The organism is Pseudomonas sp. GX19020, from assembly GCF_023371075.1.
In the GTDB taxonomy this organism is placed as follows: domain Bacteria; phylum Pseudomonadota; class Alphaproteobacteria; order Rhodobacterales; family Rhodobacteraceae; genus Pseudogemmobacter.
Window position 1 is genome coordinate 1 of sequence record NZ_JAMCCR010000020.1, and the last position, 56,991, is coordinate 56,991.

Annotated in this window: 53 protein-coding genes (1 of these 53 only partly in view); 14 read left to right on the plus strand and 39 right to left on the minus strand. The window is 63.8% G+C overall.

All coding sequences use genetic code 11. The features are described from left to right. Positions 1–64 precede the first annotated feature (64 nt). Positions 65–1,375, minus strand: coding sequence for an MFS transporter (locus M3484_RS21030; RefSeq protein WP_249499105.1), 1,311 nt, complete (start codon positions 1,373–1,375; stop codon positions 65–67). 135 nt (positions 1,376–1,510) lie between these two features. Further along, on the minus strand, positions 1,511–2,407 hold the full coding sequence (locus tag M3484_RS23850) for an NUDIX hydrolase (RefSeq protein WP_249499106.1): 897 nt from the start codon (positions 2,405–2,407) through the stop codon (positions 1,511–1,513). 218 nt (positions 2,408–2,625) lie between these two features. On the opposite strand from M3484_RS23850, the gene ilvD reads away from it, so the two are divergent. Then, a complete protein-coding gene (ilvD, locus tag M3484_RS21040) occupies positions 2,626–4,464 on the plus strand; it encodes a dihydroxy-acid dehydratase (RefSeq protein ID WP_249499107.1) in 1,839 nt (612 codons plus the stop codon). A gap of 64 nt (positions 4,465–4,528) precedes the next feature. Here the strand turns inward: ilvD and M3484_RS21045 are convergent, their stop codons facing one another. After that, positions 4,529–5,734: an MFS transporter gene (locus M3484_RS21045; RefSeq protein WP_249499108.1), complete on the minus strand. Its 1,206-nt coding sequence runs from the start codon at positions 5,732–5,734 to the stop codon at positions 4,529–4,531. Positions 5,735–5,934: 200 nt separating this feature from the next. Then, complete coding sequence (locus tag M3484_RS21050) at positions 5,935–7,545, minus strand: alpha-amylase family glycosyl hydrolase (protein ID WP_249499109.1); 1,611 nt, start codon at positions 7,543–7,545, stop codon at positions 5,935–5,937. Positions 7,546–7,922: 377 nt separating this feature from the next. Between M3484_RS21050 and M3484_RS21055 the strand changes: the two genes are divergently transcribed. Both M3484_RS21055 and M3484_RS21060 read left to right on the plus strand, forming a co-directional pair. Beyond that, on the plus strand, positions 7,923–9,176 hold the full coding sequence (locus M3484_RS21055; protein ID WP_249499110.1) for an MFS transporter: 1,254 nt from the start codon (positions 7,923–7,925) through the stop codon (positions 9,174–9,176). Positions 9,177–9,471: 295 nt separating this feature from the next. Further along, a complete protein-coding gene (locus M3484_RS21060) occupies positions 9,472–10,494 on the plus strand; it encodes an aspartate-semialdehyde dehydrogenase (RefSeq protein WP_249499111.1) in 1,023 nt (340 codons plus the stop codon). A 358-nt stretch (positions 10,495–10,852) separates the two neighbouring features. Here M3484_RS21060 and M3484_RS21065 read toward each other — a convergent pair whose 3' ends face one another. Beyond that, on the minus strand, positions 10,853–11,527 hold the full coding sequence (locus M3484_RS21065) for a PspA/IM30 family protein (protein WP_171909521.1): 675 nt from the start codon (positions 11,525–11,527) through the stop codon (positions 10,853–10,855). A gap of 105 nt (positions 11,528–11,632) precedes the next feature. Here M3484_RS21065 and M3484_RS21070 point away from each other — a divergent pair, with 105 nt between their 5' ends. Then, positions 11,633–12,229, plus strand: coding sequence for a TetR/AcrR family transcriptional regulator (locus tag M3484_RS21070; protein WP_092898752.1), 597 nt, complete (start codon positions 11,633–11,635; stop codon positions 12,227–12,229). Positions 12,230–12,386: 157 nt separating this feature from the next. Further along, complete coding sequence (locus tag M3484_RS21075) at positions 12,387–14,018, plus strand: DUF4139 domain-containing protein (protein ID WP_249499112.1); 1,632 nt, start codon at positions 12,387–12,389, stop codon at positions 14,016–14,018. Here M3484_RS21075 and mnmC2 read toward each other — a convergent pair whose 3' ends face one another. Continuing rightward, positions 14,019–14,747 carry a tRNA (5-methylaminomethyl-2-thiouridine)(34)-methyltransferase MnmC2 gene (gene mnmC2 / locus M3484_RS21080; protein ID WP_249499113.1) on the minus strand — a complete coding sequence of 243 codons (729 nt, stop codon included), beginning with the start codon at positions 14,745–14,747 and terminating at the stop codon, positions 14,019–14,021. A gap of 44 nt (positions 14,748–14,791) precedes the next feature. Here mnmC2 and M3484_RS21085 point away from each other — a divergent pair, with 44 nt between their 5' ends. After that, positions 14,792–15,877, plus strand: a complete 1,086-nt coding sequence (locus M3484_RS21085; protein ID WP_249499114.1) for an NAD(P)/FAD-dependent oxidoreductase — start codon at positions 14,792–14,794, stop codon at positions 15,875–15,877. Between the two features lie 91 nt (positions 15,878–15,968). Here M3484_RS21085 and M3484_RS21090 read toward each other — a convergent pair whose 3' ends face one another. Beyond that, positions 15,969–17,414, minus strand: coding sequence for an aldehyde dehydrogenase family protein (locus tag M3484_RS21090; RefSeq protein WP_249499115.1), 1,446 nt, complete (start codon positions 17,412–17,414; stop codon positions 15,969–15,971). A 295-nt stretch (positions 17,415–17,709) separates the two neighbouring features. On the opposite strand from M3484_RS21090, the gene M3484_RS21095 reads away from it, so the two are divergent. Next, positions 17,710–18,366: a peroxiredoxin gene (locus M3484_RS21095; RefSeq protein ID WP_092898762.1), complete on the plus strand. Its 657-nt coding sequence runs from the start codon at positions 17,710–17,712 to the stop codon at positions 18,364–18,366. A 116-nt stretch (positions 18,367–18,482) separates the two neighbouring features. Here the strand turns inward: M3484_RS21095 and M3484_RS21100 are convergent, their stop codons facing one another. The 10 genes from M3484_RS21100 to M3484_RS21145 all read right to left on the minus strand — a co-directional run bounded on the left by M3484_RS21100 (position 18,483) and on the right by M3484_RS21145 (position 28,885). Next, entirely contained in the window at positions 18,483–19,037 is a 555-nt protein-coding gene (locus tag M3484_RS21100) for a CHAP domain-containing protein (RefSeq protein WP_249499116.1), read from the minus strand. A gap of 379 nt (positions 19,038–19,416) precedes the next feature. Further along, positions 19,417–20,562 (minus strand): alpha-hydroxy acid oxidase, encoded by a 1,146-nt coding sequence (locus M3484_RS21105; RefSeq protein WP_092898764.1) that lies wholly within the window; start codon positions 20,560–20,562, stop codon positions 19,417–19,419. A gap of 15 nt (positions 20,563–20,577) precedes the next feature. Beyond that, a complete protein-coding gene (locus tag M3484_RS21110; RefSeq protein WP_249499117.1) occupies positions 20,578–21,555 on the minus strand; it encodes an ABC transporter permease in 978 nt (325 codons plus the stop codon). Continuing rightward, positions 21,552–22,484, minus strand: coding sequence for an ABC transporter permease (locus M3484_RS21115; protein WP_249499118.1), 933 nt, complete (start codon positions 22,482–22,484; stop codon positions 21,552–21,554). The genes M3484_RS21110 and M3484_RS21115 overlap by 4 nt, the downstream gene beginning before the upstream one ends. Beyond that, a complete protein-coding gene (locus M3484_RS21120; RefSeq protein ID WP_249499119.1) occupies positions 22,484–23,203 on the minus strand; it encodes an ATP-binding cassette domain-containing protein in 720 nt (239 codons plus the stop codon). Before M3484_RS21120 ends, M3484_RS21115 begins: the two co-directional genes overlap by 1 nt. After that, a complete protein-coding gene (locus M3484_RS21125; RefSeq protein WP_249499120.1) occupies positions 23,196–23,924 on the minus strand; it encodes an ATP-binding cassette domain-containing protein in 729 nt (242 codons plus the stop codon). Before M3484_RS21125 ends, M3484_RS21120 begins: the two co-directional genes overlap by 8 nt. 58 nt (positions 23,925–23,982) lie before the next feature. Then, on the minus strand, positions 23,983–25,170 hold the full coding sequence (locus tag M3484_RS21130) for a substrate-binding domain-containing protein (RefSeq protein ID WP_092898772.1): 1,188 nt from the start codon (positions 25,168–25,170) through the stop codon (positions 23,983–23,985). A gap of 67 nt (positions 25,171–25,237) precedes the next feature. Then, on the minus strand, positions 25,238–26,362 hold the full coding sequence (locus M3484_RS21135; protein ID WP_249499121.1) for an ABC transporter substrate-binding protein: 1,125 nt from the start codon (positions 26,360–26,362) through the stop codon (positions 25,238–25,240). Beyond that, the gene (locus M3484_RS21140) at positions 26,359–27,522 is read right to left on the minus strand and encodes a CaiB/BaiF CoA transferase family protein (RefSeq protein ID WP_249499122.1); all 1,164 of its coding nucleotides are present in this window, start codon (positions 27,520–27,522) and stop codon (positions 26,359–26,361) included. The genes M3484_RS21135 and M3484_RS21140 overlap by 4 nt, the downstream gene beginning before the upstream one ends. 592 nt (positions 27,523–28,114) lie before the next feature. Continuing rightward, positions 28,115–28,885, minus strand: a complete 771-nt coding sequence (locus tag M3484_RS21145; RefSeq protein ID WP_249499123.1) for an IclR family transcriptional regulator — start codon at positions 28,883–28,885, stop codon at positions 28,115–28,117. A 144-nt stretch (positions 28,886–29,029) separates the two neighbouring features. Here M3484_RS21145 and M3484_RS21150 point away from each other — a divergent pair, with 144 nt between their 5' ends. Next, positions 29,030–30,130, plus strand: a complete 1,101-nt coding sequence (locus M3484_RS21150) for a lactonase family protein (RefSeq protein ID WP_249499124.1) — start codon at positions 29,030–29,032, stop codon at positions 30,128–30,130. A 57-nt stretch (positions 30,131–30,187) separates the two neighbouring features. On the opposite strand, the gene M3484_RS21155 is transcribed toward M3484_RS21150, so the two are convergent. From M3484_RS21155 to M3484_RS21210, 12 genes are all read right to left on the minus strand, one after another. Beyond that, entirely contained in the window at positions 30,188–31,027 is an 840-nt protein-coding gene (locus tag M3484_RS21155) for a fumarylacetoacetate hydrolase family protein (protein ID WP_249499125.1), read from the minus strand. Between the two features lie 14 nt (positions 31,028–31,041). Beyond that, positions 31,042–31,779 (minus strand): SDR family oxidoreductase, encoded by a 738-nt coding sequence (locus M3484_RS21160; RefSeq protein ID WP_249499126.1) that lies wholly within the window; start codon positions 31,777–31,779, stop codon positions 31,042–31,044. An 11-nt stretch (positions 31,780–31,790) separates the two neighbouring features. Beyond that, positions 31,791–33,005 carry a UxaA family hydrolase gene (locus tag M3484_RS21165; RefSeq protein ID WP_249499127.1) on the minus strand — a complete coding sequence of 405 codons (1,215 nt, stop codon included), beginning with the start codon at positions 33,003–33,005 and terminating at the stop codon, positions 31,791–31,793. Beyond that, positions 33,002–33,331, minus strand: a complete 330-nt coding sequence (locus tag M3484_RS21170; RefSeq protein WP_171909523.1) for a UxaA family hydrolase — start codon at positions 33,329–33,331, stop codon at positions 33,002–33,004. The genes M3484_RS21165 and M3484_RS21170 overlap by 4 nt, the downstream gene beginning before the upstream one ends. Then, the gene (locus M3484_RS21175) at positions 33,328–33,774 is read right to left on the minus strand and encodes a MaoC family dehydratase (RefSeq protein ID WP_249499128.1); all 447 of its coding nucleotides are present in this window, start codon (positions 33,772–33,774) and stop codon (positions 33,328–33,330) included. Before M3484_RS21175 ends, M3484_RS21170 begins: the two co-directional genes overlap by 4 nt. Next, positions 33,767–34,822 (minus strand): Gfo/Idh/MocA family protein, encoded by a 1,056-nt coding sequence (locus M3484_RS21180; protein ID WP_249499129.1) that lies wholly within the window; start codon positions 34,820–34,822, stop codon positions 33,767–33,769. The genes M3484_RS21175 and M3484_RS21180 overlap by 8 nt, the downstream gene beginning before the upstream one ends. Then, entirely contained in the window at positions 34,815–35,144 is a 330-nt protein-coding gene (locus tag M3484_RS21185; RefSeq protein ID WP_249499130.1) for an L-rhamnose mutarotase, read from the minus strand. The genes M3484_RS21180 and M3484_RS21185 overlap by 8 nt, the downstream gene beginning before the upstream one ends. Beyond that, positions 35,141–36,259, minus strand: a complete 1,119-nt coding sequence (locus tag M3484_RS21190; protein WP_249499131.1) for a mandelate racemase/muconate lactonizing enzyme family protein — start codon at positions 36,257–36,259, stop codon at positions 35,141–35,143. The genes M3484_RS21185 and M3484_RS21190 overlap by 4 nt, the downstream gene beginning before the upstream one ends. A gap of 3 nt (positions 36,260–36,262) precedes the next feature. Continuing rightward, positions 36,263–37,348: an ABC transporter ATP-binding protein gene (locus M3484_RS21195; protein ID WP_249499132.1), complete on the minus strand. Its 1,086-nt coding sequence runs from the start codon at positions 37,346–37,348 to the stop codon at positions 36,263–36,265. Positions 37,349–37,351: 3 nt separating this feature from the next. After that, positions 37,352–38,218, minus strand: a complete 867-nt coding sequence (locus M3484_RS21200) for a carbohydrate ABC transporter permease (RefSeq protein ID WP_092898798.1) — start codon at positions 38,216–38,218, stop codon at positions 37,352–37,354. A gap of 1 nt (position 38,219) precedes the next feature. Continuing rightward, positions 38,220–39,116: a carbohydrate ABC transporter permease gene (locus tag M3484_RS21205; RefSeq protein ID WP_092898800.1), complete on the minus strand. Its 897-nt coding sequence runs from the start codon at positions 39,114–39,116 to the stop codon at positions 38,220–38,222. Positions 39,117–39,204: 88 nt separating this feature from the next. Next, entirely contained in the window at positions 39,205–40,515 is a 1,311-nt protein-coding gene (locus M3484_RS21210; RefSeq protein WP_249499133.1) for an ABC transporter substrate-binding protein, read from the minus strand. A gap of 186 nt (positions 40,516–40,701) precedes the next feature. Between M3484_RS21210 and M3484_RS21215 the strand changes: the two genes are divergently transcribed. Together M3484_RS21215 and M3484_RS21220 are read left to right on the plus strand one after the other, a co-directional pair. Further along, the gene (locus tag M3484_RS21215; protein WP_249499134.1) at positions 40,702–41,544 is read left to right on the plus strand and encodes an amidohydrolase family protein; all 843 of its coding nucleotides are present in this window, start codon (positions 40,702–40,704) and stop codon (positions 41,542–41,544) included. 184 nt (positions 41,545–41,728) lie between these two features. Beyond that, positions 41,729–42,274, plus strand: coding sequence for a GNAT family N-acetyltransferase (locus M3484_RS21220; protein WP_249499135.1), 546 nt, complete (start codon positions 41,729–41,731; stop codon positions 42,272–42,274). 119 nt (positions 42,275–42,393) lie between these two features. Here M3484_RS21220 and M3484_RS21225 read toward each other — a convergent pair whose 3' ends face one another. The 5 genes from M3484_RS21225 to M3484_RS21245 form a co-directional block, all read right to left on the minus strand. Continuing rightward, the gene (locus M3484_RS21225) at positions 42,394–43,155 is read right to left on the minus strand and encodes a 2,3-dihydro-2,3-dihydroxybenzoate dehydrogenase (RefSeq protein ID WP_249499136.1); all 762 of its coding nucleotides are present in this window, start codon (positions 43,153–43,155) and stop codon (positions 42,394–42,396) included. A gap of 1 nt (position 43,156) precedes the next feature. Continuing rightward, positions 43,157–43,810, minus strand: a complete 654-nt coding sequence (locus M3484_RS21230; RefSeq protein WP_249499137.1) for an isochorismatase family protein — start codon at positions 43,808–43,810, stop codon at positions 43,157–43,159. Positions 43,811–43,813: 3 nt separating this feature from the next. Continuing rightward, complete coding sequence (locus M3484_RS21235; RefSeq protein ID WP_249499138.1) at positions 43,814–44,998, minus strand: isochorismate synthase; 1,185 nt, start codon at positions 44,996–44,998, stop codon at positions 43,814–43,816. Between the two features lie 193 nt (positions 44,999–45,191). Then, a complete protein-coding gene (locus M3484_RS21240; protein ID WP_092898812.1) occupies positions 45,192–46,757 on the minus strand; it encodes a DHA2 family efflux MFS transporter permease subunit in 1,566 nt (521 codons plus the stop codon). Further along, the gene (locus tag M3484_RS21245; RefSeq protein WP_249499139.1) at positions 46,757–47,908 is read right to left on the minus strand and encodes an HlyD family secretion protein; all 1,152 of its coding nucleotides are present in this window, start codon (positions 47,906–47,908) and stop codon (positions 46,757–46,759) included. Before M3484_RS21245 ends, M3484_RS21240 begins: the two co-directional genes overlap by 1 nt. 116 nt (positions 47,909–48,024) lie before the next feature. Between M3484_RS21245 and M3484_RS21250 the strand changes: the two genes are divergently transcribed. From M3484_RS21250 to M3484_RS21260, 3 genes are all read left to right on the plus strand, one after another. Further along, the gene (locus tag M3484_RS21250) at positions 48,025–48,726 is read left to right on the plus strand and encodes a TetR/AcrR family transcriptional regulator (protein ID WP_249499140.1); all 702 of its coding nucleotides are present in this window, start codon (positions 48,025–48,027) and stop codon (positions 48,724–48,726) included. A gap of 211 nt (positions 48,727–48,937) precedes the next feature. Next, complete coding sequence (locus tag M3484_RS21255; protein ID WP_249499141.1) at positions 48,938–50,455, plus strand: aldehyde dehydrogenase (NADP(+)); 1,518 nt, start codon at positions 48,938–48,940, stop codon at positions 50,453–50,455. Positions 50,456–50,662: 207 nt separating this feature from the next. Further along, positions 50,663–51,352 (plus strand): class I SAM-dependent methyltransferase, encoded by a 690-nt coding sequence (locus tag M3484_RS21260; protein ID WP_349306286.1) that lies wholly within the window; start codon positions 50,663–50,665, stop codon positions 51,350–51,352. 7 nt (positions 51,353–51,359) lie between these two features. Here the strand turns inward: M3484_RS21260 and M3484_RS21265 are convergent, their stop codons facing one another. Continuing rightward, positions 51,360–52,481 carry an NADH:flavin oxidoreductase gene (locus M3484_RS21265; RefSeq protein ID WP_249499142.1) on the minus strand — a complete coding sequence of 374 codons (1,122 nt, stop codon included), beginning with the start codon at positions 52,479–52,481 and terminating at the stop codon, positions 51,360–51,362. A gap of 188 nt (positions 52,482–52,669) precedes the next feature. Between M3484_RS21265 and M3484_RS21270 the strand changes: the two genes are divergently transcribed. Continuing rightward, positions 52,670–53,212, plus strand: coding sequence for a TetR/AcrR family transcriptional regulator (locus tag M3484_RS21270; RefSeq protein WP_283258539.1), 543 nt, complete (start codon positions 52,670–52,672; stop codon positions 53,210–53,212). 6 nt (positions 53,213–53,218) lie between these two features. Here the strand turns inward: M3484_RS21270 and argE are convergent, their stop codons facing one another. From argE to M3484_RS21290, 4 genes are all read right to left on the minus strand, one after another. After that, entirely contained in the window at positions 53,219–54,394 is a 1,176-nt protein-coding gene (argE, locus tag M3484_RS21275) for an acetylornithine deacetylase (protein ID WP_249499144.1), read from the minus strand. Between the two features lie 115 nt (positions 54,395–54,509). Continuing rightward, entirely contained in the window at positions 54,510–55,184 is a 675-nt protein-coding gene (locus M3484_RS21280) for a DUF1028 domain-containing protein (protein ID WP_092898824.1), read from the minus strand. Between the two features lie 4 nt (positions 55,185–55,188). Further along, on the minus strand, positions 55,189–55,611 hold the full coding sequence (locus tag M3484_RS21285) for a RidA family protein (RefSeq protein WP_092898826.1): 423 nt from the start codon (positions 55,609–55,611) through the stop codon (positions 55,189–55,191). Between the two features lie 145 nt (positions 55,612–55,756). Next, positions 55,757–56,991: the 3' portion of a GMC family oxidoreductase gene (locus tag M3484_RS21290; RefSeq protein WP_249499145.1), read on the minus strand. Its footprint extends 364 nt past the window's final position; the window shows 1,235 of its 1,599 coding nt (coding positions 365–1,599); the start codon falls outside the window, past its right edge; the stop codon is at positions 55,757–55,759.

Below are 56,991 nucleotides of genomic sequence, written 5' to 3' on the forward strand. Positions count from 1 at the left end.
TCGGATAAGTGAAAGAAACGCCGCCCGGAATGATCTCCGGGCGGCGTTTTCTGTTGCAAATCGGTCAGTTCAGCGCGGCCTGCTTTGTTTCGGCATCAATCGTCCAGGCCAGCAGCGCCGCCAGCGCCAGCAGGCCCGAAAACAGCCCGATCGCCATCGCCGTGTCCTGGATGAAGAGATGCACCAGAACCGAAGGCGTCAGCAACCCGCCCAGCCGTGCCATCGCCCCGGCCGCCCCCATGCCGGTTGCACGGCTCGCGGTCGGATAAAGCTCTGGCGTGAAGGCATAAAGCGCGCCCCAGGTGCCCAAAAGCGCAAAACTCATCACCATCAGCGCGGTCGCGATCAGCACCGGCCCGGTCGAGAGCGTGAACAAAAGGCAAGCCGCCGCGCTCAGGATCAGGAATCCTATCAGTGTTTTCCGCCGCCCCCAGGCCTCAACCCCCCAGGCCGCCAGCGCATAGCCAGGGATCTGCGCCAGGGCCAGTACGACGAGGAAACCATAGCCGCGTACAAAGCCGAAGCCCTCATTCGCAAGCCGCGCCGGCATCCAGGTGAAGACACCGTAATAGCTCATCGAGACGAGGAACCAGACCGCCAGCATCGGGATGGTGCGCCGGATCAGCACCGGCGAGAAGATCCCGGTTGCGCCTGTGGCCCGGGGCAGTTCAACCCGTGCGGCGCCGGTCGTTTCCTTTCCGTTCATGACAAGCATCTGGTCGAGAACGGCTTTTGCCTCGGCCTCGCGGCCTTCGCGCAGAAGGTGCAGCGGGCTTTCCGGGATCCAGAAGCGCAGGAAGATGCCGATCACCGCCGGCACGCCGGTCACGAAAAAGATCACGCGCCAGGTCTCGATCCCGCCCCAGCTGCTCGCCGCCCAGGCGGTCAGCGCGACGATCACCGTCCCCACCGCCCAGAAACCTTCCAGCATCACCAGCCAGCGGCCGCGGCGCGACGGCGGCAGGAATTCGGCCATCATCGCGTAATCCACCGGCAGCGTGCCACCGACCGCAAGGCCGGTCAGGAAACGCAGGACCAGCAGCGTGGTGAAATCCGGGGCAAAGGCCGAGGCGATGCCGAAAACCGCATCCATCGCGACTGTGATCAGGAGGATCTTGCGGCGCCCGAAACGATCCGCGAGCCGCCCGAAAACCGAGGCGCCTATCAGCATGCCAAGGAAAAACAGCGTGCCGGTCTGCAGGGCCTGCGGCACCTCCATTCCGAAGCTGGCCGCGATGGAGGCGACGGTAAAACCTACCGCCAGCACCTGCATCGCATCCGCCGTCCAGACGAGGCCAAAGACCCCCAGAAGCCGACGCTGGAACCTGCCGGTCCCCGCCCTCTCCAGCACCGTATCGACTGCAATAGCGGTCATCGTCATCCCTTCCCTGCCCCCCATTTTCCGGGGTGTCTGATAAAATATACTCACTATGAGCATATGTAGGCGGGAGCGAAATATACTCGCTGTGAGTTTATGTCAATTCCGTCTGTGGCGGATTTCGCGAAAGGCTCAGCCCCGGCTGACCGGCAGCCTGGTGCCGGCGAGCGCGCGTGCCTCAAGCACTGCCGGGCGATAGCGGAACAACATGGCAGGCCGGCCACGGGATTCGGTCGTGGTCTCGCCGGTTTCCTCAATCAGTTCCTGCTGGTCGATCTGCCGGCGAAAATTCGATTTATGCAGCCTGAGGCCGATCAGTGCCTCAACCAGGCGCTGCAATTGCAGAAACGTGAAACTCTCTGGCATAAGTTCAAAGGCCACGGGGCGGTATTTGATCTTTGCCCTGAGCCGCGCGATCCCTGTCGCCAGAATGCGGCGATGATCTCCCTGCATGGCCCGCCCCGCGCCTGCCAGCCCAGTTCCGATCTGGTCACTGGCTTCGCCAACCAGCCCGGCCTCATAGAGCAGCTCATAGCGTGACAGAACCAGATCCTCGTTCCAGGCCTGACCATCAAGGCCGAAAGCATGGGAGATCCGCTGCACGCGCCCGGGATCGCTGGCCGCCCAGAGGTTCAGGGCCGCAATCATGCGCTGCCAGCCCTCGGGCAAACCGCTGCGGTGATCCTCCCAGGGGAGATACTCATACCAGCCATGCCATTCTGGCCGCCCGGCCCCGGGTGCCGCCTGTTCGCGCACAAGACCGAGATAGGAGATCGATATCCGCCGCAGATCCGCGTCTTCCCCCCGGTCACGGTCAGCGAAGGTGTAAAGCTGTTCCAGAAAGCCCACCGGATGCCCCGTCTGGCTTTCGATCCAGTCCCTGAGCCCCGCCTGCAGGCTGCGATGCGACGAAGTGAACGGGCCAGAGGGCAGCGCCTCGCCGGCGGCAACCGTCATCACCCGGGGCGCGTCCCCGGTCACTGCGGCAAGCACCGCAATCAGGTCTGCCTGAGCCAGCCCCGTGGTCACCCTTGCCTCCGCTTTGACCTCTGCCTGACCCCGGACTAGCACGCGGGCGCAGCCTGGCCAACCATTGCCCCGGTCGTGAAGCCGCAAACCTGTAACAGCCCTTTAATCCGCGCCCCGCTTACGTTAATTCAGTGGGGAAACCCCAAACCCGGCTTCCTGCCAGACCGTCGCCCGGAGGAGGTGCGGCGGGAAACTCCCAGGCGAAAGACGACAGCCAGATGCCAGCCTATCGTTCCAGAACCACCACGCATGGCCGCAATATGGCCGGGGCCCGCGGGCTCTGGCGCGCCACGGGGATGAAGGACAGCGATTTCGGCAAGCCGATTATCGCGATTGTAAATTCCTTTACCCAATTCGTGCCCGGTCACGTCCATCTCAAAGACCTCGGCCAGATGGTCGCGCGTGAGGTCGAGGCGGCGGGCGGTGTCGCGAAAGAGTTCAACACCATCGCCGTCGATGACGGGATCGCGATGGGCCATGACGGGATGCTTTACTCGCTCCCCTCGCGCGAGATCATCGCGGATTCGGTTGAATATATGGTGAACGCGCATTGCGCCGATGCCATGGTCTGCATCTCGAACTGCGACAAGATCACCCCCGGCATGCTGATGGCTGCGATGCGGCTGAACATCCCGGCGATCTTCGTCTCGGGTGGGCCGATGGAGGCCGGCAAGGTCACGCTCGGCGACGGGCGCGAGGTCAAGCTTGATCTCGTTGACGCGATGGTGGCCGCGGCGGATGACAAAATGTCAGACGCAGATGTGGATGCGATCGAGAAAGCGGCCTGCCCGACCTGTGGCTCGTGTTCGGGGATGTTCACCGCCAATTCGATGAACTGCCTGGCCGAGGCACTTGGTCTTGCGCTGCCGGGGAATGGCTCGACGCTGGCGACACATGCCTTCCGCAAGGGGCTCTTCCTGAAATCGGGGCGGATGATCGTCGAACTGGCAAAGCGCTGGTACGAGCAGGATGACGCGAATGTGCTGCCCCGCACCATCGCCAGCCGCGCAGCCTTTGACAATGCGATGGCGCTCGATATCGCGATGGGCGGCTCGACCAATACCGTGCTGCACCTTCTGGCCATTGCCCGGGAAGGCGGCGTCGATTTCGGGATGGATGAGATCGACGCGCTGTCGCGCAAAGTCCCCTGCCTGAGCAAGGTCGCGCCGAACGTGGCGGGCGTGCATATGGAAGATGTCCACCGCGCCGGCGGCATCATGTCGCTTCTGGGCGAACTCGACCGCGCCGGGCTGATCAATCGCGACTGCCCGACCGTCCATTCCGAAACCATGGGCGAGGCGCTTGCCGCCTGGGATATCGCGGTGACGAACAACCCCGAGGCGCGGGAATTGTATCTCGCAGCCCCCGGCGGGGTGCCGACGCAGGTTGCGTTCTCGCAAAGCTCGCTCTGGCCCAGCCTGGATACCGACCGCGAAAAGGGCGTGATCCGCTCGGTCGAACATGCTTTCTCGAAAGAGGGCGGCCTTGCGGTCCTGAAGGGCAATATCGCGCTGGACGGCTGTATCGTGAAGACCGCAGGCGTCGACGAGTCGATCCTGAAGTTCTCGGGCCCCGCCGTGGTATTCGAAAGCCAGGATGCGGCGGTCAAAGGCATCCTGAACAAGGGCGTTAAGGCCGGGGATGTCGTGGTGATCCGCTATGAGGGGCCGAAAGGCGGGCCGGGGATGCAGGAAATGCTCTACCCGACCTCTTACCTGAAATCGCGGGGCCTCGGCAAAGTCTGTGCGCTGATCACCGACGGGCGGTTCTCGGGCGGCACTTCGGGCCTTTCCATCGGCCATGCCAGCCCCGAAGCGGCCGCCGGTGGCACCATCGGCCTGGTGAAGGACGGCGATCTGATCGAGATCGACATCCCGAACCGCACGATCACGCTCGCGGTCCCCGAGGCCGAACTGGCGGCACGGCGCGTGGAACAGGACCGTCTGGGCTGGAAACCGGCACAGCCGAGAAAGCGCAACGTGACCACCGCGCTCAAGGCCTATGCCGCCTTTGCATCTTCGGCCGATAAGGGCGCGGTGCGGATCCTGCCGGAGTAATCTGCGGCCAGACATCAACAAAAAAGGCGGGTGATCCTCTCACCCGCCTTTTTCATTTTGCGTTCTATTTCGCCTGTGGCGCCTCATGGGTCTTTGCGTAATGGGCAAGGATGCCCAGCATCGCGATCCCGGCCACCGAAAAACCGATCGCCACAACCCCCGAGGACCGATAGCCCCAATGCAGCGCGAAGCCGGCGGCCAGCGGCCCAAGCGCGTTCGCCGCGTTAAAAGCCGCGTGGTTCATTGCCGCCGCCATGCTCTGCGCCTTGCCCGCAACATCCATCAGCCTGGTCTGCAGCGGCACAAAAACGCCCGAGCTCAGCCCGATCAGGAAGGCGGACAGGGTCATCTGCACCCAGTCTCCCACCGCGTAAGACGCATAGCCCTGCGCCAGGATCATGAAGATCAGCAGGAACAGCGCCGCTTTCATAGTGCCAAGCCGGATTGTCAGCCGGGCCGCCAGGATCGAGCCCAGCGTGATCCCCACACCAAACGTGGCCAGCATCAGCGTCACGCCCCAGTCCGGCGGGTTCGCGGTCGCCAGCATCGCCGCCGAGAGGAAGGAATAGACCGCGAAAAGCCCGCCGCAGCCGATCAGCCCCACCGCAAGTGTCAGAAGGACCGAGGGGTTGAACAAAGCCCGCAGCTCATCCATCGGGCGCGCATTGGGGTCAACGCCGACCCGTGGTGCGAGTTTCAGGATCAGCACCGCTGAAATCAGCGCGAGCACGCCTGGCAGTGCAAAGCCGAACCGCCAGCCAAGACCCTGGCCCAAAAGCGCCGCGAAAGGCACGCCAACGATATTTGCGACCGTCAGACCCAGCATGACCTGGGTGACACCCTTTGCCCGCTGCTCGCGCGGCAGCGCATCGGCGGCAAAAAGCATCGCCACGCCAAGGAAACCACCATGCGGCATCCCGGCAAGGAAGCGCGTCACCAGCAGCGTCGAAAAGCCAGGCAGCACCGCCGCCAGCAGGTTCAGGACACCGTAAGCCGCAATCAGCCCGGCCAGGTAGCGCCGCCGGGGCAGTCTTGCGCCCAGAAACGAGGTCAGAGGAGCGCCTATGACCACGCCGAACGCATAGGCCGCGACGACTTTGCTGGCCTCGGCCTCCGGTACACCAAGGTCTTTCGCATACCAGGGCAAAAGCCCCATCGAGGCGAATTCAGACGTGCCTATGGCGAAAGCGCCAAGGGCGAGCGCAAGGATCGCCCAGCTATAATCGGAAGAGCGGCCGGGCGCGGAAGAGCCACTGAGCGGCGGGGACATGGGGCACCTGATATGAAATGAGAAACCGGAATCTGCCGGTCGGCCTTTTAGCGTTGTTTGCGATAACGGCGGGCGGCTGTCCATGGGCCAGTCTATGCGCGAATGCAGGGCAGGTTTGCAAAGGGCACAACGATGGACAAAACGCCCGTTCTCCAGGCAGGATTGTGCCACTCAGCCGCCCCCTCCGGTCAGCCTGCGCCTCAGCTCAGCCCCGGAGGCCCGCCGGTGATGCGCAGAAAGCCAAAGCCATTGCCGTCCAGCCGCAGGATACCGGGCGTCAGACCAAGACCCTGCGACGGGCCGGTCTGATGCCCCTCTCCGTCAAGACGCAGCCGGACCGCCTCCCTGCCAAGATTAAAGAGGCACAGAAGATCGCCGCGCAGGAAGGCCAGCACCGGATCGGGCGCAGTCAGGAAAGTGGTCTTGCCCGCGCGCAGCCCGGCTTCGGCGCGACGGAAGGCCAGCATCGCGCGGTAGCTTTCCAGGACGGAGCCCTGGGCGCCCTCCTGTGCGGCGACATTCCTCGCCAGCTGCGGCGCTTTCACCGGCAGCCATGGCGTGCCGGTGGTAAACCCGCCATTGGCGCTCGCATCCCAGACCATCGGTGTGCGGGTATTGTCGCGCCCGACCGGCGCCGGCCAGAAGGCAATGCCCTGCGGATCGGTCAGCTCCTCGAAACTGAGTTCGGTATCGGTCTGGCCAAGCTCCTCGCCTTCCCACAGGCAGATCGAACCCTCGAATGACAGCAACAACGCGCCCGCCAGTTTCGCAAGGCTGTCCTGGTCGACCGCATAAGGCAGCCAGCGCGTCACCTGGCGCGGCACATCATGATTGGCAAAGGCCCACATCGGCCAGCCCTGGGGCGCGCCATTGAAGAAAGCCTCGATCCGGTCGCGGAAATAGCCGGGGGTGAAGTTCCGCCCGAACATCTCGAAACTATAGCACCGATGCAGACGCCCCGGCGCGGTATAGTCACCCATCATCTGTATCGCGCGATGGGTGTCGCCGACCTCGCCCACACTCGCCGCGCCATATTCATCCAGCAGCGCCCGGATCCGGCCAAGCCAGGCCAGGTTCTCGGGCCGGTTCTTGTCGAACAGGTGATCCTGCATGTCATAGGGATTGTCGGGCGGATCAGCGAGGTCACGCCAGTCGGCCGGATTGTCGCGCAGCTTCCGGTCGTGGAAATAGTAGTTCACGGTATCAAAGCGGAAGCCATCCACGCCGCGCTCCAGCCAGAAGCGCAGAACCGAGAGCGCCCAGTCCTGCACCTCCGGGTTGTGGTAGTTGAAATCGGGCTGCGATGTCAGGAAGTTATGCATATAGAACTGGCGGCGGCGGCCATCCCAGGTCCAGCCCGGACCGCCAAAGACCGAAAGCCAGTTCGTCGGCGGCGTGCCGTCATGGTCGGGGTCCACCCAGACATACCAGTCGGCGCGCGGATTATCGCGCGAGGCGCGGCTTTCTGTGAAAAACGGGTGCTGATCTGACGAATGGCTGATCACCTGGTCAATGATGACCTTCAGCCCGAGGTCATGCGCCGTGGCGATCAGCGTGTCGAAATCGGCGAGCGTCCCGAAAACCGGGTCGATATCGATATAGTCTGACACGTCATAGCCCATATCCTTCATCGGGCTTCGAAACACCGGCGAGAGCCAGACCACATCCACCCCGAGCCCCGCCAGATATGGCAGCCGCGCGGTGATGCCTGGCAGGTCTCCGACCCCGTCGCCATTCGAATCCTGAAAGCTGCGCGGATAGACCTGATAGGTCACCGCGCCCTTCCACCAGTCCCCCGCCGCATTGCTCACGCCCGCCTCCTCACTGAACCCACTATATCCTGAAACGTCTCAAACCCTGCCGCGACTAACCCCCTGCCATGGCGCGGGCCGCCGCACGGACATGCCGGCTGCAAAAGCACCTATGGCGGCAGCTTCGTTCCCAAAGCGGGCCCCCACCCGCTGCATGATAGGAACAGCCGGCATCCGCGCACATTCCGGCATGCCCGCGCCTCCGTCGCAGCCCCCCGTTTGCGCTCACATTCGCGCCGCCCGGTCGCGGGGGCAAGAGGGCAGGTCCGGTAAGGCTGACACGCGCCGGAACACGGGCGCTTGTATGCATCACAATTCAGCATTTGACGCCACCCGGGGCCCGGCGCAGGGTGCCGCGACGCGAGAAGGAATACCCGATGTCACAGATGACCGCCGCCACCAAAGCCCCGCTGATGACCCCCGTTCTGATCGCGGGTTCGGTCATCCTGATGATCGGCTTCGCGATCCGCGCCTCGTTCGGCGTCTTCCAGATCCCGGTCGCGACCGAATTCCACTGGGCGCGCAGCGAGTTCAGCCTGGCCATCGCGATCCAGAACCTCGCCTGGGGGATCGGTCAGCCGATCTTCGGCGCGCTGGCCGAGAAATTCGGGGATCGCAGGGCGATCATCGGCGGTGCCCTGCTTTATGCGCTTGGTCTTGTGCTGACGGCGATGGCCACCCAGCCCTGGCAACATCAGATGCTGGCAGTGATCATCGGCTTCGGGATCGCAGGCACCGGCTTTGGCGTGATCCTCGCAATCGTCGGCCGCGCCGCCGCCCCCGAAAACCGCTCGATGGCGCTCGGGATCGGCACGGCGGCGGGGTCGGCGGGCCAGGTCTTCGGAGCGCCAATGGCCGAGTTCCTCATGCAGTATTATTCCTGGCAATGGGTTTTCGTGATCTTTGCCGGCGTGGTGCTGCTGTCACTGTTCGCGCTGCCGTTCATCCGGTCTGAACATGTCGCCTCAAAGGCCGAGCTGGAAGAAAGCCTCGGCGAGGTCCTGCGCCGCGCCTTCAAAGACCCATCCTACACGCTGATTTTCCTTGGCTTCTTTTCCTGCGGCTATCAGCTGGCCTTTATCACCGCGCATTTTCCGGCCTTTGTCACCGATTTCTGCGGCGCGATTGATCCCGGCGGATTTCTTGCGATGATCGGGATCACGACAACCTCTGCGCTCGGAGCGGTCTCGATTGCGGTGATCGGGTTCTTCAATATCGCCGGCACCATTTTTGCGGGCTGGCTGGGCAAGCGCTATACGAAGAAATACCTTCTGTGCGGCATCTATGTGCTGCGCACCATTGCTGCCGCGGTGTTTTTCCTGCTGCCGATCACCCCGGCCTCGGTCCTGATCTTCTCGGCGGTGATGGGCTCGCTCTGGCTGGCCACGGTGCCGCTGACCTCGGGACTGGTCGCGCATCTGTGGGGGCTGCGCTATATGGGAACGCTTTATGGTTTTGTGTTCCTGTCGCATCAGATCGGCGGCTTCCTCGGCGTCTGGCTCGGGGGCAAGATGTATGACCTTCATGGCGACTATACCCTGGTCTGGTGGATCGGTGTGGGCGTGGGTGCGTTTTCCGCCCTGGTGCATCTGCCAATCCGTGAACGCCAACCGCTGGCGCAACCGGCCTGAGCGGTACCCGTTGAACCCGGGCAGAGGGGGCTCTGCCCCCTCGCGGCTGCGCCGCCCTCCCCCGGGATATTTAGAGACAGATGAAATCAGCAAAGGCTTTTCATCTGTCCTTAAATATCCCCGCCGGAGGCTTCCCCGGCCGGAACACAGGCGCTGACAATGCCATGAGATATGTCCCCGTCGCCAAACGCGCTTTACCACCTGGCTGCGATCAGATAAGGGGCCTCGTTCCCGGATGATCCGGGACGGGCTTACCCTGCGCGACTTGCAGGGTCAGGGTAACAGGAGAACCCCGATGGGCTATAAGGTCGTCGTCGTGGGAGCCACGGGCAACGTGGGCCGCGAAATGCTGAACATCCTCGCTGAACGCGAGTTCCCGGTGGACGAGATTGCCGTTCTGGCATCGAGAAAGTCGCTGGGCACTGAAGTCAGCTTTGGCGACAAGACCCTGAAGACCAAGGATCTCGACACTTTCGATTTCACCGGCTGGGACATGGCGCTGTTTGCCGTTGGCTCGGATGCGACGAAAATCTACGCACCGAAAGCGGCTGCCGCCGGCTGCGTGGTGATCGATAACTCATCGCTCTACCGCTATGACCCTGACGTGCCGCTGATCGTGCCGGAAGTGAATGCCGATGCGATCATGGGCTATGCGAAGAAGAACATCATCGCGAACCCGAACTGCTCGACCGCGCAGATGGTTGTGGCCCTGAAACCGCTGCATGACCGCGCGAAGATCAAACGGGTGATCGTCTCGACCTATCAGTCCGTGTCGGGCGCAGGCAAAGAAGGCATGGATGAGCTCTGGGAGCAGACCAAAGCGGTCTATAACCCGGTCCATGAAGTGCCGCCGAAGAAATTCACCAAGCAGATCGCCTTCAACGTGATCCCGCATATCGACGTCTTCCTCGACGATGGTTCCACCAAAGAAGAGTGGAAGATGGTCGCCGAAACCAAGAAGATCCTCGATCCGAAGATCAAACTCAACGCAACCTGCGTGCGGGTGCCGGTGTTTGTCGGCCATTCGGAAGCGATCAATATCGAGTTTGAAGAGCCGCTCGACTGGCAGGAAGCCCAGGACATCCTGCGCGAGGCGCCGGGCATCATGCTGATCGATAAGCGTGAGCCCGGTGGCTATATCACGCCGATCGAATCGGTGGGCGAATATGCCACCTATATCAGCCGCGTCCGTCAGGACCCGACCGTCGATAACGGCCTTACGCTGTGGTGTGTCTCGGACAACCTGCGCAAAGGTGCGGCACTGAACGCGGTGCAGATCGCCGAGACCCTGGGCAACCGGGTGCTGAAAAAGGGCTGATCCCTTTTCAGCTAAATGCGTGAAACGGCGCGGCAGAGAACTCTGCCGCGCCGTTTTCATTGCGCCCCAATCCGGATCGCAGACCTGGGGGCCATGTCATGCGCCTCTCACATGCGGATACCGCGCGAAACTTCCGCGAGCGGGCTGCCCCGACGGGGCATCCTCCGGCATGTTACAGACGCGCTCGGCGTCTTCCCTTTCGTTCAGGGCTCTGGTCACCCCGAGGGTGGAGCCGAGCAGCGTCGTCGTGGCGGCCACCATAAAGCTGGCCTGGCCGAACATGGTGAGGGACTGCGAACGGCGGATCGGCTGTTCCGTCATCGGGAGTGCTCACTGTTGGATCTCCCGGGAAATGCGATCAGTTCTGGCGGGATCTGAGACGGGCGAGCACGGCCGCCGCGTCGGTTTCCAGCGCCGGGCCGCAGCCGGCGGCGGCCATGCGGGCACATATGGCCTCGGCGCTCTGGCAGCTGGTCAGCGCGGCAAGAGAGGTTTCGCTGACCTCGATGATCTGCTGGCGCTCCTGCAGCCGGGCCAGCCTCGCCTCGGCCTCGGTGATGGCTGCGGTCACGTCGGTCGCCATCTCCCCCCGCGGGCCCTGGTCTTCAGCCCCTGTCGCGATTTTCCTGCCGCAGTCCAGCTCACGCAGCCGCTGTTCGACCTCGGCGAGGTGGCGACGCAGGCCGGCAATCTCGCTCTGATCTGAGTCTAGCCCCGCCCGTGTCGCCTTGCGGTCACTCTCCAGCCTGGCAATGGCGGCTGCGCCCTCGCCCGCGAGGTCATCGCGGTCGATCGCCAGCGCACCGAGGCAGCGGGTCTCCAGATCGTCGATCCGTGCGTCGATCCGCATCAGCATCTGCTTATCACGAGCCGATCGGGCCGTCACCAGTGCCAGCGCGCGCTGCGCCGATTGCACCGCCACCGCGCAGTCGCTGATTTGCTGGCGCAGGTCCGCAAGCGCCCTCGCATCGCTGATATCCCGGGTCAGATCAAAGCTGCGGCAGCGGCTCAGGCGTCTCAGGGTCTTGAACATCTCCGCCTCCGTGATATGAACATCGTTCACGGCTCGCATGAGCCACAAACATGAACGACGTTCAAGAATAAAATGAACGATGTTCACAACAATTCGGAGCGCGACATGGCAAGCAATCGCGAGGCACGCAAAGAAGACCTGCGCGAGCGGCTGATCACAGTGACCTCCGCCCAGATCGCGACGCGCGGCCTTGCACATCTGAAGGCGCGCGAGATCACTGCCGAGGCCGGCTGCGCGCTCGGGGCGCTGTACACGGCTTTTGGCGATCTTGATGAGCTGGTGATGCGGGCCAATACCCGGACGCTGGCGGATTTGCGTGCCGCGCTGGAACCTGTCGGGGCCGATGCGCCACCGGTGGAACGGCTCCAGGCGCAGACGCGGGCCTATATCGCCTTTGCCTCGGACCGGCCGAAAGAATGGGCCGCGCTGTTTGAATTCCAGCTTGCGCCCGAAAAGCCCCTGCCCGACTGGATGCGCACAGAGCAGGAGGCGCTGATGGCACTGATCGCGCTGCCGCTGTCGCAGGTCTTCCCCGCGCTTGGCCAGGAGGCACTGATGATCCGGGTGCGGACCTTTTTCGGTGCGGTCCAGGGGGCGGTGCAACTTGCCTTGCAGGACAGGTTCATCGCCGTGCCGCGCGCACAGCTTGATGCCGAAATGTCGGATCTTGTTCTGGCGCTGTGTCGTGGCTTTCCGGCCTGAGCCCGGTCGGGCCCGGGCGCCCCGGGGATCACGCCAATGCCCCGGGACATCTTGTAACGCAGCCCGGCCCCCGATCCCTGGGCCGGGTTTTCCATTCTTGCCGATGCCGGCCCGGCAGAGCTAGCCTGGTACAGTCATCCCTTACCGGAGCCGTTCCATGCGTGCCCTTCTTGCGGCCCTTCTGGCCACCACAGCCTTTCCCGCTTTTGCCGATACGATCACTGCCGGCAGCCAGATCATCTCGGTCACTGTCTATCCCCAGGGCGCGAAAATCACCCGCGAGGTGACCTTCGAGAGCCCCTCTGCCGGGGCGCATGAGCTGCTGATCACCGATCTGCCGGCCGGTACCGAACCGGGTCTGATGCAACTGGCGGCGGCGGAGGGGATCTCGACCGGTGCCTTCTCACTGCGGAGCGACCGGCTACCGCCCCGGGACGAGGCGCTGACCCCGGATCAGGAGGCTGCGAAAGCCACTGTTGAGGCGGCAGAGGCCGCGCTGCGCGCTGCCACTTCGGTCGTCGATGCCGGCAATGCCAGGATCCAGGCCGCAACTGCCCGTGCGGGCTACCTCACCTCGATCAGCGGACAGCCGCCCGAGGGCGCTACCGCCGAAACGCTGCGCGAATTCGCGAAAGTGATCGGCGAGGAAACACTCGCCGCCGCCGAGGAGGCCAGTGCCGCCCGTGCCGATCTCTGGCCCGCGCAAAAGGCCCTGGAAGAGGCGCAGAAGGCGCTGGCTGACGCCGAGGCCAGCTTTGCCGCCCTGCCATCGCGCGCACAGGATTACGCGGTGCTTTCGGTCGGCTTTGAAAGCGCCGGGGCCGGAACCAGAACCATCACCCTCTCGCATTATGTCGACGCGGCCAGCTGGCGGCCTTTCTACGATCTGCGCCTGACGCGCAAGGATGGCGCGGGCCTCACCATCGACCGCTCGGTGCTCGTGAGCCAGGAGACCGGCGAGGATTGGAGCGGGGTCGATCTGACGCTCTCGTCCTCGCGCCCCTCCGAGCAATCTGCCCCCTCGACGCTCTGGCCCTGGCAGCGCTGGATCGAAAAGGAACAGCCCCCCGCCCTCGAGCGCGCGCGCAATATGGGCACGGCCGAGATGGATATGGTCATAGCCCCCGCGCTCGCCGCCGGGCCGGCGCCGATCAGCGCAAGTGCCGCCATGGAAGGCGATACCGTGGTCTATCATTACCCGCGCAAGGTCGATATCGCCGATGGGGTCGAAGATCTGCGCCTCTCGCTTGATCCGTTGCAGGCCGAACCCGGGATCTTCGCCCTTGCCGTTCCCTCCCGCGACCAAAGCGCCTTTGTCATGGCGAAATTCACCAACAGCTCCGGCGAGCCGCTGCTGCCCGGAGAGGCGCTTCTTTACCGCGAAGGGGTGCTGGTCGGCACCACCAGCCTTGGTCTGATCCCCGCCGGCAAGGAAACCGAAATCGCTTTCGGCGCGCTGGACAGCATCACGCTGAGCCGCGACATGCCGCAGCGCGACAGCGGCCAGACCGGCGTGTTCTCGACTTCGAACCAGCTGAGCGAGACCGCGATCCTCCGGATCGAAAACCTCGGATCCGAGAGCTGGCCGGTGAAGGTGATCGACCAGGTGCCCTATTCGGAACAGCAGGATCTGAGCGTGAAGACCACGATCTCGCCGCAACCGACGGTAACGGATGTCGAGGGGCAGCGCGGCATCATGGCCTGGGAATTCGATCTTGAGGCCGGCGCAAAACAAGAGATCTCGCTGGGCTATACGATGAGCTGGCCCGACGGGATGGTTCTGCGCTGATCAGCGCAAAACTCCCGCAGACATATGCCGCTTGCCCGCGAAACCGGGCAGGCGGCTGACCTCGAACCCGGCACCCGCAAGCGCGCGGCGCACATGGCCGGCCGCGGTATAAGTGGCGAAAGTGCCGCCCTTTGACGTGTGATGCGCGACCTCGGCCATCAGCGTCTCGCCCCACATTTCCGGGTTTTTCGCCGGCGAGAATCCATCCAAGAACCAGGCATCGGCCCGCCCCGTCCAGGCCGGCAGCGTATCGCGCACATCGCCATGCACGATCTCGACCGCGATCCCCGGCAGCCGAAAGCGGGTTTCGCCCGCGCTCATCGCGGCAAGGAGCGGCGCTGAAATGGCGGCAGCTTCGGGGAAATGCCGCAGCGCGCGGGCCATATCCCCGACCGCCATCGGGAAGGCCTCGAATGTGGTATAATGCAAAAGGCCCGCGCCCTCGGGATCCTGCGGCCTCCAGGCCAGCGCGAGTGTCAGAAGGTTCAGCCCGGTGCCGAAACCCAGTTCGGCGATGCGGAACCCGTCTTGCAGCCGCGCCGGCAGATCATTGCCGCCAAGAAAGACATGGCGCGTCTCCTCCAGCCCGCCCTTCAGACTGAAATAGGGATCGTCAAATCTGGTGGCGACGGGTATCGCATCCTCGAGCCAGCTGAGGCTGGCGGTCTCGGACCTGACGGCTTTGGGCAGTCCGGCTTCGGAAAATTCGGGTTCGGGAATCTCGGGCATGGCTCACCTGACGGGTTGATGCCCCATGCGACAGCGGAGGCGGGATGGCAAGCGTCGATGTGACGGTCTGCGGCGCAGGGATCTTCGGGCTGAGCACAGCCTGGGCGCTGGCAAAGCGCGGCGCAAGGGTGCGGGTGATCGAGACGCGCGCCATCGGCGCCGGCGCCTCGGGCGGCCTGGTCGGCGCCCTGGCGCCACATGCGCCAGAGGTCTGGAATGAGATGAAGGCGTTGCAGTTTCGCAGCCTGATCATGGCTGCGGCCTGGTGGGACGAGGTGCATCACGCTGGCGGGGCAGACCCGCTTTACCTGCGCGCTGGCCGGTTGCAGCCCGTGACCGACAGAGCCGCGCTTGAACTTGCACGGGCGCGGGAGACAGCCGCGCGCGACCTCTGGCAAGGTGCCGCCGAATGGCGGGTGATCCCGGCCACGGGCGCCCCCTGGGAGCCCGCCTCCCCCAGCGGCTGGCTGATCTCGGATACGCTGACGGCCCGGATTTCTCCCCGCCAGGCGCTCGCCTCGCTCGCGCAGGCGCTGCGCGCCAGGGGGGGGACGATCGGGCAGGAAGGGACAGTCGGCCCCGGCCTGGTGGTTCACGCGACCGGATATGAGGGGCTCGCAGAGCTTTCGGCCCATTTCGGCCGCAAGCTGGGCGCCGGCGTGAAGGGACAGGCGGTGCTATTGCGCCATGACGCGCAGGAAGCGCCGCAGATCTATGCGCCCGGGCTCCATATCGTTGCACATGGTGACGGGACAGTGGCCGTCGGATCAACCAGCGAGAGCACCTGGGAGACGCCCGGGCCCGATGGCCAGGCAGAAACACTGATCACGCGCGCGCGCGAAGTGCTGCCGGTGCTGCACGGGGCCGAGGTTCTGGAACGCTGGGCTGGCATCCGCCCGCGCGCGAAAAGCCGTTCGCCTGTGATCGGGGCCTGGCCCGGCCGGCCGGGGCATTTCATCGCGAATGGCGGGTTCAAAACCGGCTTTGGCATGGCGCCGGTCTGTGCAGAGCTGCTCGCGGACCTTATCGCCGAAGGACGCGACATGATTCCGGCGGCATTTCTTCCGGCGACCTTGCTCCAGGGGGCACTGCCCCCTCGCCGCTTTGCGGCTCACCCCCGGGATATTTAAGGACAGATGAAAACCCTTAGCTGACTTCATCTGTCCTTAAATATCCCCGCCGGAGGCAAAGACCGGCCCTGGGGCCGGTCTTCAGTTTCGATCAGCCAGCCGAGAAATCGTAGCCAGAAATCGCCTTCGGTTCGAGGAATTCCTCAAGGCCCCAGATGCCGCCTTCACGGGCCCGGCCCGATTGCTTCACACCGCCAAAGAAAACGCCCGCCCCGCGCGATTTGCCATTCATTTCGACCATGCCGGAGACCAGCGCGCGGCCAAGCCGGTTGGCGCGGCTCTGGTCTTCGGTCTGGACGTAATTGGTCAGCCCGTAAGGCGTGTCATTGGCGATGGCGACTGCCTCTTCCTCGCTGTCAAAGGGGATGATCGCCATAACCGGCCCGAAGATCTCTTCGCGTTCGATGGTCATGCCCGGCTTCACATCGGCAAAGACCGTCGGTTTCACATAGAAACCACGGTTGAACCCCTCTGGCAGATCCGGCCCGCCTGCGACGAGCCGGGCGCCCTCTTCGATGCCTTTGCGGATATAGGCCTGGATCTGATCCCATTGCCGTTTGTTCACCACCGGGCCGATATGCGGCCCCGGCTGATCCGCCGGGCCGACCGAAATTGCATTGGCCAGTTCCGCCGCCTCCGCCACAACCCTGTCATAAACCGGGCGCTCGACCAGAAGGCGCGAGGGTGCGTTGCAGCTTTGCCCGGTATTTTCCATCATCCGCGCCACCGACCAGCGCACCGCATCCGGGCGCGCGTCGGCAAACAGCAGATTGGCGCCTTTGCCCCCCAGTTCCAGCGTGACACGTTTCAGCGTCTCGGCCGCCGTTTTCGAGATCGCCCGACCGGCGCGGGTCGAGCCGGTAAACGAGATCATCTCGACATCCGGATGCGAGGAAAGCTGCGATCCGACCCCGGCGCCGTCCCCGTTCACAAGGTTGAACACGCCGGCCGGGATCCCCGCCGCATGGCAGAATTCTGCAAACATCATCGCATCCAGCGGCGCCTCTTCCGAGGGTTTGAGCACACAGGTGCAGCCCGCCAGCATCGCCGGAATGGCCTTCAGCGCGATCTGGTTCACCGGCCAGTTCCAGGGGGTGATCAGCCCCACGACACCGATCGGCTCCAGCGCGATGGCCGCGCCCGGCGCGTGATCCCCCAACGGGCGGATCCATTCGATATGCTCAAAAGCGCGCAGGAAATTCGTGGTATGCCAGGGCAGGCAGGGCGCCTGCTCTTCCAGCGCGAAATCAATCGGCGCGCCCATTTCCATCGCGATCACTTCGGCGAATTCCTGCTTTCTCGCCTCATACTGGTCGAGAATGGCCGCCACCAGCCGCGCCCGTTCTGCCGGGGGCGTTGCGCGCCAGGCCGGCAAGGCCGCCTTGGCCGCGGCAACCGCACGGTCGGTATCGCTCTGATCCCCCAGCGAGATCACCGCGCAGGGCTCTTCATTCGACGGATTGATGACCTGGTAGTCGCGGGGTTTCGCAGGGGCGATCCAGGCGCCATTGATGTAGAAGTCGCGTTTGGTGAGCATATCCGGCCTCGGTTCTGGGTGTGGCAGGTTTCGGGCGCGCCATGATGGCAGGCCCGAAAGCATTTGATCAAAAATAGCGCTTTCCCGGGCCTGGACGCAAGCCTGCTCTCCCGCCTGCACCACCATTCCCGGGGAAGAGTGCCGCTGGTGAAACCCGCGAGACACCAAAATCTTTCCGCATTCTCCGGCCCGATCAGGAAAGCTGTTCTAATTTACCGCGATCCCCACCTGGGGGGATGAAATATTCTCCCACAAAGCGTAAATCTGGCGCAGGAAATTCCCGAGGAGTGCTTCCATGTCCGTCCGCATCAACGATATCGCCCCAGATTTCACCGCCGACACCACCGCCGGCACCATCAGCTTCCACGACTGGCTCGGGGACAGCTACGGCATCATCTTCAGCCATCCGCGCGATTTCACCCCGGTTTGCACCACCGAATTCGCCGCTGTTGCCCGCCTGATCCCGGAATGGAAAAAGCGCGGCATCAAGGTGATCGGCCTTTCGGTCGATGGCAAAGCCGATCATGAGAAATGGAAGCGCGATATCGAGGCCTTCGGCGGCGCGCCGGCCGATTTCCCGATCATCGACGATACCAGCCTTGCCGTGTCCAAAGCCTATGACCTGCTGCCGGCCGATTACTACATCCCGACCGACGGCCGCACCCCGGCCCATACCGCAACCGTGCGCGCGGTCTATTTCATCGGGCCGGATAAAAAGGTCCGCTTCACGATCTATTACCCGATGTCGGTCGGCCGCAACTTCGCCGAGATCCTGCGCGCGGTCGACGCGGTTCTGCTCACCGATGGCAAGCCGCTCGCGACCCCGGCCGACTGGGTTCCCGGCCAGGACGTGATCGTGGCCCTCAGCCTGAACAACGACCAGGCTGCCGAGAAATATGGCGAGCTCGATATCAAACTGCCTTATCTGCGTTTCGCGAAACAACCGGGCTGAGGCGCCCCGGCCGCCAAAAGCGACAGGCATAAACAACAAAGGGGAGGCACGCTGCCTCCCCTTTTCAATTTGATTTACCGGTTGAACAATGAGGGATCGACGATCCCCGAACGGCCTCAGTTCGGATAGATAAAACCGTTGACCGGATAGGAAGACAATCCCATCTCGCCCGCAACGCGCTCGACCTTGACATCGCTCCAGTCGTTTTTCCGTGAGATATCAACAACTTTCATATCCATCTGGACCTTGTTTTTGACCCAGTTGGCATGGTTGATGCGGATTTCGCGTTCGGAAATCACTTCCGAGACCACAGCGATATGGCCGCGCGACATTTTCCGCGTTGCCGAAAAAGCCATCACAGCGCCCGGCCGGGGCTGGTTGCCGCGCGCATATTGGCCGGCGGCCGCATTCCACCAGGTTTTCGCATCGCCGCGCAGGTCGACACCGCTCGCGGTGCGGGCAAAGGGCACACACCAGACGCGCTGACCCTTCGACTGCTTCTGCTTTGCCTCCAGCAGCGCCATCGCCTGACGCCCCGAATCAACGCTGCCAAAAATCGAGCTGTCCGGTCCTTCCGGCGCAATATCGCGGCCCATACAGGCACTCAGCGTCAGAGCGGCACAAAGCACGGCCAGGCTCCGGAGAAGCGGTTTTGCAGCGGTGAAAATCATGTGGTCCCGTTCCGGCGTCGTCTTGTTGATCTGCTCATGGCCCGGTCTGTGCCGGGCTGTTGCAGGACAAAGCCGGGGAACCAGATTTGAATCAAGTTTTTGTTTCGACATATTTCGGCGATTGGCGGATCTTTGCCAGGCGCCGCAATGCGGCAAGCAGAAAGTAGCGGCAATTCAGCCAGTTCCGGCCCGAAAAACCCTGAAATGCGCCCGTAAGCGTCTTTCCGACCATGCATTTCACCGATCGGGCCCATTTTTTGCCGATCACGAAAAGCCTGCACTCTGCCTGTTTCTGCATCGCAGCATCACCCATTCTGGCCGTCACCCATGAAAAAGGGGGGCATCAGCCCCCCCGATTCCCCCGCCCCGTCAGCCGCCGTCAGCGGAATCGCAGGTTGTCGCGGTTCAGATCAGAGATGGTCTTCGCCCCCATCAGGCGCATATCGCGGGTCAGCTCGGCCTTCATCTGGCCAAGGGCGCGTTCGATCCCCGCCTGCCCCGCCGCCGCCAGCGCGAAGAGATAGAATCGCCCGAGGCCCACCGCCTTCGCCCCGAGGCTCAGCGCCTTCAGCACATGCGTTCCGCGCTGGATGCCGCCGTCAATCATCACATCAAGCCGGTCGCCCACCGCCTGCACCACCTCATCCAGCTGATCAAAACCGGTGCGCGAGCCGTCAAGCTGCCGCCCGCCATGGTTCGACAAAACGATCCCGGAACAGCCGATATCTGCAGCGCGGCGGGCGTCATCAGAACTCATCACGCCCTTCAGACAGAACTCTCCGCCCCATTCCTCACGCAGCTCTTCGACATCATCCCAGGTCATCGACGGGTCGAGCATCTCGGTGAAATAGCGCCCGATGGTCAGGCTGTCGCCCTTCATATCGATATGGGCATCCAGCTGCGGCAGGCTGAATTTCTCATGGGTGACATAGTTGATCCCCCAGGCCGGTTTGATCGCGAACTGGAACATGCCGCCCAGTGTCAGCCGGAAGGGAATCGAAAAGCCGGTGCGCAGATCGCGCTCGCGATTGCCGCCGGTGATGCTGTCCACCGTCAGCATCATGACATTGATGCCGGCCTCTTTCGCCGATTGCATCATGGCGCGGTTCAGGCCCCGGTCTTTGTGGAAATAGAACTGGTAGACCTGCGGGCTTCGATGCTTCTGGCGCAGTTCCTGCAGGGAAACGGTGCCCAGAGACGAGCATCCGAACATGGTGCCATAGGCCTCGGCCGCGGCACCGGTCGCGCGTTCGCCCCTGTGGTGAAACAGCCGCTGCAGCGCGGTCGGCGACAGATAGACCGGCAGGTCCAGCTTTTGCCCCATCACCGTGGTTGAAAGGTCAATCTCCTCGACCCCGCGCAGGACATTCGGCACCAGATCGACGCTTTCAAAGGCTGCCGTATTGCGGCGCAGCGTCACCTCATCATCGGCCGCGCCGTCAATGTAATTGAAGATCGGCCCCGGCAGGCGACGTTTCGCCAGGCGGCGGAAGTCGTGAAAATTGTGGCAATCGCTCAGACGCATAAGACGGGTTCCGGTTCAGACGGTTGTGCGGAAATGGCGTTCTCTCCCGTAAAGCGAGACGAGCAGCAGGATGATCGCGCCGAACGCAGCCTGTACCGAGGCGGGCGAAAAGTTCAAGCCGATCAGCAAGGTGTTGATTTCGGTCAGAACCAGCACGCCGGCCAGGGTGCCGATGTAACTGCCGCGCCCGCCCACCAGGGCCGCACCTCCGACAACGACCGCCGCGATGGTCTGGAACAGATAGGGCTGGCCGACATCACCGTAAGCAGACCCGGTAAAGCCCAGCAGAAGGATCCCCGCCAGCGCCGCGAAAAACGCCGATGCCGCAAAGGTCGAGGTCCAGACCCAGAGCGGGCTGATCAGCGCATAGGTCGCCGCGCCGGGGTTCGAGCCAAGCGCATAGAGGCGACGACCCCAGGGCGTCCGCTCCAGCACCAGCACGATCACGATGGTCATCACCAGCAATGCCGGGATCAGCGCAGGCACCGGCAACGGGCCAAAGGATCCCCCGATCGACACGAAAGACGATACCGCTTTTGGCGCCGATCCCGTCGGGAAGCCTTTCGTCCAGATCAGCACAAGACCCTGGACAATCATACCGATCCCCATTGTCACGATCAGCGGATGGATATTCAGCCCGCGCGACAAGGCGCCGTTCAGCGCGCCGATCAGGATGGCGAGACCAAAGACCACGATGCAAACCAGCCCGAAATGCCAGCCCTGTCCGTAAAGCTGCGCCGCCGTCACATTGGCAAAGCCGATGATGAAGGGGATCGAGAGGTCGATGCCACCAAGGATCACCACCAGCGTCTGCCCGACCGACGCCACTGCGAGCAGCGCGGCGATGACCAGCAGTGCCCGGATTGCGAAAGGCGCGGAATAGCCCGGGATCAGGATGGTCCCGATCAGATGCAGCAGCGCCGCAACCAGAAAGGCCCCGATGATCCGCGCTTTCATTCCGGTCAGATACCGGGCTGTGAGATACCGGCTCATGCATGGCTCCTTTTCGGGCCGCGATCCTGGAGCGCGATCAGCACGACCGCCGTGACAAGGATCGCGCCATAAGCGACCTGCAACACATAGGTCGAGACGTTGAACGCGGTCAGCAGGCTTTGCAGCAGGAAGATGTCAAAGGCGCCGATGGCCGCCCCCAGCAGACCGCCCTTGCCGCCCGCAAGGCTGACGCCGCCAAGCGCCACGGCGGCAATCGCGATCAGTGTATAATTCGCGCCCACTTTCGGATCGGCCGATCCGATCAGCGCGGTCAGCATCATCCCCGCCGCAGCCGCAAGCATTCCGGTGATCACATAGGCCAGAAAGCGGACCAGCGAGACCGGCACTCCGGCGGTATAGGCCGCGCGGTCATCCGAGCCCACAGCCAACAGTTGATCATGGAATGGCACACGGCTCAGCCCCCACCACAAAAGCCCGATCACGCCCAGCGGCAGGAAACTCCAGCCCCCTGCCATCGCCTTCAGCCAGTCCGGCGCAGGGCCGACGGGCGCGGGCAGAATGGTCAGCGTCAGCCCGCCAAGGATCAGATAGGTCCCGAGCGTCGCCACAATGGGCTGCACCCGCACGATCACCGCCATGAACCCGTTGAACGCGCCGATCAATACCCCGATCAGGAGCGCCGCCGGCCAGAGGATCAGGGGTGAACTCAGCCCGTGATCAAGATAGAGCACCTTGATCACCACCGCCGAGACCAGCGCCATCACCGGGCCGACAGAGATGTCGATGCCGCCCCGCCCGGCCAGGATCACCGGGGTCGAGGCCAGAGCCGCGCCGATCAGTGGCGCCGCCATCCCCAGAAGTGTGCCCCAGGCCGCCGGATGAAACCGCGCCGGGTTCATCACGAGGTTGGCGACCAGCAGCACCACGAGAATGGCAATGGCGAAAGTATAGCGTCCCAGAACCCGCATCAGCCTGCCCTCCCGAACATGGCGGCAATCACCTGATCGGTCTGCATCGCCTTTCCTGACAATTCCGCCGCCAGACCGTGGTCACGAAAGACCAGGACGCGGTGACACAAAGCAAGGATCTCTTCGATCTCGGAGGAGAGGATCACGAGCACCATCCCCTCGCCCGCCAGATCGCGGAACAGATCATACAGCAGGTGCCGCGTCGCCACATCGACACCGCGCGTCGGGTCGTTCAGCAAGAGAACCTCCGGCTCGCGCGCCAGAGCCCGCGCCAGCAGCACCTTTTGCTGATTGCCGCCGGAAAGCGCGGTGATCGGCGCTTCGGGCGATGGCGCCCTGATCTGCAACCGTTCGCGCCAGATCTCATACCGGGCGCGGCGCGCTGCGGGTGAGATCAGCGGGCCGCGCCGGTCACGCCCGGCGGTGGCAATCGCGAAATTGTCGAGGATCGAGAGGCCGGGGAAAATCCCCGTCGCGCGGCGGTCACGCGGTACATAGACGATGCGGGCCCGTTCAGCGTCACGGAAGCTGCCGATCCGTGCGCCATTCAGCGCGACTTCGCCGCCGGTCTTCCCCAGCCCCGTCAGGCTGCGCAAAAAGGTGTCCTGACCGTGGCCATCGAGACCCGCGAGGCCAAGGATCTCGCCAGCGCCGATGGTCGCCGAAAAGGCGCGCGCACCCGGGCGCAGGGTCAGGCCGGTTGCCCTCAGATCAGCCATGACGGCCTCCTTCCGGCGCCATCAGGCTCAAAAGCTCTGAGGGCGTCGCATCAGCGCGCGGGCCGGAACGCACGACCTGCCCCGAACGCAGCACGGAAATATCATCAGACAGTGCCATGACCTCATCCATCCGGTGGGTGATGAACAGAAGCGTCGCGCCGGAAGCCGCGCTGCGCTTCATGAAGGCGAAGACGGAATCGCGGTCGGCAAAATCAAGCGCGGCGGTGATCTCATCAAGGATCAGCACCTTTGGCGCGCGCGCAACGGCACGGGCAAGCACCACCAGCTGCTGCGCCGCCAGTGGCAGCGCGCCCGCCAGCGCCTCGGAGTCGATCTTTGTGCAGGCAAAGCGCGACAGCACCTCTGCCGCCCGGGCGGCACGGCCGGAGCGTGGGATATGGCGACGGAAAAACCCGTCAAGACCCAGCAGGATATTGTCTTTGACCGACCGGTCCGGCGCGATCAGGACCTCCTGGAAAGCGGTGGCAAAACCGGCTTCGCGAAAACCGGCGGGGTTGCGGGCCGTGATCTCGCGCCCCTCCATCCGGATCGTGCCACTGTCGGGGGCCACGATGCCAGAAAGCAGTTTCACAAGCGTCGATTTCCCCGAGCCGTTTTCGCCGAGAATCGTGTGGATGGTGCCGGGGCGGAAGGTGATTGTGGCCCCGCTCAGCGCCAGCGTCTCGCCATAGCGCTTTGTCAGGCCGGAAATCTCCAGCATGGTCCTGTCTTTCTTTTGACCGCGCGCCCGTCATCGGACGCGCGGCTTGATGGCGGGATCAGTTGGCGCAGGCGCCGGGGGTCTTCGCGTAATCCCAGGCCGGGCTCGGGGCGGGATTCGTGAAATAGGCATCAAGCCAGTCTTCCGGCATCGGATCGGTCGGCGGCACCGGGAAAACCGACACCGCGTCGGGCGTCATGCAATCCTGGTACCAGGTCGCCAGATCCGCCTCATGCACCGGCGGCAGCGGGATCATCAGCGTGTTCAGGACCGGCTTTTGCCCATCCATGATCCGCGCGGCGGTACGGTAAAGCGTCTGCGCCGTCCAGCCCGGCAGAACGGCATGGCCCTCGAAGCGGAAGCCCTCGGGGCTGGCCTTCCAGTAGCCAAGCGCATCCCCGGTGATGGATGCCGTGATCACCGGCACCGGGCGACCGGCTTCGGCAAAGGCCTCGGCGATCACGCGGCTTTCAGACCCCGCCGACCAGACGGCGTCAATCGGTGCCGGATTGGTGGCAAGCGTTTGCAGCACAACGGTTTTGGTGACATTCGCCGTCCAGTCGCCATTGACGACGCGGGCGATTTTCAGGTTCGGATGCAATGCCATAGCGGCATCGGCGCCGGCACGTTCCTGCGCCACAATCGGGTGGCCGGCAATGCCTTCAACGATCAGCACATTGCCGCCCTCGGGCAGCGCGCGGCCGATCGCATCCATCATCTCATAGCCCCAGCGGGAATAGTTGCTGTCGACATTCACCGCGGACGGCGCCGTGACCGACCCCGCCGCCGTCACAAAGGGGATGCCCGCCGCTGCTGCCGCTGCAATTGCCTCATCAAGCCCAGTGGCCGAGCCCGGGATCGAGGTGATCACGCCGCAGTCCTTATCAATGAAAGCGCGGATCTGGCTGATCTGCTGGCCGACATCGCCATTGGAATCCGAGATCTCGAAATCCGAGACCACGCCTTCGGCGATCAGCCCGTCCACGAGGCGCTTCAGCTCATTGGTGACCGAAACGCGCCAGGGGTTACCCTGATAGCTTTCGGAATGGCACCATTTGTAAGGCTTTGCTTTCGGTGTGAAATCTGCGAGCGGCGCGGTGGCGATGGCCTGGGGCGCTCCCTCATATTGCGACTTCAGCCCCTCGGGCAAAGCCGCGATTGCCTCTTCCACCGATTGCGCAAACACCGGCATCGCGAATGCCGTCAGTGCTGTCGCAGCGCAGAGCCGCGCCATTCTCTTCGTCATCGGGTTCCTCCTCCCTGAATTACGCCGGCCGGATTGTGTTTTCCGGCGCAGCGGTGATCTCTCCCCGTCAGAAACTCTCCCGGAACAACCGGTTGATATCTGCGATCACCGGGCCGGCGCTCTCTCGCGCGGCCAGCCCTTCGGTGATGCGGGTCGATGCGGCGTGCTGGAATGCCATATAGCCGTCATGGCGCGGTCGGACCCAGGCACCCTCCAGCGTGGCCCGGGTCGCGCGGTAGAAATCCGAACTGGCGGCGTTGACCGTTTCGTCCTGCCAGGCCCCGGCATGACCGGGCTGACCGCCAGAGGCCGCGAAAGCCCCCCTTTGAACAGCGTCCGAGGCGATCCAGAACGCGAAATCCACTGCCGCATCCCGCGCCCCGGAAAAGGCCGAAACCGCGATCCCGGTGCCGCCAAGCGCAGAGCCGACCGGGCCATTTGCGCCCGCCACCGGCATATCGGCAAAGCGGATCAGCCTCGGGCGGAAACCGGGAATGGCATAATTGACATAGCCATAGATCAGCGGTGCCACCGCTATCCGGCTTTCAGGCCGCGCCATTTCCTCGAAAACCGCGATCGGGTCCTGGCCCGCACAGGCCGGGTCGACCAGATCTGCGATCTCGCGCAGCATCTCCCAGACCCCGGCGCCGGTTCCGGGGGGGATGATCTCTTCCCCTGTCACCTGGCAGGGCGAGCCGATATTGCCTGCCAGCGTGTAAAGCGACATCAGCGAATGCGGCGGGCGAAGCGGCAATGCCACCCTGCCGTCTTTCGCCAGCGCCACCACCTCGGCCCAGTTGGCGGGAGGCGCGTCGATCAGATCCGGGCGCCAGGCCAGCACCTGGGTCGCGGCATCTATCGGAAAGGCCCATTGCCGGCCCTGCCAGGTATAGCTTGGAAAACTTGCGCCCACAGAACCGGCCGCCAGCGCGGCAAGATCGGCCTCGCGCCCGGGGATATCCAGGGGCGCGAGACAATTCTCGCGAGTGATCTGGCCGACATGCGGGTGGTCAATCACGATCAGATCATAGGCGCGGGCAAGGTCTTCGACAGGATAGCTTTCGAAATCCTGGAGCGAGCGCTTTTCCCAGGTGATTTCGACGCCCCGCTCTGCTGCCCAGATCGCCGAGCAGGCGACCATCGGATCATAGCCGCGCGGATGGCTCCAGGTCATGCCTTTCAGCTTAATCACAGGCCGAACTCCTTACGGATGGCGGCGGAATGGGCGCCGATCAGCGGGGCCGCACCGGGTTTCGCGGGCCGATACCCGTTCAGCCGCATCGGCAGGCGGGTCGTTTCGATGGACACGCCATCATCGCGGGTCACGGTGTGCAACATGTCCAGCACCGCCATCCCCTCGGATGCCAGCAATTCCGGCCAGTCGAGCACTTTGGCGCACCAGATATCCGCCGGCTCCAGCACCGAAAGCCAGTGATCGATGCTTGCGGTCGCCACCTTGTCGGATATCAGCCGCTTGATCGTATCGCGCTGCGAGAAAGCGAGTTTCGGGTCATCACGGTAAGGCGCGAGGCTGTCGATCCCCATCAGGTCAGCCAGCCGCGCGATGGGCGTCATCGCAATCGCCAGCCAGCCATCTTTTGCCTCATAAACCCCGTAAGGCGCCGAGAGATAAGCATGGGCCGAACGGAATTCTGACCGTTTCGGCACCCGGCGACCATCGTTCAGATGGGTCGTCAGCACCTCGAACTGAAAGTCGATCAGCGCCTCCATCAGCGAGGTCTGGACATGCATTCCCTTGCCGGTGATGCCCTTCCTGACAAGCCCGGCAAGAATGCCCTGGCAGCAGGCCGCGCCCGCCAGCATATCCGCCACCGCAAGGCCAAAGGGCACCGGCCCCTGCCCTTCATCGCCATTGAGCCACATCAGCCCCGACCGCGCCTGCGCCAGCAGGTCCTGGCCCGGACGCATCACCCATGGACCCTCATCGCCATAGCCCGAGATCGAGGCATAGACGAGCGCCGGATTGATCGCGCGCACCGCGTCATAATCAAGGCCGAGACGCTCGATCACGCCGGGGCGGAAATTCTGGATCAGCACATCGGCCTTGCCGATGAGTTTCCGTAGCGCCTCCAGATCGGCGGGATCTTTCATATTGATCGCAAGGCTTTCCTTGCCGCGATTGATCGCGTGGAAAATCGTCGAATCACCGCCGATCTCGGTATCCGACAGATAGAGCCGGCGCGACAGATCGCCACCATCGGGACGCTCGATCTTGATCACCCGCGCGCCCAGATCCGCCAGCCTGAGCGAGCAATAGGGGCCAGAGAGGAACTGGCTCATATCCAGCACGACAAGCCCCTCAAGAGGCAGCGTCACGGTTTCGGTCGTCATGGATTCTCCCCCCTGCCGCGCCCCTCCCAAAGGCACTTGGCATTTCGTATGTGAAGGATAATTTCATTTATGGAAAATTACTGCAAGCCTGAAAACGCCCCTCCCGGCAAACGCACCCCGAAAGACCCTGCAAAAAGCGCCTGGAATGGCTGCGGAAAAATGCACGCGAATGCCCTTCCTGACTGTCCCCTGAAGCTGTCTCATCAACGGCGACAGGAGAGCCCGGGGGCTGGGATCACGGTCGGGATGGTGCCGCGTCTGGCGGTGACCCGCGACGATGTCGGGCCTTACATGCTATTGTGCAATCATGACGCCCGCGACGTGACTGGCACCGCGGGTTCGGGATCTGCTGTAATGAAACAGTCAGCCGCATCCTGACCCGGGCTGCGCTCTGGTGGTGAGGCTGCGGGCTCTGACTGCACCGCTCCGGCATCACTTTGCCGCAGGAGGGCGAGGCGGGGCGTAAGAAATCAACGCCCCCCTTCGCCCCTCCAAAGCGGGCTCCTGCAAAAAAAAGCGGCCCACGGGCCGATGCCGCAGGCCATCAGGGCCTTCCGGCCTTATGCTTTTGCCCGGTATGATGGGATCCAGGTCAGTCCGCCGCCTCGCCCGGGCTGGAAATCTCGCGACAGGTTTCCACCAAGATCCGCAAAACGCGGTCGCGATCAGGCGCATTCGGGTTTTCCAGCCGCCGCACGAAGGGACATGTCAGCACCGCCTGCACCGCACCATTGGCGCCGAGGATCGGCACCGAAAGGTTGGCCACGGCCGGGGTCTGCTGGCTTTCCATCGACTCATAGCCCTGACGGCGGACCTCTTTGAGCCGCTCTTCCAGCCCGGGCGACGCAACCTCATAGGGCATCGGCTCGTGCTCTTCATACATCAGCGCCTTTTCCTCGGGTGAGGCATAGGCGAGGAACACATGCCCCGATCCGGAATTCACCAGCCCGATCTGCGCGCCGACCCGGATGGTGACACCCCAATAGCCCGGCGCCTCGACCTGCGCGATGATCACCAGATCACCCCGGTCATATTTCACCAGATGACAGGCCTGCTCTGCAACATTGGTAAAACGCCGCATCGCCGGCATGGCCTGCGCGATCAGACGGCGGATCTGCGGGCGCTGATGGGCGACAAGGAAAAGCTTCATCGTCAGTTGATAACTGTCGCCATGGCGCGAGACATAGCCCCTGCGCGCCAGCCGGTCGAGCATCCGGTAAAGCTCGGTCGGGGAGCGCCCGAGCGCGGTGGCGATGTCTTTCAGCGTCATCCCCTCTTCGCGTGCCGCCAGCAGCTCGATCATGTCGAGCCCCTTGTCCAGCGCCGGCGCCCGGTAACGGCCCTCGTCTTCAATGTCACTCATGGTTTTACCTGTGAAATCCTGCACCGCGATGCTACGAATTGACGCGAAGAGGTCAACGGGGTTTACTGACAACATTGAGTTTTAAATATGGAATACTCCTTCGCAGGATCCGGCGCGGGGCAGTATTTCCAGGGAAGGAAAGACATGGCCGCGGAACTGCTTCTGATCATTGGCACGCTGAACCGCGAGACCCCCTATTTTCAGGGCGCACGCGGCGACGGCCTCCATGTCTTTGCCTTTGACGAATCACTGCTGACCTTCGCGCCGCGCGCGCATTTCCCCGGGATCGACAACCCGACCTTCCTTTCGGTCACGCCGGACGGGCGCCATATCTATGCCGGTTCCGAAGTGGCCGAATGGCGCGAGGGGCTGGTTACCGCGTTCCGCTACGACCACAGAGACCAGCGCCTGACTTATCTGAACACCCAGCCAAGCCTTGGCAGCATCACCGCCCATAGCCTGATCTCGCGCGATGGCAGGCGGCTTTACGTGGTGAATTACACGGTGGGCGAAGGCGGACCCGGCCAGTCGCTTGCGGTATTCGACATCCGCGAGGATGGCAGCCTCTCGCCGGCGCTGGGTGCTGCAGCGCATGAGGGTCAGGGCCCGGACCCTGACCGCCAGGAACGCGCACATGCCCATAGCGTAGCCGAAACCGCCGACGGACAGCTGATCGTCGCCGATCTTGGAATGGACGCGCTCGTGAACTACCGGATCGACGCGACCGGCAGACCTGAGCGACTGGCGCTCACCCACACCCGCCCCGGCTCCGGCCCAAGACATATGGCGCTGAGCCCCTGTGGTTATTTCCTCTTTGTGATCAATGAACTCGACTCCTCGATCACCTCATACCGCCGGGATGACGCCACGGGCGCGCTCTCTGAAACAGACCACCGCCATACGGTTCCGGATGACGCCCTGTCAGGCAATCACTGTTCGGATATCCGGATTTCCTCAGATGGCCGCTTTCTCTATGGCGCCAATCGCGGGCATGACAGCATCGCAGAGATCGGGGTAGATCCGGCAACGGGCAGGTTCGGGTCACGACATCTGATAAGCTGCGGTGGAGTGACACCACGCAATATCGCGCTGACGCCTTCGGGGCAGCATCTCCTCGTCGCCAATCAGAATTCCGACCGGGTGAGCGTGCTGACCCGCGATGGTGAAAGCGGCAAGCTGACAGACAGCGGCAAATATCTTGAGATCGGCACACCCATGTGCCTGAAATTCGCCGCTCCTGGCTAAGGCGGAGCGGCAGAATGCGCCTGAAAGGCTCAGAGGGGGCGCGAGCGCCCCCTTCCCTTATGCGTCGTTCTCGCAGATCTGACGCTGGGTGCCGAGGCCTTCGATCCCCAGTTCCACCACATCCCCCGCCTTCAGATAGCGCGGCGGTTTCATACCAAGGCCAACGCCCGGGGGGGTGCCGGTCGAGATCACATCGCCAGGATGCAGCGTGAAGAACTGCGACAGGTAAGAGATCAGGAACGGGATTTTATAGACCATGGTGGCCGATGTCCCATCCTGCATGGTCTCCCCATTCACCTTGAGCCACATATGCAGGTTGTCATGGTCTTTGACCTCATCCCGCGTCACCAGCCAGGGGCCGATCGGGCCGAAATTATCCGAGCTTTTGCCCTTGGACCACTGGCCCGAGCGTTCGATCTGATAGGCGCGCTCCGAGACGTCATTGCAGACGCAGTAGCCTGCGACATGCTCCATCGCATCAGCTTCCGAGACGTATTTCGCCTTCTTTCCGATCACCACGGCCAGCTCGACCTCCCAGTCGGTCTTATCCGATCCGCGCGGGATCAGGATCGGGTCATCCGGCCCGCAGATCGCCGAAGTATATTTGGCAAAAATCACCGGTTCCGGGGGCACCGCCATGCCGCTTTCGGCGGCATGGTCGGAATAGTTCAGACCGATACAGATGAATTTGCCGGTCTGGCCGACACAGGCGCCGAGGCGCGGATTGCCGGTCACCAGCGGCAGCGTGGCCGGGTCGATCTTTGCCAGCACCGACAGGTCTGCCAGCACATCGCCCGCAATATCAGTCACATAGGCGGAGAGGTCGCGCAGCGCGCCATCCGCATCAATCAGGCCGGGTTTCTCGGCGCCACGCGCGCCATAACGTACAAGTTTCATAGCAGCTCCTTCGCTCAGGTGGTCCAGCCACCGTCGATGACATGTTCGGTTCCGGTGGTGAAGCCCGCCTCATCCGAGGCCAGATAGCAGACCAGCGCCGCGATTTCATCGGCACGGCCCAGCCGCCCCATCGCCTGACGGCCGATAAAGGCCTTCAGCGCGCCCTCGTAATCGCCGGTAGCCTTCAGCCGCTCATGCAGGCTGGGGCTGTCGACGGTACCCGGGCAGATCGAATTGCAGCGGATGCCCTGCGCCACGTAATCGGCAGCCACGGCGCGGGTCAGGCCGACCACGGCGGCCTTGGACGCGGAATAGACGGCCCGGTTGATCGGGCCTTTTTTCGGCCCCGCGACCGAAGACATATTGATGATCGAGCCATTTCCCTGCGCGATCATCCCCGGCAGCACGGCGCGGATCATGCGGAATTGCGCCTTCGCGTTCAGGTCAAAGGCAAAATCCCATTCAGCCTCGGTCGCCTCAAGCACGGTGCCGTTATGGACGACGCCCGCGCAGTTGAAGAGGATATCGACCGGCCCGATTTCAGCGACCAGCGCGGTGATCGCGCCCGGTTCAAGCACGTTCAGCACTTTCGCGGTGATCCCTGGCAGACCCGCCAGGTCCGCCACCAGGGCCTCGTTCACATCGGTCGCGATAACTTCGGCGCCCTCAGCGGCCATGCGTTCGGCGCTGGCACGGCCGATCCCCTGCCCCGCCGCGGTGATCAGCGCGCGTTTCCCCGCAAGTCTTTGCATCATGTCTCTCCTCAGGCCGCGCCCGGCAGGCAGGCCGGGCCGATGGGCTCAAATGTCTTATAGGTCAGGATGAATTCGCGATGGCCGAGTTCTTCGGATTTCGTCTGTTTCCCGGCGGCGACCGCCACCACAAGGTCACGGATCTCCTGGCCGACTTCGGGGATCGAGCGGACCCCTTCGATAATATCGCCCGCATTGACATCCATGTCTTCCGCGAGATTGCGATAGGTGTCGGGATTGGCGCAGATCTTGATCACCGGCGAAATCGCCGAGCCCACGACCGAGCCGCGCCCGGTCACGAACAGCGTCATATGTGCGCCCGATGCGATCATTTCGACGATTTCGGCATTGTCCGAGATATTCGGAAAGCCGAAGCGCACATCGCCATCGGGGACCACATCCATCAGGTAAAGCCCGCCACGGGGCGGCACATCACCGGGCTTGATCAGCCCCGAAATCGGGCTGTCACCGGATTTGACATAGGCACCGAGCGACTTTTCTTCGATAGTCGAAAGCCCGCCCGCCGCATTGCCCGCAGCGAATGACCCATAGCCCAGCGTGGCATAATAGCGCTCGGCCTTATGCACGCTTTCGCGCAGCGCATTCCCCAGCTCCGGCGTCACCGCGCGTTCCGCCATGATTTCTTCACAGCCGATCAGCTCGCCGGTCTCCTCGAAAATACAGGCGGCACCCTCGGCCACCAGCAGGTCAAAGGCCTTGCCCGCCGCCGGATTTCCGGAAATGCCGGATGTCCCGTCCGAACCACCGCAGACCGTGCCGATGATCAGCTCTTCCACCCCCATCGCCACGCGCGGCACTTCGGAAATCTGCGCCAGCGTCTGGCGGATCCAGTCGGCGCCCGCCTGGATGGTCGAACGCGTCCCCCCCGCCCGCTGGATCACCAGCGTCTTCACCGGGCGCCCCGAGGCATCTACCGCATTGGCCGCACGCACCTTGTCAAAGCTCTCGCATCCCAGCGACACGAACAGCACTGCGCCGACATTCGGATGGGTGCAAAGCTTTTCCATCATCTGCGCGGCATATTCATTCGGGTAGCAGCCGGGGAAGCCGATCAGCTGGACCTCACCTTCATGGGCCGTATTGCGGAACTGATGCACAATCTCCGAGGCCACGAAATGCGCGCATTCCACCAGATAGGCCACGACCAGCGTGTTGCGGATGCCCTTGCGGCCATCCTTGCGCAAAAAGGCCTGAATCTCACTCATAATGACACCCCCGCGCTGCGGCCATCGGCGTCCTGCAACATATGCGTGGGCGTATAGGCCGAGCGGATATTATGGACATGGACATGCTCGCCCGCACGGATCGCCCCGGTCGCGATGCCGATGGGCATGCCGTATTTCAGGATCACATCGCCTGCCGCGATGTCGTGGCGCGCGATCTTATGGGCCATCGGAATCGGGCGATTGAGGCGGACCTCGCCCCCCTCCAGCGCAACCACCAGCCCCTCGGGTGAATTCGCGCGGGCGACCAGTACATTGTCTTTGCCGGACAAGAGCAGGAACGGCCCGAATGACGATTTTTCAGTCACTTCCGGCACTCCACCATATAGATATGGTCGGCAACCAGCGCGGTCTCGCCGGTCTGTTTGGTGACGGTGAGGCGTTCGGTCACGCGGCCATAGCCGGGGCGGTTTTCCATCAGCTCTTTGCCGATGATCCCGACGCGCGAGCGGATCGTGTCGCCGATGAAGACGGGTTTCACAAAGCGCATCCGGTCGTAACCATAGGAAAACGCGACCGGATTGATGATCGTCGCGGTCAGGCCGACGCCGATGGTGAAGACCATCGTGCCATGTGCGATGCGCTGGCCAAAGGGCAGTGTCTTGCAGAATTCCGCGTCCAGATGATGCGGAAAGAAATCGCCCGAATGGCCGGCATGAACGACGAAATCGGTCTCGGTGATGGTGCGGCCAACCGTGTCGCGCGCCTCGCCGATCTCGTAATCCTCGTAATATTTCACCTGTTCAAGCATCGGGAGAAGTCCTGATCGGATGCGCCGGAAGGGCGCTGGATTGGTAGGCGGCCTCGACAAGGGCCATTGTGTGCCAGGCATCTTCGGCGCTGCCTTGCAGCTCAGCGTCCTCGCCTGTGGCAAAGCGCATCACCTGCGTGATCCGGCCAATGAAAGCCTCGATGAACCAGTTGCCGGTCAGCGGGATCTGCCGCCATTCGCCATCTGTGTTGAGCCAGAATTCATCCGGCTCGCCCTTCGGGTAATCGAGGTTGACGCCGAGCTTCAGATAAGCCGCGCCCTTCGTGCCACAGATGCGGAATTCACAGGCCTGGAACTGGCGACCGAAGGCATGGTTATGATTGATTGAGAGGCTGGCGCGGGCGCGTTGCCCGTAATCGAGGATCATCGAGGACCGCGTATTCGATACTGAAGAGGTCGGATGCCCCATGGTTTTCGCGTGAACCCCATCCGGGTTGCCCAGAATATCACGAACGAAATCAAGATAATGGATCGAATGCAGCAGGATCTCGACCCGGGGCAGATCTTTCAGGAAGGCCCAGAGATGCCAGGGCGTATCCAGCGCGAGCCAGGCGTCGAAATCGACCACCTCGCCCAGCAGACCCTTCGCAATGGCATCTTTCAGCGCAAGGCTCATCGGCGCGAACCGCAGCTGGAAATTCACCGCCGCCCGGATCTTGCGGGCGCGCAGGATCCGGATGATTTCATCGGCTGCTGCAAGGTCAGACCCCATCGGCTTCTGGATCAGCACAACGGCGCCTTGAGGCAGAGCATTTAACACAGCCGGAATAGCGGCGGGCGGCACCGCAAGGTCATAGACCGCGCCGGTACCGGCCGCGGTCGCCTCGGCCAGCGAACCATAGGCCACAGCCCCTGGCGGCAGGATCGCGCGGGCCTTGTCCATGTCGGGATCATAGATCCCCGCCACGGTGAAACCGGCCTTTGCATAGGCGGGCAGATGCGCATCTGACACGATAGACCCGGCACCGAAAATCACAATCGGCAGCGCGGTTTTCGGCGGAGTGATGCTCTGGATCAGCTCAGCCATGATGGAAGATTTCCGACATACCGGCCCACCATTCACCATCTGCGCGCGTGTCCAGCGGGCGCTGCAATGGCTTGTTCACCGCCCACCATTTCTGCGTCTCGGGATCAGCGGCCATCTTCGCCATATCGGCCTCATAATCCGTTCCCGAATATTCGAAGTAAGAGAACAGCAGGTTCTCGGGCTCTTTCAGGAAGATCGAGTAGTTCGAGATATGACATTCCGAAATCTTCGCCAGCACCGCGGGCCAGACGGCGGCATGGAGGCGCTTATACTCGGCCTTGCCCTCTTCCGAGAGGCCGATGACAGAGGCGTAGCGCGTCATGACTGCGCCTCCGTGATGGTCAGATGCGAGCCTTCCGTGACCCGGGCCGCAATCGCTTCATGATCCCAGTCGATCCCCAGTCCCGGCGCGACCGGGGCCAGCGCGAACCCGCCCTCGCGCGCCATCGGGGCCGCGATATCGTCGAGCTGCGGGATATATTCCAGCCAGGGCGCATTCGGCACTGCGCAGACGAGGCTGACATGCAGTTCCATCAGGAAATGCGGGCAGATCGCCAGGTTATGCGCCTCGGCCATATGCGCGACCTTGAGCCAGGGCGTGATGCCCCCGATCCGCGCCACATCGGCCTGGACGATGCCACAGGCCCCTGCCTGGATGTAATCGGCGAACTGGCCCGGGGAATACATCGACTCGCCCACAGCAATCGGCACACGGGACTGGCGCGTCAGGCGGGCATGACCCGCGATATCATCGGCGGGCAGCGGTTCTTCGAACCAGGCGATGTTCAGGCGTTCCAGAAGGTCGAGGCGGCGCGAGGCTTCGGGCTGGGTCATCGACTGATTGGCATCGGTCATGATCTCGTAATCATCACCAAGCGCGGCGCGCACTGCCTCCAGCCGGGCGGCGTCACCGGCGACCGTGGGCTTGCCGATCTTGATTTTCGATCCGCGGAACCCTGCCTCGCGCATCGCGAGCGCGTCATCGACCAGGGCCTGAGGCTCCAGATGCAGCCAGCCGCCTTCGGTCGAATACATTGGCACCGAGGATTTCGTGCCCCCCGCCATCACATGCAGCGGAAGGCCGGTTTTCACGCCGCGCAGATCCCAGAGCGCGGTGTCAATCGCGGCCTGTGCCAGCGCCATGATCGGGCCGACGGCCGTCGCATGGCTGAGGAACAGCAGATCCCGCCAGATCGCCTCGATCATGCCCGCCTCGCGCCCGATCAGCGCAGGCAGGAAGCTGCGCCGCAGCAGTTCCAGTACGGAATGGCCGCCATCGCCGATCGTATAGCTGTAGCCAAGGCCCGACGCGCCATCGGCATCGGTCAGGCGGACGAAAATCGTCTCCTGGCTCTTGAAGGACTGGATCGCATCGGTGCGTTTCACCTTTGGGATCAGGTCAACGATAAAGGCCTCAGCCCGGATGAGTTTCGCCATGGCTCACGCTTTCAGATTAAGGCCGGTGTCAGCATCAAAGAGGTGGCATTTGTCGAGCGCGATGCCAAAGCGCAGCACTTCGCCGGGGACAAGCGGGCGCGGGTTCAGCATCTTGGCCTGGATCTCGCTGCCGGCGAGCTGGGCATAGACCACCGTTTCGGTCCCGAGCGGCTCGGACAGGGTCACTTTCATATCGACATGCGCCATATGGGCGGTGGGGGGCAGCGCGTGCCCCTCGGGCATGATATTGTCGGCGCGGATGCCAAGCTGCACGCGGCGCCCATCCGCCAGTTTCACCCCCGGCGGCAGCGGGATCACTGTGCCATCCGAGAGGCCCAGCTGATCGCCCTTCACCACACCTGACAGCAGGTTCATCGGCGGCGAGCCGATAAAGGTCGCGACGAAGGTGTTGACCGGGTTTTCGAACACATCAAGCGGCGTTCCGACCTGGACGATATGACCATCGCGCATGATCACGATGCGGTCGGCAAGGGTCATCGCCTCGATCTGGTCATGGGTGACATAGATCACCGTCGAGCCGACTTTCTGATGCAGTTTCTTGATTTCGACCCGCATCTGGGTGCGCAGTTTGGCGTCCAGATTGGAGAGCGGCTCGTCAAAGAGGAATACATCCGGGTGGCGCACAATGGCGCGACCCATGGCGACACGCTGGCGCTGACCGCCGGAAAGCGCGCCGGGTTTGCGATCCAGCAAAGGCGTCAGCGCGAGGATTTCAGCCGCCTCATCCACCGCCTTACTGATTTCGGCCTGCGATTTCTTCGCGATTTTCAGCGAAAAGCCAAGATTCTCGCGCACCGTCATATGCGGGTAGAGCGCATAGTTCTGGAACACCATCGCGAGGTTCCGTTCGCGCGGGGGCAGGTCGTTGACGACGCGGTCGCCGATCAGGATCTCACCGCCGGAAATATCTTCGAGCCCCGCAACCATGCGCAAGGTCGTCGATTTGCCGCAGCCCGAGGGGCCGACGAGGACGACAAACTCGCCCTCGGCAATCGAGAGGTTGATCGAATGCACGACATCCAGCGCGCCATAGCTTTTCTTGACGTTTTTCAGATGGACCTGGGCCATGGCTTATCCTTTCACGCCGCCGAAGGTCAGGCCGGCGATCAGATGTTTCTGAACGAGGAAGGTCAGGATCAGCGCAGGGATGATCATCAGGACCGCAAGGGCGCACATGCCGCCCCAGTTCAGGGTGAATTGCGAGGTGAAGTCGAGAAGGCCGACCGGCATCGTCTTGGACGACACCGACCGCGTCAGCTGCGAGGCCAGGGCATATTCGTTCCACGACGTCAGGAAGGCGAAGATGCCGGCGCTTGCGATACCGGCGCGGGCGACCGGGAATTCCACCTTCCAGAAGGCCTGCCAGCGGGTGCAGCCGTCTATCTCAGCAGCCTCGGCCAGTTCTTTCGGCACCTGGCGGAAAAATCCGTCGATCAGCCAGATGGTGAAGGGCACATTCATCGCGACATAGACGAGGATCATGCCCAGATGGGTGTCGATCAGCCCGGTGCGGCCGAAGATGATGAACACGGGCAGCGACAGCGCCACGCCCGGCACCGCGCGGGTGGCCATCAGCATGACAAAAGTCATGCCCTTGCCTTTGAACTTGTAGCGGGCAAAGGCGTAGCCCCCCGCCATCCCCACCAGAAGCGCGATCACGGTCGAGGTGACCGAGATGATCAGCGAGTTCGTAAAATAGGTCCAGACCGGGATGCCACCCTGCCCCGCGCCGCCGAACATGGCGCGGTAATGATCAAGGTTCAGCTCATTCGGGATCCAGACCGGCGGCTTCGCCATGATCTCGACCGTCGGGCGGAAAGAGTTGAGCACCACCCAGAGGCCGGGGATGCAGATCACGCACATCGCAAGGAAGAGGCCGATGAAATGGCCGGTCTTCAACAGACGTTTGCGCAGACGGTGTTGCGAGGCGGATGCCATATCAGTCCCCCATGCCCAGCTCACGCCGCGCGCGTTGCAGCTTGAGGAAGAAGTAAACGGTGAAGGCAATCGAGAGCAGGATTGCGATATAGCCCATCGCATTCGCATACCCCATGCGGGCATCGACATAGCCGGTGCGCCCGATCATGGTCCATAACAGCTCGGTCCGTTTGGCCGGGCCGCCGCCGGTCATCACCTGCACGATGTCATAGGCGCGGGCCACATCAAGCGAGCGGATCGCCATGGCGATATAGATGAAGGGCATCAGGAAGGGCAAAGTCACATAGCGAAAGCTCTGCCAGGGTGTGCAGCCATCGACTTTCGCGGCCTCCAGCGGATCCTGCGGCAGGGCGAAAAGGCCCGCAAGGATCAGGATCGCGAAGACGGAGGTGCTCATCCAGACTTCGGCACAGATGATCGCGAAGAGCGCCAGGTTGCCATCGACCAGCCAGGGGATCGCGGTTGACGCGAGGCCCATGGATTGCAGCGCGTTGTTCACGAGGCCAACGTTGTCATTGAAGATGAACTTGAACATGAAGCCCACCAGAATGGGCGAGAACATCATCGGGAACATCATCATGGTGCGCAAAGTGCGCTGGCCACGCCGCACCTTCGCCACCATCAGCGCAAGGCCAAGGCCCAGGAGCATCTCAAGGTTCAGCGCGATGGTCAGCAAAAGGACCGTGCGCCCGAAGGCCTTCCAGAACCCGGGATCGGTCAGCGCCTTCTCATAGTTGAAGGGGAAGTTGATCTTCCAAAGCGTCTCGGGACGGGTCAGGTGATAGGGCGTGAAACTGGAATACAGAGACAGCAAAAGCGGCACCAGCACCACCGCCGCCAGGATCAGGAAGGCGGGCATGAGCAGGAGAAGCCAGGGTGGAAGCTTGGCGCGGGTCATGGTTTTTCCGGGCTGAGCGTCCCATCGCGGGGACTGTTATAAAATGCGGGCGGCACCCCTCAGGCGCCGCCCGCAAGGAGAGTTCGGATCAGTAGACGCCGTTTTCCTGCATCAGTTCGTCAACCGCATTCGAGGCATCTTCCAGCGCCTGGTCCACGGTCTTGTCGCCAAGGATCGCGGCCTGCAGTTCCGGGAAGATCAGGTTGCCGGATTCGATCCAGTAAGGCGTCGGCGGCACCGGGAAAGCGGTCAGCGCCGTTTCCTGGAAGGCGGCAAGAACCTCGGACTTGTAGGGATCGTCCTTGGCCTGCTCGATGATGTAATCCCAGACCGCGGTGCGCGACGGCAGCGGGCCGGGCGCGGATTCCAGCTTCTGGCTGTCTTCATTGGTCAGGAAATCGACCAGCGAGGCTGCGGCCTCTTTATTGGCGCAGGTTTCGGTGACCGAGAAGCCGTGGAAGCCGGACCAGCCGGTGCGAACGCCTGCCGAGCCTTTCGGCGCCGGAGCAACTCCGACATTGCCCGCGACTTTCGAGGCCGCAGGATCATTGAAAAAGCCCGACCAGCCCGGCCAGTCGAGATTCAGCGCGATGGTGCCCGAAGCAAACCCGTTTCCGAGATCGTCCCAGAGATAGTTGGTGGTGCCCGGAGGAACCGCACCGGCCTTGTAGAGATCGACGAACCATTGCAGCGATTCTTTGCCTGCATCCGAGTTGAAGGCGGGCGACCAGTCATCATTGAACATCTTGCCGCCATTGGCGACGATCAGCTCATAGAAACGGCCATTGATCGCCTCATCCTTGCCCGCATATTGCGTGCCATAGAAATTCGGCGGATCGGCAAAGAATTCGGCCTGTTCGCGGAACTGATCCCAGGTTTCGGGCGGGGCAAGATCATAGCCGTATTTCGCCTTGAAGGCCTCGGCTTTGGCCGGATCGGCATAGAGCGATTTCTGGTAATAAAGCGCCGAGACATCGAATTGCGCCCGCGGCAGCATCACCAGTTTGCCCCCGATGGTGGCGGCAGTGATATTGGCCGGCACGAAGCCTGCGATCGCATCTGCGGCGATCAGCGGCGTCAGATCAGTGAACAGGTTCGGATATTGCGAGGCAAAGGACGAATGGTTCGACCCCACGCACCAGCCGGTGGTCCCGGCGGCGATATCGGCTTTGTATTCCTTATCCAGCTCGAAATGGTTTTTCTGACTGATGATTTTGACCGTGGCCCCGGTCGCTTTTTCCCAGTCGGCAATGCGGCTGTAAAGCGCCTCATATTGCTGGCCCCCGATCAGCTTGGCCTCGACCGTGACGCCGGCGAATTCGCCCTCGGCCATGGCAGCCGGTGCGAAACCGAAGCCTGCGAGCAGTGCCAGTACAGAACCGGCCCCGAATCCCTTCATGGTATCTCCTCCCGTTATGATGTCCCCGGGCCGCCTCCAGCAGCCATACGATTTCATATTCAGAACATCTTTTCATAGTTAAACGTGACATGCCAGAGTGAGTCAAGTAACACTGTCGCACTTGCGCCGGATTCCGTCGCATGAAGACCCCGGGCGCCGCCGCGCGACGCGGAAGAGGAGGAAACGATGATCTTCGACACCCATCTTCACCTGCTGGACCGCAGCCGGCTCAGCTATCCCTGGCTCGCGGGGGCACCGGCGCTGGACCGCGACTGGAGCTATTCCGAATATGAGAACGTGGCGCGGCGCAGCGGCATCACCGATGTGCTGCATATGGAAGTCGATGTGGCCGAGGATCAGATCGGGGCCGAAACCGCTTTCGTCGCGGATCTGATGGCGCGGCCCGACAGCCTGATCCGGGGCGCGATCTCTTCGGCACGGCCCGAGGCTGCAGGCTTCGCCGCCTGGCTTGACGCCCGGGACCGGCGGGTGGTCAGGGGGATCCGCCGCGTGTTGCATGTGATGCCCGATGATCTGTCTGAGCAAAGCCTCTTTCGCGAAAACATCCGTCGCCTTGGCCCCGCCGGTCTGCCCTTTGATCTGTGCCTTCTGGCGCGGCAATTGCCGCTGGGCGCGCACCTCGCAGATGCGGCGCCGGAAACCATATTCGTGCTCGACCATTGCGGCGTTCCCGATATCGCGGGCGGCGCCTTTGCCCCCTGGGCGGCGGCGATCACCGATCTGGCCCGGCGGCCGAATGTGATGATCAAACTCTCGGGCATCACGGCCTATGGCCCGCCAGACTGGAGCCTCGCGACCCTCACCCCCTGGGTCGATCATGTGCTGGAAACCTTCGGCCCGGCGCGGATGGTCTGGGGGTCGGACAGCCCGGTCTGCACACTGCAATCGGGGCTGGCGGAATGGGTGGCGGCAAGCCAGGCCCTGCTTGCAGGGCTGAGCGGGGCCGAACGCCACGCGATCCTTGCCGGCAATGCGCGGCAGATCTGGATGTCAGGCAGCGGCAAATAGGGCCCCGCTTTCGAAAGCCCTGCTGCCCTTCCATTCTGCCTTCCTCCCCACGGCAACGATCCGCCCCGACAAACCGGATCGCCGCCTGCACCGGAGAGGAACACAGCGCATCTGATTTTGCCCGGTGGCCGTGATCATGTCATTCGGCTATGCCACTGGCATGACCTTAAAGAGCGATGAGCAAATGACTTCCGGCCTTGCCACCAGGACATTCGACACAAAGCGTTTCACGATGCGGGCGCTTATGCGCTCCGATACGGCCGCCCTTTACGGGACGCTTTCTGACGAAGCCCAGTGCCGATACATGTCGCAGCCGCATTTCACCTCTCCGGAGGCCCTGGCCGACTGGCTGACAGACAGCGAATGGCCCGGACGGACATGGGTGGCCATAGACAAGACAGATGGCACGCTTGCTGGTCGCTTTGTCGCCTTCCCGGGGCGCGACGCGGGGGTGCTTGAGCTGGGCTATATCACCATAGCAGAGCGTCAGGGGCATGGTGTCGCGACAGAATGCGTGACGGCGCTGGTGGATCACCTCTTCTCCGAGGGGGACTATCGCCGCCTCTATGCGGAAATTGACGCCGAAAACGAAGCTTCGGTGCGGCTCATTGAACGTCTCGGCTTCACCCGCGAAGCTTACCTGCGTCAGCACGAAGTCACGCATAAAGGCCTGTGCGACCTGGTGATATACGGGCTTTTGCGCGATGAATGGACGGGCGCAGTAAAATAAGCCGCAACCAGCCATGGCCCGACCGGGCTTTCGCGCAGCACGGGGTCAAAGCGCCCATATTCTGGCTTTGCCCTTCGGAACAGAGTGTTGCGCGAAAGTCAGTGATCCGGCCGCAGGCGTCAGGCCTGCTGCGTGGCGCCGCCATCCACATAGAGATCGGCCATGGTGACGTGCCCTGCCTGATCTGACAGCAGGAACATCACCGCATTGGCGACATCATCGGGCTCGGCGATCTTGCCAAGCGGGATGCCGGGTTTGAACTGCTCCTGGATGCCCGCGATCACCCGGGCCTCGCCGCTGGCATCGGCCCACATGCCGGTCTGCATCGGCGTGCGGGTCGAACCCGGCGCGACGATATTGCAGCGGATCCCGAGCGGCGCGAGCTCCATCCCGAGCGTGCGCATATACATCGTCGCGGCCGCCTTTGACGCGGCATAGGCCGCCATGCCATAGCGCGGCACCCCGGCGGCGTTTGACGAGACCGCGACCAGCGCGCCCTCGCCCCTTGGCCCCATCACCCGCGCCAGCGCGCGCGTGAGGTGGAACACGCCGTCAGTATTCACGGAAAACACCCGCCGCCAGTCGGCATCGGAGGTCTCGGTCACGAGGCCGGTCGCCAGCACCCCGGCAACCGAAATCCCGAACCGCACCGGGCCGTGCAGGGCTTCGGTTTCGGCGACCAGCCGTCCGACGGCGGTGGCATCCGCGACATCAAGCGAAAGGCAGCTGAGCCCCGGCTGCGCCGGCAGATCGGGCGCCGCAAGATCGGTCGCCACCACCCGCGCCCCGGCATCAAGCAAAAGCTGCACCACCGCGCGGCCAATGCCGCCGCCCGCGCCCGTCACCAGCGCAAGCGCGCCTTCAAACCCCGTGAGCCGCATCCTATGCCCCTTTTCCCGAGGTGATCGCCGCAATCAGCGTTTCGGTGTCCTGAACCACGCCACAGCGCCCCGCCACCCATTTCAGGGCCATGTCATGGTCCTCGCGGCTGAAATCCGCAAGCGCATCGGCGGCCATGAAGGGTTCGATATCGCGCTGGAAGGCTTCGCCTGCAGTCATCATACAGCCGATATGGGCATAGACGCCGCAGATGATCAGCTGGTCCCGCCCCCGGACCCGCATAAGCTGATCAAGGTTTGAACGCTGAAAGGCCGAATAGCGGTGTTTGACCAGGACGAAATCCGGGTCTTCGGGCGCAAGTTCCGGGATGATCGCCTGATGGTCGGGCTCCGCCGACATGCCAGGGCCCCAGAGATCGGCCTGAAGACCACGGTCGCGGCGGTCCTGATTGCCGTCCTGCGCAGTGTAGAACACCGGAAGACCGGCGGCGCGGGCGGCGGCGGCGAGCTTTGCTATATTGGCGATGGCGGGGGCAATCGGGCTCTCCCCCGGCGCATAGGGGCGCAGGAAATAGCGCTGCATGTCATGGATCAGAAGCGCCGCACGCGCGGGCACCAGCTGCCAGGGCCCGCGCGAGGGCGGGATCTCCGCGCCATACGGCAGCGGATAGGGTGCAATCTGCGGCAGGCCGGCCATGGTTCAGTCCCCGATGATGATCTCGCCGTCCTGCCCGAAAGCGGCCAGCATTGCCAGGAATTTGGCATGGGTTTCGGCCTCTTCGGCCTGAGGATCAGAGCCGCGCACTATGCCCGCGCCGGCGTAAAGCCGCGCCTCGTTGCCTTCGATCCCGGCGCAGCGCAGCGCAAGATACCAGCACCCGTCGCCACCCGCCTCAAGCCAGCCAACCGCGCCGGCATAAAAGCCCCGCGCATAGCCCTCAAGTCCGGGGATCGCCGCGTCGGCCGCGTCGCGCGGCAGGCCGCACACGGCGGGTGTCGGATGCAGCGCGGCCAGAAGCGTCGCGCAAGGGGTGGAGGCGTCGCGCAGTACACCCTCGATCCGGGTGCCCAGATGCCACATCCGGGCGGTCGCGCTGAGCGTCACACCCTCGGGGGCGGCAAGGCGCGCACAGAATGGCGCCAGCGTATCCAGCACCATTTCCGCCGCCATCGCATGTTCGCGCAGGTCTTTGTCGGATCGCAAAAGCGCCTCGCCCGCCGCACGGTCACGCGCCGCGTCTGCCGCGCGCCGCGCCGATCCCGCCAGCGGATGCGAGGCCACGAGGCCCCCGCGTTTTTCCACAAGCAATTCCGGCGTGGCCCCGATCAGCCGATGCGGCACCCCGGCGTGACGTGGGGGCAGCGGGACAGAGAACAGCGTCGCCAACCCGTCCTGGCGCAGCATCTGCAACAAAAGCCCGGGGTCATGCGGACGCTCTGAGGTCAGCACCAGGCTGCGCGAGAGCACGATTTTCGAGAATTCCCCTTCGGAAATGCGCCTGACCGCCGCCGCGACCGCCTCGCGGTACTGACGCGGAGAAGGCTCGGCCCGGATCCGCATCCCAGCCTGCGGCGCGACCATCGCGACCGGCGCCGCCGGCATGTCGAGCACCGAACCGGGCTGGAACAGGCAATCCGTCGCCTCGCGATCATAGGGCAGCGCTCCGGCCAGCAGCTTCGGCCCGTCATGACCGGCGGCAAAAAACGCCTCAGACCGCGCAGGCAGGCTCACCAGCGGCCCTGGCGGCAGATGGCGCCGCGCGGGGCCAAGCGCCATTGTATGGCGCGGGCCGGAAATCAGGAAATCAGCCGTATCTCCGGCGGGCGTCGCACCAGCGGGGCTGGTCGCGTCACGAATGGCAGCAGTACGGGCGGTGACAGTCATCAGGCGATCTCGCATCAGCTTGGCCGCGACAGGGCGGCGATCCGGATCGCTTGGGCAGCATTTCCGGAGAAAAGCTGCACCTGGCTGACGTCTCTTACGTGTTCCGGCCCGCCTTCCGTCGCGCCAAAGCCACAAAATGTCAAGTTTTCGCGCGAGGCGGCCTGCGGGGCTCGCCCAAAGGTGAAGGCGGCGGTCAATGCCCGCCCCCGCCACCCCCTCCGGCCCGGGCCGGAGGCCGCATCGCCAGCGCCATGACGGCAAGCCCCATAAAAAGGAAGGTCAGCAGCGTGAAAATGTCGATGAAGGACATGATCGCCGCCTGGCCCGCCACTTTCCCCGCCATCTGCGCCAGCGCGCCATCCGGGTTCAGCCCATTGGCGACAAGGTTCTGACGCATCATCTCAAGCTGGCGCAGCGCCTCGGGATTGGCCCAGTTCACCGCCTCGTCAAGCCGCGCCGTGTGCAGCGCGCGCCGGTCGGTCAGGATGGTGTTGATCATCGCAAGACCCACGGCGCCGCCGAGGTTGCGCATCAGGTTGTAAAGCCCCGAGGCGGATTTCATTTTGGCCGGCGGCAGCGTGCCAAGCGCCAGGTTGTTGATCGGCACCATGCAGATCATCAGCGAGATCCCCCGCAGCACCTGCGGCCAGAAAAGCTCGTTGAAATCCCAGTCGGCGGTCATATGGGTCAGCATCCAGGACGAGGTGCCAAAGCCGATAAAGCCCAGAAGCAGCATGACCCGCAGGTCGATCTTTGATCCCAGAAACCCCGCCAGCGGCGCGGTCATGAACATCGCAAGGCCAGACACAAATACTGTCTCGCCGATCATCAGACTGTCATAGCCCCGGACCGAAGACAGGTAGAGCGGGTAGAGATAGGTCATGCCGTAAAGGCCGATCCCCATCACAAAGGAAAACACCGACCCAACCGCGAAATTCGTGTTGGTAAAGGCCGAGAAATCGACCACCGGCTCGTCGCGGGTAAAAGCCCGCCAGAAGGTGGTGATACCGCCCACGACCATCACCACGAAAAGGATCGCGACCGCCTCGTCCTGGAACCAGTCATTGTTCGGGCCTTCCTCCAGCACATATTCCATCGCACCGAGGAACGCGGCCAGCGCCACCAGCCCGGTCCAGTCGAATTTCTGGAACAAAGACCAGTCGGGCTCGTCGAAATCCACGAGCGCCAGCACGCCAAGCGTCACAGCGATCCCGGCGGGGACATTGACGAGGAACAGCCAGTGCCAGGACAGCGCATGGCTCAGATACCCGCCCACAGTCGGGCCAACGGTCGGCGCAAGCGTCGCCACAAGCCCGATCATCGGCGAGACGATATTGCGTTTCGAGGGCGGGAAAATGGTGAAGGCCGCCGCGAAGACCGAGGGGATCATGCCGCCACCCAGGAAGCCCTGCACGCCACGCCACAGGATCATCTCATTGATCGAGCCTGATGTCGCACAAAGGAACGACGCGGCCGTGAACCCCGCCGCCGACAAGGCAAACAGATAACGCGTCGACATCATCCGCCCGAGGAACCCTGACAGCGGGATCATGATCACTTCGGCGATCAGATAAGAGGTCTGCACCCAGGAGATCTCATCCGAGGAGGCCCCGAGCCCGGCCTGGATCTCGGGCAGCGAGGCCGAGACGATCTGGATATCGAGGATGGCCATGAACATCCCGAAGACCATGACCAGAAACGCCGCGACCCGGCGCGGCGTCATCTCCGGCTCTGCCGGGATTGCGATGGGGGCGGACATCACTCGGCTCCGGCGACTGCGGTTTCCTGCGGCCCGGTGCGGGTGTCGATCGCGATCTCGACCGAAAGCCCGGCGCGCAGGCCCGGGGTGCCTTCGGGCAGTTCGATCCGGACTGGCACGCGCTGCACGATCTTGGTGAAATTACCGGTGGCATTATTGGCCGGCAGCAGCGAGAAAACCGCCCCCGTGGCAGGCGCGAGCGAGACCACGCGGCCCTCGACCTCATGCCCGTCCAGCGCGTCGATGCCCACCTTCACGCTCTGGCCAACGCGGATCCCGGCCAGTTGGGTTTCCTTCAGATTGGCTTCGACATAAAGTCCGTGATCAGGGATCACTGCCGCCAGTTTTGCTCCGGCGCTGACCAGCTCACCCTGTTTGATCGCGATATTCGCCACTGTGCCGTCAAAGGGCGCGCGCATCACGGTGAAATCCAGATCGCGCTGCACCTGGGCCACGCCCAGTTCCAGCTCGCGCCGGGTCGAGGCGGTCTCGGTCCGCTGCGCTTTCAGCACCTCGACCTGGGCTTTCGCACCGGCAATCGCAGCGACGGCCGAGGTGCGGCTGGCCTCAGCCGTTGCCAGCGCCTCATTCGCCTTGTCGAGATCGGCCTGGCTGCTGACCCGGCGTTCCGCGAGGCCGCGCACTCGTTCGGCATTGCTTTTCGCCGCCGTCAGCACTGCGTCAGAGGCCACGCGCTGCGCCTCGGCCTGGGTGACGGTGCTTTCGGCCGCCTCGATCTGCGCGTCGATCCGGGCAAGCGTCGCGGTCAGCTCGGTCAGCCGGACCTCGGATTGCTCCAGCGAGATGCGGTAATCGCCATCATCGATACGGAACAGCACATCGCCCATTTTCACATGCTGATTGGATGCGACTGCAATCTCCGAGACGTAACCGGTGATCTTGGACGAAATCAGCGAGAGATCGGCCTGGACATAGGCGTCATCGGTCGTGACCATAAAGCGCCCGTTGGTCCACCAGGACCAGCCCTCATAGCCGCCGGCGAGCAATGCGATCAGCGCCAGCCCGCCCAGCACATATTTCTTGCGCCCGCCCTTTGGCGCTGCGGCAGGAGGCGTCACAGGAAGAACCGGCGAGGGCGCAACAGGCGCAATTTCCGGCTGATTGGTTTCGGGACGTTCGTGACGGGACATGATCGACTCACCCGGCTGAATTTCATTGAACCCAACGGTTCGATGCGCTCAGATAATCCTGTCTTTCGCAAATTTCAATATTCCATCGAACCGCACGGTTCGATTATATTGCCGCCATGAGCAGCCCCACGCCCCCCTCGCCCGCTTCCCCGCCGCCGCGCGCAAAACGCCATGCCGCCGGGACCGATCCGCGCAAACGCGACCAGATCCTCGCAGGCGCCTGGGAAGAATTCCGCGCCCATGGCTTTGACGCCACCACGATGAATGGCATCTGCCGCGCGGCTGCGGTCTCGAAGGGCACGCTCTATGTCTATTTCCAGGGCAAAGAGGATCTTTTCGTTGCCCTTGTCGAACAGCAGCGCGACCGGCTGACGGGCCAGCTTGGCTTTGCGCTTTCCGGCCCCGGGGATGTCGCAAGCCGCCTTACCGCCTATGCGGTGGCGCTGGTGCAGGTGCTGACTTCGGATGAGATGCTGCGCGCCCAGCGGATTGTTGTTGCCGTGGCCGAGCGGATGCCCGATCTGGCCCAGCGGTTCTACGATGCGGGCGGGCGGCATGTGCTGGGGCGGCTCGGGCGCTGGCTGGCAGAGGCCTCTGCCGCCGGGGTGCTGTCCATCCCCGACCCGCCCCGCGCCGCGCAGCAGTTCAGCGAGCTTGCCATGGCCGGGGTCTGGCGCCAGCGCCTGTTCGGCGTGCTGCGCGAACCGCCGGAGCAAAGCGTGATCGACGCCCTCGCCGCCGATGCGGTGCGGGTCTTCCTGGCCGCCTATGCCGGAACGGCACCGCATGACAGCTGGGACGGCGCGCCTGGCTTCTGAGCCGCGCTCTGACCATCCCGCAAGTGGCGCCGCAGCCCAAAGCGTACCAGCCGCCGGTCACCGGTGCACGGGCCAGAGCGGGCCCAGAGCGGGGCCTGTCATTCTGACGTCAGCTTCTGTATACATACTGTCGGCAAATAGCGGCGCGACCTGCTCCGGCCCTGGCCGGGGCCAATCCGGGCGCTCCGCTGCGATCTGGAGAGAGGCTTAAATGACATATACCCCACATGGCAAACATCTGATCGCTGGCGAATGGGTCTCGGGTTCCGGCACCTTCCGCTCGGAACCGGCACATGGCCCGGCCTTCGATTTCGCACTTGGCACTGTGGCGCTGGTGGACCGCGCGGCCCAGGCCGCCGAAGAGGCCTTCTGGTCCTATGGCTGGTCCTCGCGCGAAAGCCGTGCGGTGTTTCTTGAAACCATCGCCGATGAGATCGAGGCCCGCGCCGAAGCCATCACCGAAATCGGCTCGTCTGAAACCGGCCTGCCGACGGCCCGCCTCCAGGGGGAACGTGGCCGCACCACCGGCCAGCTGCGGCTTTTCGCAAACCATATCCGCCAAGGCGACTATCTCGACCGCCGCCATGATGTGGCTTTGCCCGAGCGTCAGCCGCTGCCGCGCCCCGATCTGCGGCTGATCGAGCGGCCGATCGGGCCGGTCGCGGTCTTCGGCGCCTCGAATTTCCCGCTGGCCTTCTCGACCGCCGGCGGCGACACGGCTGCGGCGCTTGCCGCGGGTTGCCCGGTCGTGGTGAAGGGCCATTCCGCCCATCCCGGCACCGGCGAGATCATCGCCGAAGCTGTTCATGCCGCCATCGCGAAATGCGGTGTGCATCCCGGCGTGTTCAGCCTGATCCAGGGCGGCAATCGCGAGGTTGGCGCGGCGGTTGTGCAGCATCCGCTGATAAGGGCGGTCGGCTTCACCGGCAGCCTCGCAGGGGGGCGCGCGCTGTTTGACCTTTGCGCCCAACGCCCCGAGCCGATCCCCTTCTTCGGCGAGCTGGGCTCGGTGAACCCGATGTTCGTGCTGCCCGAAGCTGCGAAAGCCCGCGCCGAAGCGCTCGGCACCGCCTGGGCGGGATCGCTCACCATGGGCGCGGGGCAGTTCTGCACCAATCCCGGCATTGCCGTGGTGATCGACGGGCCGGATGCCGACCGCCTTGTCGGCGCGATGAAAGAGGCGCTGGCGAAAACCGGTCCGCAGACCATGCTGACCCCCGGCATCGCGAAAGCTTACCGCGATGGCCAGGCCCGGCTCCGGAGCCGCAACACCGTCAAGCCGGTCTATGAAACCGTGTCCGAGGGCCGCGAAGCCTCGCCGAATCTTTACGAGACGCGCGGCGAGCAGTTCCTCGCCGATCACGCGCTGTCGGAAGAAGTCTTCGGCCCGCTGGGTCTGGTGGTGCGGGTCGCCTCGTTTGAGGAAATGCGGCGCCTCGCGCGTGGCTTCGAGGGCCAGCTGACCGCGACCATCCACATGGATGCGGGCGATACCGAAGCGGCGCGCAGCCTGCTTCCGGTACTGGAGCGCAAGGCGGGCCGCGTGCTGTTCAACGGCTTCCCGACCGGGGTCGAAGTGGCCGATGCCATGGTTCATGGCGGGCCCTACCCGGCCTCGACCAATTTCGGAGCCACTTCTGTCGGCACCCTGTCGATCCGCCGCTTCCTGCGCCCTGTCTCCTGGCAGAACCTTCCCGAAGCGCTGCTGCCTGACGATCTCGGGGCCTGAAAACGCGCCTGGGCCACAGCTGGCCCAGGCTGATATCCGATCCCGGTCCGCCAGCGCGGGCCGGGATTTTTCACGCTGCCACCCGCGACAGGCCTGTGAACCCGCTGCGGTTGCCTGCCTGGCCCCGGATCCGCGCGACAGACCAGGGTGCCGCTTGACGCCGATCACCGTCGGACTACGCTGCCCTGACCTTAAGGGGAAACCACCGTGACCAAAGCCGCAAATGATGCCCCCTTCCGGGATCCGGGCCTGACCCGCTCTTACGCAGAAACCACGCCGGGCCGGGTGCCGGGATTTCACGATCTGCACCGGATGGCACTGATCCTTCTGTCGCAATCGGCGCCGGCCGAGGCGCGTATGCTGATCCTCGGCGCCGGGGGCGGGCTGGAGCTGCTGGCCTTTGCCCGTGCGCGCCCGCGCTGGTCCTTTCTGGGCCTTGACCCGTCCGAACCGATGCTGACCGAAGCCGCCGCACTTCTCGGCCCATTGGCCGCGCAAGTTGACCTGCAACAGGGCGTCATCACCGACGCGCCCGCCGGTCCCTATGACGGGGCCACATGCCTGCTGGTGCTGCATTTCCTGGACCGGGCAGCGCGGCTTGCCACCCTGACCGCGCTGCGCCAGCGGCTGAAACCCGGTGCCGCCCTGATCGTCGCGCATCACAGCCACCCCGAAGGCGAGGCGGAGGACTGGCTGACCCGCTCGGCTCTGTTCGCGCAGGGGGATGCGGCGGATCCTGCCCAGGCCGCCGCTTCGGCCCGGGTCATGGCGGAACGGCTGACGCTTCTCACCCGGGCAGAAGAGGAAGCACTGCTTTGCGAGGCCGGTTTCACCGCCCCCGCCCTGTTTTATGCCGGACTGTCCTTCCGGGGCTGGGTCGCCCGCGCCCCGGAGTAACGCCGCCTCAGACCAGTTCCTTCATCGCCTCGCCCGAGAAGCCCCGAAGATCGTCAAAACGACCGGCCTCGACCTTGGCCGCCCAGTCCGGATCAGCCAGCAGCACCCGGCCCACGGCGACCAGGTCGAACTCGTCCCGCGCCATCCGCTCCAGCAGATTGCTGATCGGTGCCGCAGCCGAGCCCTGCCCACGGAACGCACCGAAGAATTCCGTATCGAGGCCCACGGAGCCGACCGAAATTGTCGCCGCCCCGGTCAGCTTTTTCGCCCAGCCGGCAAAGTTCAGCCCGTTATCGCCATCAAGTTCGGGGAATTCCGGCACCCAGACCCGGCGCTGCGAGCAATGGAGGATATCCACCCCCGCCTCGACCAGCGGCGCAAGCCAGGCGGTCATCTCATCGGGTGTCGTGGCGAGACGGGCATCGTAATTTTGTTGTTTCCACTGGCTGACGCGCAGGATCAGCGGGAAGTCGGGGCCGACCGCCGCACGCACTGCACGCACCGCCTCGGCCGCAAAGCGCGAGCGCTCTGCGATGGTCGCGCCACCATAGACATCCTCGCGCTTATTGGTGCCGTCCCAGAAGAACTGGTCGATCAGATAGCCATGTGCGCCATGCAGTTCGACCGAGTCAAAGCCCAGCCGTTTCGCATCCGCCGCCGCGCGGGCAAAGGCCGCGACCGTATCGGCGATGTCTTCCTCGGTCATCACCACACCGCGCGGCTCCTCCGGCCCGACAAGCCCCGAGGGGCTTTCAACCGGCGCCTCCGGCTCCCATTTGCCGGCGCGGGTCGATCCGGTATGCCAGATCTGCGGGGCGATCCTGCCGCCCGCGCCATGAACCGCATCCGCCACGCCCTTCCAGCCCGCCAGTGCCGCCTCGCCATGGAAGAACGGGATGCCGTAATGATTGCGCGAGGCCGGGCGGTCGATCACCGTACCCTCGGTCAGGATCAGCCCGACATCCCCCGCCGCGCGCCTGCGGTAATATTCGGCATTGGCCGGGCCGGGAATGCCCTCGGGTGCCATGCAGCGCGTCATCGGCGCCATCACGATGCGGTTCTTCAGCGTCAGCGTTTTCAGTGAAAAGGGGCGAAACAGCGCTTCGGTCGATTGCGGTTCAGTGGTCATCATCGGGTTCCGGATCTGGGGTGCCGCGCCCTGAAAGGGGACCGGCGAAAGGTTGGGCAGGTTGTCATGGCCGCGTAAGCGGAATATAAACATGACAGCCATCATGTTTGATTATTCATGATGACGGTCATGTATTTTGTCAACCAGGAAACCGACAAGGGGCGCCAATGAAGGTCAGTCGTGCGCAAATGGCTGAAAACAGGTCCAGAATCCTGGACGCGGCCTGCCGCATGTTTCAGCAAAAGGGCTTTGACGGCGTGACGCTGGCCGAGGTGATGAAAGCCGCCGGCCTGACCCATGGCGCGTTTTATGGCCATTTCCGGTCAAAAGAGGATCTGATCGCGCAGATCCTGCAGCACCGTTGCGAAAAAATGCGCGAAACGCGGCCCAGTCTCGAAAGCTTTCTCGACAGCTATCTGTCGCCCGGGGCCTGCACCGACCCGACGCGCGGCTGCCATATCCCGGCGCTCGCCCCGGCGCTTGGGCCGGATATGGTGCATCACTCGCCCGAAGCGCGCGCGGCGCTGACGGAAAGCATCCGCGTTCAGATCGACCGGCTGGGCGCCGCCTTCCCCGAAACTGCCCCGGGCGAGCAACGCCGCGCCGCGATCAGGACATGGGCTGCGATGGTCGGCGCGCTTTTGCTGGCAAAGGCCAGTGACGACCCCGATCTTGCGACCGAGATCCTGAGTGAGGTGCGGGGGGGGATCGTCTCCGGCGGCACGGTCTGAGACGGGTCAAAGACCGCCCTGCCGCAGCCGCAGGACCAGTGATTCCAGCATCGCGTCACAGGCGGCAAGCTGGTCCCGGCTGACATATTCATCGGGCTTGTGGCCCTGATCCATCAAGCCCGGGCCACAGATCAGCACCGGCAGACCCAGCGCCTGATCGAAAAGCCCGCCTTCGGTGCCAAACGCCACTTTGATCAGCCCGGCCCCGGGCCCCAACAGCCCCCGGAGCCAGGCCACCGCCGGACTGTCTTGCGGGGTATCAAGGCCGGGATAGCCCGAGACCTCGTCAATCGCGATCCGCGCGGTGGGAAAGCGGTTGCCGTGGCGGGCCGCGATCTGGTCGGCGGCGCGGCGGATATCGGCGAGAATCAGATCGGGGTCATCGGCGGCGATATTGCGGATCTCGAAATCGATCTCGCAGAGGTTCGGCACGATGTTCAGCGCGGTGCCCCCCTGCATCACGCCGGCATGGATGGTCGAATAGGGAATGTCGTAATCCGGGTCCTGCGCGCCGGTCTCACGCAGCTGCGCCTGGGCCGCGTCAAGCGCCAGGATGAACTCCGCCCCCAGATGCAGCGCGTTCAGCGCCTTTGGCGCCAGCGCCGAATGGCCCTCGATTCCGTGGCAACAGGCTTTCAGCCCGCGTTTGCCCTTATGGCCGGTGGCGATCTGCATCGAAGTCGGCTCGCCGATGATGCACAGCGCCGCCCGGTCCGCGCGCCCCGCCAGCGCGTCGATCAGCGAGCGCACACCGATACAGCCGATTTCCTCGTCATAAGACAGCGCCAGGTGCAGCGGCACCGCAAGGGGGCCGCGCGCCGCGAGCAGGGCCGCGCGGATCGCGCTTGCGACAAAGCCTTTCATATCGGCTGTGCCGCGCCCGTAAAGCCGGCCCTCAGCCTCGGTCAGTGTAAACGGGTCCATCGTCCAGGCCTGGCCCGCAACCGGGACCACATCAGTATGGCCCGAAAGAATAACGCCCCCCGGCCCCTCCGGCCCGATCGTTGCCCAGAGATTGGCGCGGCTGCCATCGGGGGCGGCAAAACGTTCGATCCGCGCGCCGGCGGGCGCCAGCAGCGCCTCGACATAATCCAGCAGCGCGAGGTTCGGCTGGCGTGACAGCGTCGGCTCGGCGATCAGCCGGGCGAGAATATCAGTGGTTTCGGGGATCACATCAGACATCTGGCAGGGTCCGGCAAGGGCAGAAGCAGCGGTCGGGGAAGCGGGAGCCATTGTCCCCGACCGCCCTCAGAGAAAGCAGGGCGCCTCCCCGAAAGCAAGTATCCCGGATCTCCCGTCACGGGTCTCCGGGCACGCCGTAACCTGGCGCGGCCGAAGGGTTCAGCGCGCGGGTGACATAGGCCTCCATCTCGGGTTGCCAGCGCGCCCAGAGCGCGGCGCATTCGGCGATCGGGTCGCCCTCGGTCCAGTCGATGCGCAGATCCGCGACATTCCAGGACACTTTATCGACCATGACAAGGCCCATCGAATGTACCGGGCCTTCCTCGCCTCCGGCCTCCATCGCGGCGCGCATGGCGCCGAGCAGCCGGTCGCCGAGATGCCCCTTTGCCGCGGTGAAAGCCGCAACCATCGTGGCGGGAATGCTGTCAGAAGACAGCATATTGCCCGCAGCCACCACACCCTCACCCCGCGCCGAAGCGTGACGTCCAAGGGTACGTGCACCGGAATGGCTGGCAGTGCCGCCGGTCCGGTCAACCAGCGCGAGCTGGCGGTAGTCGATATGCGGCGCCTCTGCCATAAGTTGCGCCAGCGCCTCTGCGGCTGAAAGACCGGCGGCCATCAGGTCCAACCCTTTCGGCCCCAGTGACGGGTCGGTGATGTTCTGGGTCGAAACCGCCCCCACCCCGGCCCGGACATGGGCGCAGCGCGCCGCGACCGAAGGCGAGGACGAACTGACCGCGATCCCGAACATGCCGGTATCAGCGCAGCGGGCCGAGATGGAGAAGGTCATGGGATTATGCCTCGTCAGGGATAACGGCAGTGGCCTCGATCTCGACCAGCCATTCCGGGCGGGCCAGGGCCGAGACCACGAGACCGGTCGAGACCGGGAAGACGCCCTTCAGATATTCCCCCATCACATTATAGACCGCCTCGCGGTAGCGGATATCGATCAGATAGATCACCACGCGGCAGATATGGGTCAGATCCGAGCCGGATTCCTCCAGCAGCATCTTGATGTTTTCCATGGCCTTGCGTGCCTGGCCGGCCACATCACCGATACAGACGCTTTCGCGGGTGTCGAGGTCCTGGCCGATCTGGCCGCGCACGAACACGGTCGCCCCGCGCGCCACAACGGCCTGGCAGAGGTCGTTGTTCAGCTTTTGCTCGGGATAGGTTTCTTTGGTGTTGAAGGGGCGGATCCGCGTGTGGACGGGCATGTCATGCTCCTGAAGGGTAAAGCCTTGGCCAAGATGTAGCGCGCTTGCCCCGGCCAGGGGATGAATATTTGTTGACCCTGTGTTTCAGCGAAACCTATGCCGCAGGCGTCCCCCGCCGCACCGGCGGCAGGGATCGCGCGACGTGCTATGCGGCAAGGATCGCTCTTGCTGCCTTTTCGCCGATCATCTGGCTGGGCGCATTGGTATTGCCGCCGATCAGCGTCGGCATAACCGAGGCATCGGCGACGCGCAGCCCCTCGATCCCATGCACTTTCATCGAGACCGGATCGACCACCGCCATCGCATCCACCCCCATCTTCGCAGTGCCGACCGGGTGATAGACGGTCAGCGCCTCGGCGCGAAGGTAGGCGAGGATCTCGTCATCGGTGACGATGCCTGGCCCGGGCAGGATCTCGCGGCCCTGAAGGCTTGCCATCGGGGCGGCACCAAAGATCCTGCGCGAGAGTTTGATCCCTTCGACCAGCACGCGCGCATCGCGGAAATCGCTGAAGAAGCGGTGATCGATCTCATGCGTGATCTGATCACCCTCGCGGCGCAGCCGGATCTCGCCGACCGAACGCGGGCGCAGGACGCAGGTGTGAACGGCGAAACCATGGCCCCATTCGACCAGCCGGCCGCGATGACTGCGATAGCCGGGGACGAAGTGGAACTGCACATCCGGCAGGTCATCTTCGGCCAGAGGCGTGCGGCCAAAGCCGCCTGCGACCACGTAATTCGTGGACAGCATCCCCTTGCGGTTTGCGGCGAAGCGGAAGGGCGCGGCCAGCAGTTTCAACGAGTTGCGCAGCGAAAAGCCCAGCGTCCTGGTCGAATCTGATCGCACCGTGATCATGCCGTCGACATGGTCGCGCAGGTTCTGACCGACGCCGGCCAGGTCATGGACCACGTCCACCCCCTGCCCCTGCAGGGCCGCGCCGGGCCCGATCCCCGATGCCATCAGCGCCATCGGTGTGCCAATCGCTCCGGTCGAGAGCACGACCTCCCCCCGGCAATGGATGATCTCGCGGGAACCGCCGCGCGTGACCTCGACCCCGGTGACGCGGCGGTCCTGCAGGATCAGGCGCTTCAGATCGGTGCCGGTCATGATGGTGAGGTTCTGGCGGCTCCGTACCGGCTCAAGATAGGCATTATAGGCCGAAAACCGGATGCCGTTCTTCTGCGTCACATCATAGATGCCAAGGCCGAGCTGGCTGTCACCGTTGAAATCCTGGTTGTGCGGCAGGCCGATCGCCTCGCCCGCGCGGATGTAATCCTCGCAAACCGGGTTCGGATCTTTCGGGCGGGCCACGATCAGCTCGCCTTTGGTGCCATGCAGGCGCGGGTCCTGGCCGACCTGGTTCTGCTCGAGATGTTTAAACA

Coding starts and splice junctions, on each gene's coding strand:
- M3484_RS21155 (WP_249499125.1), bottom strand. CDS start 31,027: ATGAAACTTGTACGTTATGGCGCGCGTGGCGCCGAGAAACCCGGCCTG.
- M3484_RS21250 (WP_249499140.1), top strand. CDS start 48,025: ATGAGCAGCCCCACGCCCCCCTCGCCCGCTTCCCCGCCGCCGCGCGCA.
- M3484_RS21235 (WP_249499138.1), bottom strand. CDS start 44,998: ATGACTGTCACCGCCCGTACTGCTGCCATTCGTGACGCGACCAGCCCC.
- M3484_RS21205 (WP_092898800.1), bottom strand. CDS start 39,116: ATGACCCGCGCCAAGCTTCCACCCTGGCTTCTCCTGCTCATGCCCGCC.
- M3484_RS21165 (WP_249499127.1), bottom strand. CDS start 33,005: ATGAGTGAGATTCAGGCCTTTTTGCGCAAGGATGGCCGCAAGGGCATC.
- M3484_RS21055 (WP_249499110.1), top strand. CDS start 7,923: ATGTCACAGATGACCGCCGCCACCAAAGCCCCGCTGATGACCCCCGTT.
- M3484_RS21130 (WP_092898772.1), bottom strand. CDS start 25,170: ATGACGAAGAGAATGGCGCGGCTCTGCGCTGCGACAGCACTGACGGCA.
- M3484_RS21230 (WP_249499137.1), bottom strand. CDS start 43,810: ATGGCCGGCCTGCCGCAGATTGCACCCTATCCGCTGCCGTATGGCGCG.
- M3484_RS21245 (WP_249499139.1), bottom strand. CDS start 47,908: ATGTCCCGTCACGAACGTCCCGAAACCAATCAGCCGGAAATTGCGCCT.
- M3484_RS21195 (WP_249499132.1), bottom strand. CDS start 37,348: ATGGCCCAGGTCCATCTGAAAAACGTCAAGAAAAGCTATGGCGCGCTG.
- M3484_RS21140 (WP_249499122.1), bottom strand. CDS start 27,522: ATGACGACCGAAACCGTGACGCTGCCTCTTGAGGGGCTTGTCGTGCTG.
- M3484_RS21240 (WP_092898812.1), bottom strand. CDS start 46,757: ATGTCCGCCCCCATCGCAATCCCGGCAGAGCCGGAGATGACGCCGCGC.
- M3484_RS21125 (WP_249499120.1), bottom strand. CDS start 23,924: ATGCTGGAGATTTCCGGCCTGACAAAGCGCTATGGCGAGACGCTGGCG.
- M3484_RS21075 (WP_249499112.1), top strand. CDS start 12,387: ATGCGTGCCCTTCTTGCGGCCCTTCTGGCCACCACAGCCTTTCCCGCT.
- M3484_RS21045 (WP_249499108.1), bottom strand. CDS start 5,734: ATGTCCCCGCCGCTCAGTGGCTCTTCCGCGCCCGGCCGCTCTTCCGAT.
- M3484_RS21095 (WP_092898762.1), top strand. CDS start 17,710: ATGTCCGTCCGCATCAACGATATCGCCCCAGATTTCACCGCCGACACC.
- mnmC2 (WP_249499113.1), bottom strand. CDS start 14,747: ATGCCCGAGATTCCCGAACCCGAATTTTCCGAAGCCGGACTGCCCAAA.
- M3484_RS21070 (WP_092898752.1), top strand. CDS start 11,633: ATGGCAAGCAATCGCGAGGCACGCAAAGAAGACCTGCGCGAGCGGCTG.
- M3484_RS21210 (WP_249499133.1), bottom strand. CDS start 40,515: ATGAAGGGATTCGGGGCCGGTTCTGTACTGGCACTGCTCGCAGGCTTC.
- M3484_RS21180 (WP_249499129.1), bottom strand. CDS start 34,822: ATGGCTGAGCTGATCCAGAGCATCACTCCGCCGAAAACCGCGCTGCCG.
- M3484_RS21160 (WP_249499126.1), bottom strand. CDS start 31,779: ATGCAAAGACTTGCGGGGAAACGCGCGCTGATCACCGCGGCGGGGCAG.
- M3484_RS21100 (WP_249499116.1), bottom strand. CDS start 19,037: ATGATTTTCACCGCTGCAAAACCGCTTCTCCGGAGCCTGGCCGTGCTT.
- M3484_RS21225 (WP_249499136.1), bottom strand. CDS start 43,155: ATGCGGCTCACGGGGTTTGAAGGCGCGCTTGCGCTGGTGACGGGCGCG.
- M3484_RS21285 (WP_092898826.1), bottom strand. CDS start 55,611: ATGCCCGTCCACACGCGGATCCGCCCCTTCAACACCAAAGAAACCTAT.
- M3484_RS21220 (WP_249499135.1), top strand. CDS start 41,729: ATGACTTCCGGCCTTGCCACCAGGACATTCGACACAAAGCGTTTCACG.
- M3484_RS21105 (WP_092898764.1), bottom strand. CDS start 20,562: ATGCGTCTGAGCGATTGCCACAATTTTCACGACTTCCGCCGCCTGGCG.
- M3484_RS21215 (WP_249499134.1), top strand. CDS start 40,702: ATGATCTTCGACACCCATCTTCACCTGCTGGACCGCAGCCGGCTCAGC.
- M3484_RS21030 (WP_249499105.1), bottom strand. CDS start 1,375: ATGACCGCTATTGCAGTCGATACGGTGCTGGAGAGGGCGGGGACCGGC.
- M3484_RS21190 (WP_249499131.1), bottom strand. CDS start 36,259: ATGGCGAAACTCATCCGGGCTGAGGCCTTTATCGTTGACCTGATCCCA.
- M3484_RS21185 (WP_249499130.1), bottom strand. CDS start 35,144: ATGACGCGCTACGCCTCTGTCATCGGCCTCTCGGAAGAGGGCAAGGCC.
- M3484_RS21060 (WP_249499111.1), top strand. CDS start 9,472: ATGGGCTATAAGGTCGTCGTCGTGGGAGCCACGGGCAACGTGGGCCGC.
- M3484_RS21110 (WP_249499117.1), bottom strand. CDS start 21,555: ATGAGCCGGTATCTCACAGCCCGGTATCTGACCGGAATGAAAGCGCGG.
- M3484_RS21255 (WP_249499141.1), top strand. CDS start 48,938: ATGACATATACCCCACATGGCAAACATCTGATCGCTGGCGAATGGGTC.
- M3484_RS21265 (WP_249499142.1), bottom strand. CDS start 52,481: ATGACCACTGAACCGCAATCGACCGAAGCGCTGTTTCGCCCCTTTTCA.
- M3484_RS21175 (WP_249499128.1), bottom strand. CDS start 33,774: ATGCTTGAACAGGTGAAATATTACGAGGATTACGAGATCGGCGAGGCG.
- M3484_RS21270 (WP_283258539.1), top strand. CDS start 52,670: ATGGCTGAAAACAGGTCCAGAATCCTGGACGCGGCCTGCCGCATGTTT.
- M3484_RS21085 (WP_249499114.1), top strand. CDS start 14,792: ATGGCAAGCGTCGATGTGACGGTCTGCGGCGCAGGGATCTTCGGGCTG.
- M3484_RS21090 (WP_249499115.1), bottom strand. CDS start 17,414: ATGCTCACCAAACGCGACTTCTACATCAATGGCGCCTGGATCGCCCCT.
- M3484_RS21200 (WP_092898798.1), bottom strand. CDS start 38,218: ATGGCATCCGCCTCGCAACACCGTCTGCGCAAACGTCTGTTGAAGACC.
- ilvD (WP_249499107.1), top strand. CDS start 2,626: ATGCCAGCCTATCGTTCCAGAACCACCACGCATGGCCGCAATATGGCC.
- M3484_RS21280 (WP_092898824.1), bottom strand. CDS start 55,184: ATGACCTTCTCCATCTCGGCCCGCTGCGCTGATACCGGCATGTTCGGG.
- M3484_RS21150 (WP_249499124.1), top strand. CDS start 29,030: ATGGCCGCGGAACTGCTTCTGATCATTGGCACGCTGAACCGCGAGACC.
- M3484_RS21120 (WP_249499119.1), bottom strand. CDS start 23,203: ATGGCTGATCTGAGGGCAACCGGCCTGACCCTGCGCCCGGGTGCGCGC.
- M3484_RS21145 (WP_249499123.1), bottom strand. CDS start 28,885: ATGAGTGACATTGAAGACGAGGGCCGTTACCGGGCGCCGGCGCTGGAC.
- M3484_RS21115 (WP_249499118.1), bottom strand. CDS start 22,484: ATGCGGGTTCTGGGACGCTATACTTTCGCCATTGCCATTCTCGTGGTG.
- M3484_RS21065 (WP_171909521.1), bottom strand. CDS start 11,527: ATGTTCAAGACCCTGAGACGCCTGAGCCGCTGCCGCAGCTTTGATCTG.
- argE (WP_249499144.1), bottom strand. CDS start 54,394: ATGTCTGATGTGATCCCCGAAACCACTGATATTCTCGCCCGGCTGATC.